The organism is Achromobacter sp. RT286_PF, assembly GCF_059760425.1.
In genome coordinates, this window is record NZ_JCBAMR010000035.1 from 1 (window position 1) to 57,395 (window position 57,395).

General features: G+C 65.6%; 50 protein-coding genes (1 of these 50 running past the window's edge). 18 read left to right on the top strand and 32 right to left on the bottom strand.

From position 1 onward, the window contains the following. The 4 genes from AC6LJY_RS22205 to AC6LJY_RS22220 form a co-directional block, all read right to left on the bottom strand. A partial coding sequence (locus tag AC6LJY_RS22205; RefSeq protein ID WP_498136782.1) for an efflux RND transporter periplasmic adaptor subunit occupies positions 1-1,181 on the bottom strand: 1,181 nt, incomplete at its 3' end. A 164-nt stretch (positions 1,182-1,345) separates the two neighbouring features. Continuing rightward, complete coding sequence (locus AC6LJY_RS22210) at positions 1,346-1,747, bottom strand: winged helix-turn-helix domain-containing protein (RefSeq protein WP_120156334.1); 402 nt, start codon at positions 1,745-1,747, stop codon at positions 1,346-1,348. 155 nt (positions 1,748-1,902) lie between these two features. Beyond that, on the bottom strand, positions 1,903-3,099 hold the full coding sequence (locus AC6LJY_RS22215) for a patatin-like phospholipase family protein (protein ID WP_314359751.1): 1,197 nt from the start codon (positions 3,097-3,099) through the stop codon (positions 1,903-1,905). A gap of 14 nt (positions 3,100-3,113) precedes the next feature. Beyond that, the gene (locus tag AC6LJY_RS22220; protein ID WP_498136804.1) at positions 3,114-3,710 is read right to left on the bottom strand and encodes a DUF4136 domain-containing protein; all 597 of its coding nucleotides are present in this window, start codon (positions 3,708-3,710) and stop codon (positions 3,114-3,116) included. A 220-nt stretch (positions 3,711-3,930) separates the two neighbouring features. Between AC6LJY_RS22220 and AC6LJY_RS22225 the strand changes: the two genes are divergently transcribed. Continuing rightward, on the top strand, positions 3,931-4,725 hold the full coding sequence (locus AC6LJY_RS22225) for a TOBE domain-containing protein (protein ID WP_104144308.1): 795 nt from the start codon (positions 3,931-3,933) through the stop codon (positions 4,723-4,725). A 98-nt stretch (positions 4,726-4,823) separates the two neighbouring features. On the opposite strand, the gene AC6LJY_RS22230 is transcribed toward AC6LJY_RS22225, so the two are convergent. From AC6LJY_RS22230 to AC6LJY_RS22265, 8 genes are all read right to left on the bottom strand, one after another. Beyond that, positions 4,824-5,510 (bottom strand): ATP-binding cassette domain-containing protein, encoded by a 687-nt coding sequence (locus tag AC6LJY_RS22230; RefSeq protein WP_314359753.1) that lies wholly within the window; start codon positions 5,508-5,510, stop codon positions 4,824-4,826. After that, complete coding sequence (gene modB / locus AC6LJY_RS22235) at positions 5,507-6,193, bottom strand: molybdate ABC transporter permease subunit (protein ID WP_104144306.1); 687 nt, start codon at positions 6,191-6,193, stop codon at positions 5,507-5,509. Before modB ends, AC6LJY_RS22230 begins: the two co-directional genes overlap by 4 nt. Before the next feature lie 22 nt (positions 6,194-6,215). After that, positions 6,216-6,974 carry a molybdate ABC transporter substrate-binding protein gene (gene modA / locus AC6LJY_RS22240; RefSeq protein ID WP_046805425.1) on the bottom strand — a complete coding sequence of 253 codons (759 nt, stop codon included), beginning with the start codon at positions 6,972-6,974 and terminating at the stop codon, positions 6,216-6,218. Positions 6,975-7,101: 127 nt separating this feature from the next. Next, positions 7,102-7,452, bottom strand: a complete 351-nt coding sequence (gene speD / locus AC6LJY_RS22245) for an adenosylmethionine decarboxylase (protein WP_046805426.1) — start codon at positions 7,450-7,452, stop codon at positions 7,102-7,104. Continuing rightward, entirely contained in the window at positions 7,449-7,616 is a 168-nt protein-coding gene (locus AC6LJY_RS22250; protein WP_498136783.1) for a hypothetical protein, read from the bottom strand. The genes speD and AC6LJY_RS22250 overlap by 4 nt, the downstream gene beginning before the upstream one ends. Before the next feature lie 4 nt (positions 7,617-7,620). Further along, entirely contained in the window at positions 7,621-9,090 is a 1,470-nt protein-coding gene (locus tag AC6LJY_RS22255) for a DUF4178 domain-containing protein (protein ID WP_498136784.1), read from the bottom strand. 6 nt (positions 9,091-9,096) lie between these two features. Further along, complete coding sequence (locus AC6LJY_RS22260) at positions 9,097-10,146, bottom strand: SPFH domain-containing protein (RefSeq protein WP_314359755.1); 1,050 nt, start codon at positions 10,144-10,146, stop codon at positions 9,097-9,099. A 39-nt stretch (positions 10,147-10,185) separates the two neighbouring features. After that, the gene (locus AC6LJY_RS22265; RefSeq protein WP_046805460.1) at positions 10,186-10,572 is read right to left on the bottom strand and encodes a DUF350 domain-containing protein; all 387 of its coding nucleotides are present in this window, start codon (positions 10,570-10,572) and stop codon (positions 10,186-10,188) included. A gap of 90 nt (positions 10,573-10,662) precedes the next feature. Here AC6LJY_RS22265 and AC6LJY_RS22270 point away from each other — a divergent pair, with 90 nt between their 5' ends. From AC6LJY_RS22270 to AC6LJY_RS22280, 3 genes are all read left to right on the top strand, one after another. Continuing rightward, positions 10,663-12,174, top strand: coding sequence for a polyamine aminopropyltransferase (locus AC6LJY_RS22270; protein WP_104144303.1), 1,512 nt, complete (start codon positions 10,663-10,665; stop codon positions 12,172-12,174). After that, a complete protein-coding gene (locus tag AC6LJY_RS22275; protein WP_498136785.1) occupies positions 12,174-13,850 on the top strand; it encodes an NAD(P)-binding protein in 1,677 nt (558 codons plus the stop codon). Before AC6LJY_RS22270 ends, AC6LJY_RS22275 begins: the two co-directional genes overlap by 1 nt. Before the next feature lie 115 nt (positions 13,851-13,965). Beyond that, entirely contained in the window at positions 13,966-15,213 is a 1,248-nt protein-coding gene (locus AC6LJY_RS22280) for an NAD(P)/FAD-dependent oxidoreductase (protein WP_498136786.1), read from the top strand. Between the two features lie 47 nt (positions 15,214-15,260). On the opposite strand, the gene AC6LJY_RS22285 is transcribed toward AC6LJY_RS22280, so the two are convergent. From AC6LJY_RS22285 to AC6LJY_RS22295, 3 genes are all read right to left on the bottom strand, one after another. Beyond that, a complete protein-coding gene (locus AC6LJY_RS22285; RefSeq protein WP_046805432.1) occupies positions 15,261-16,055 on the bottom strand; it encodes an ABC transporter ATP-binding protein in 795 nt (264 codons plus the stop codon). Between the two features lies 1 nt (position 16,056). Further along, on the bottom strand, positions 16,057-16,947 hold the full coding sequence (locus tag AC6LJY_RS22290) for an ABC transporter permease (protein WP_046805433.1): 891 nt from the start codon (positions 16,945-16,947) through the stop codon (positions 16,057-16,059). A gap of 295 nt (positions 16,948-17,242) precedes the next feature. Further along, positions 17,243-18,214: an ABC transporter substrate-binding protein gene (locus AC6LJY_RS22295; protein ID WP_046805434.1), complete on the bottom strand. Its 972-nt coding sequence runs from the start codon at positions 18,212-18,214 to the stop codon at positions 17,243-17,245. A 239-nt stretch (positions 18,215-18,453) separates the two neighbouring features. Here AC6LJY_RS22295 and AC6LJY_RS22300 point away from each other — a divergent pair, with 239 nt between their 5' ends. Beyond that, positions 18,454-19,410 (top strand): aldo/keto reductase, encoded by a 957-nt coding sequence (locus AC6LJY_RS22300; RefSeq protein ID WP_104144477.1) that lies wholly within the window; start codon positions 18,454-18,456, stop codon positions 19,408-19,410. A gap of 4 nt (positions 19,411-19,414) precedes the next feature. On the opposite strand, the gene AC6LJY_RS22305 is transcribed toward AC6LJY_RS22300, so the two are convergent. From AC6LJY_RS22305 to AC6LJY_RS22355, 11 genes are all read right to left on the bottom strand, one after another. Beyond that, positions 19,415-20,386, bottom strand: a complete 972-nt coding sequence (locus AC6LJY_RS22305) for a Bug family tripartite tricarboxylate transporter substrate binding protein (RefSeq protein ID WP_104144301.1) — start codon at positions 20,384-20,386, stop codon at positions 19,415-19,417. A 171-nt stretch (positions 20,387-20,557) separates the two neighbouring features. Continuing rightward, complete coding sequence (locus tag AC6LJY_RS22310) at positions 20,558-22,099, bottom strand: AMP-binding protein (protein ID WP_314359758.1); 1,542 nt, start codon at positions 22,097-22,099, stop codon at positions 20,558-20,560. A 5-nt stretch (positions 22,100-22,104) separates the two neighbouring features. Next, a complete protein-coding gene (locus tag AC6LJY_RS22315; protein WP_498136787.1) occupies positions 22,105-22,896 on the bottom strand; it encodes an enoyl-CoA hydratase/isomerase family protein in 792 nt (263 codons plus the stop codon). Positions 22,897-22,943: 47 nt separating this feature from the next. After that, on the bottom strand, positions 22,944-24,263 hold the full coding sequence (locus tag AC6LJY_RS22320) for a malonyl-CoA decarboxylase domain-containing protein (protein WP_046805438.1): 1,320 nt from the start codon (positions 24,261-24,263) through the stop codon (positions 22,944-22,946). Beyond that, on the bottom strand, positions 24,214-24,966 hold the full coding sequence (locus AC6LJY_RS22325) for a GntR family transcriptional regulator (protein ID WP_104144298.1): 753 nt from the start codon (positions 24,964-24,966) through the stop codon (positions 24,214-24,216). Before AC6LJY_RS22325 ends, AC6LJY_RS22320 begins: the two co-directional genes overlap by 50 nt. A gap of 110 nt (positions 24,967-25,076) precedes the next feature. Next, on the bottom strand, positions 25,077-25,847 hold the full coding sequence (locus tag AC6LJY_RS22330; RefSeq protein WP_046805440.1) for a class I SAM-dependent methyltransferase: 771 nt from the start codon (positions 25,845-25,847) through the stop codon (positions 25,077-25,079). Between the two features lie 38 nt (positions 25,848-25,885). After that, positions 25,886-26,932, bottom strand: a complete 1,047-nt coding sequence (locus AC6LJY_RS22335; protein ID WP_498136788.1) for an acyl-CoA dehydrogenase family protein — start codon at positions 26,930-26,932, stop codon at positions 25,886-25,888. A gap of 55 nt (positions 26,933-26,987) precedes the next feature. Beyond that, entirely contained in the window at positions 26,988-28,391 is a 1,404-nt protein-coding gene (locus tag AC6LJY_RS22340) for an acyl-CoA dehydrogenase family protein (protein WP_498136789.1), read from the bottom strand. 5 nt (positions 28,392-28,396) lie between these two features. Beyond that, positions 28,397-29,380 (bottom strand): Bug family tripartite tricarboxylate transporter substrate binding protein, encoded by a 984-nt coding sequence (locus AC6LJY_RS22345; RefSeq protein ID WP_498136790.1) that lies wholly within the window; start codon positions 29,378-29,380, stop codon positions 28,397-28,399. A 46-nt stretch (positions 29,381-29,426) separates the two neighbouring features. Further along, a complete protein-coding gene (locus AC6LJY_RS22350; RefSeq protein WP_498136791.1) occupies positions 29,427-31,532 on the bottom strand; it encodes an acetate--CoA ligase family protein in 2,106 nt (701 codons plus the stop codon). Then, the gene (locus tag AC6LJY_RS22355) at positions 31,529-32,332 is read right to left on the bottom strand and encodes an enoyl-CoA hydratase (RefSeq protein WP_498136792.1); all 804 of its coding nucleotides are present in this window, start codon (positions 32,330-32,332) and stop codon (positions 31,529-31,531) included. The genes AC6LJY_RS22350 and AC6LJY_RS22355 overlap by 4 nt, the downstream gene beginning before the upstream one ends. A gap of 121 nt (positions 32,333-32,453) precedes the next feature. On the opposite strand from AC6LJY_RS22355, the gene AC6LJY_RS22360 reads away from it, so the two are divergent. Continuing rightward, positions 32,454-33,227 (top strand): IclR family transcriptional regulator, encoded by a 774-nt coding sequence (locus tag AC6LJY_RS22360; protein WP_498136793.1) that lies wholly within the window; start codon positions 32,454-32,456, stop codon positions 33,225-33,227. Positions 33,228-33,325: 98 nt separating this feature from the next. Here AC6LJY_RS22360 and bktB read toward each other — a convergent pair whose 3' ends face one another. After that, positions 33,326-34,507, bottom strand: coding sequence for a beta-ketothiolase BktB (gene bktB / locus AC6LJY_RS22365; protein ID WP_046805446.1), 1,182 nt, complete (start codon positions 34,505-34,507; stop codon positions 33,326-33,328). 40 nt (positions 34,508-34,547) lie between these two features. Continuing rightward, positions 34,548-35,333 carry a crotonase/enoyl-CoA hydratase family protein gene (locus tag AC6LJY_RS22370; protein ID WP_498136794.1) on the bottom strand — a complete coding sequence of 262 codons (786 nt, stop codon included), beginning with the start codon at positions 35,331-35,333 and terminating at the stop codon, positions 34,548-34,550. 223 nt (positions 35,334-35,556) lie between these two features. Here AC6LJY_RS22370 and AC6LJY_RS22375 point away from each other — a divergent pair, with 223 nt between their 5' ends. From AC6LJY_RS22375 to AC6LJY_RS22390, 4 genes are all read left to right on the top strand, one after another. Further along, on the top strand, positions 35,557-36,705 hold the full coding sequence (locus tag AC6LJY_RS22375; protein WP_498136795.1) for an acyl-CoA dehydrogenase family protein: 1,149 nt from the start codon (positions 35,557-35,559) through the stop codon (positions 36,703-36,705). Between the two features lie 98 nt (positions 36,706-36,803). Beyond that, positions 36,804-38,159 (top strand): acyl-CoA dehydrogenase family protein, encoded by a 1,356-nt coding sequence (locus tag AC6LJY_RS22380; protein ID WP_498136796.1) that lies wholly within the window; start codon positions 36,804-36,806, stop codon positions 38,157-38,159. Positions 38,160-38,385: 226 nt separating this feature from the next. Beyond that, positions 38,386-39,291, top strand: coding sequence for a LysR family transcriptional regulator (locus tag AC6LJY_RS22385; RefSeq protein ID WP_498136797.1), 906 nt, complete (start codon positions 38,386-38,388; stop codon positions 39,289-39,291). A 129-nt stretch (positions 39,292-39,420) separates the two neighbouring features. Continuing rightward, the gene (locus tag AC6LJY_RS22390) at positions 39,421-39,861 is read left to right on the top strand and encodes a CBS domain-containing protein (RefSeq protein WP_046804064.1); all 441 of its coding nucleotides are present in this window, start codon (positions 39,421-39,423) and stop codon (positions 39,859-39,861) included. Positions 39,862-39,935: 74 nt separating this feature from the next. On the opposite strand, the gene AC6LJY_RS22395 is transcribed toward AC6LJY_RS22390, so the two are convergent. After that, positions 39,936-40,700 (bottom strand): TSUP family transporter, encoded by a 765-nt coding sequence (locus AC6LJY_RS22395; protein WP_314359768.1) that lies wholly within the window; start codon positions 40,698-40,700, stop codon positions 39,936-39,938. Between the two features lie 202 nt (positions 40,701-40,902). Here AC6LJY_RS22395 and AC6LJY_RS22400 point away from each other — a divergent pair, with 202 nt between their 5' ends. From AC6LJY_RS22400 to AC6LJY_RS22415, 4 genes are all read left to right on the top strand, one after another. Continuing rightward, on the top strand, positions 40,903-41,787 hold the full coding sequence (locus AC6LJY_RS22400; protein ID WP_498136798.1) for an FxLYD domain-containing protein: 885 nt from the start codon (positions 40,903-40,905) through the stop codon (positions 41,785-41,787). Continuing rightward, the gene (locus AC6LJY_RS22405; protein WP_314359770.1) at positions 41,777-42,703 is read left to right on the top strand and encodes an FxLYD domain-containing protein; all 927 of its coding nucleotides are present in this window, start codon (positions 41,777-41,779) and stop codon (positions 42,701-42,703) included. The genes AC6LJY_RS22400 and AC6LJY_RS22405 overlap by 11 nt, the downstream gene beginning before the upstream one ends. A gap of 243 nt (positions 42,704-42,946) precedes the next feature. Then, the gene (gene acnB, locus AC6LJY_RS22410; RefSeq protein WP_104144292.1) at positions 42,947-45,538 is read left to right on the top strand and encodes a bifunctional aconitate hydratase 2/2-methylisocitrate dehydratase; all 2,592 of its coding nucleotides are present in this window, start codon (positions 42,947-42,949) and stop codon (positions 45,536-45,538) included. Positions 45,539-45,860: 322 nt separating this feature from the next. Then, positions 45,861-46,460 (top strand): transglycosylase SLT domain-containing protein, encoded by a 600-nt coding sequence (locus tag AC6LJY_RS22415; protein WP_046804069.1) that lies wholly within the window; start codon positions 45,861-45,863, stop codon positions 46,458-46,460. A gap of 237 nt (positions 46,461-46,697) precedes the next feature. On the opposite strand, the gene AC6LJY_RS22420 is transcribed toward AC6LJY_RS22415, so the two are convergent. Next, complete coding sequence (locus AC6LJY_RS22420; RefSeq protein WP_498136799.1) at positions 46,698-48,935, bottom strand: TonB-dependent receptor; 2,238 nt, start codon at positions 48,933-48,935, stop codon at positions 46,698-46,700. Between the two features lie 259 nt (positions 48,936-49,194). Further along, a complete protein-coding gene (locus AC6LJY_RS22425; RefSeq protein WP_498136800.1) occupies positions 49,195-50,220 on the bottom strand; it encodes a pirin family protein in 1,026 nt (341 codons plus the stop codon). A 166-nt stretch (positions 50,221-50,386) separates the two neighbouring features. On the opposite strand from AC6LJY_RS22425, the gene AC6LJY_RS22430 reads away from it, so the two are divergent. Then, positions 50,387-51,295, top strand: coding sequence for a LysR substrate-binding domain-containing protein (locus AC6LJY_RS22430; protein WP_314359773.1), 909 nt, complete (start codon positions 50,387-50,389; stop codon positions 51,293-51,295). 333 nt (positions 51,296-51,628) lie between these two features. Then, positions 51,629-54,334 (top strand): aconitate hydratase AcnA, encoded by a 2,706-nt coding sequence (acnA, locus tag AC6LJY_RS22435; RefSeq protein ID WP_498136801.1) that lies wholly within the window; start codon positions 51,629-51,631, stop codon positions 54,332-54,334. 120 nt (positions 54,335-54,454) lie between these two features. Here the strand turns inward: acnA and AC6LJY_RS22440 are convergent, their stop codons facing one another. Beyond that, positions 54,455-55,237 (bottom strand): DODA-type extradiol aromatic ring-opening family dioxygenase, encoded by a 783-nt coding sequence (locus tag AC6LJY_RS22440; RefSeq protein WP_498136802.1) that lies wholly within the window; start codon positions 55,235-55,237, stop codon positions 54,455-54,457. Positions 55,238-55,466: 229 nt separating this feature from the next. Here AC6LJY_RS22440 and AC6LJY_RS22445 point away from each other — a divergent pair, with 229 nt between their 5' ends. Together AC6LJY_RS22445 and earP are read left to right on the top strand one after the other, a co-directional pair. Next, complete coding sequence (locus AC6LJY_RS22445) at positions 55,467-56,669, top strand: DUF2863 family protein (RefSeq protein ID WP_046804077.1); 1,203 nt, start codon at positions 55,467-55,469, stop codon at positions 56,667-56,669. Between the two features lie 15 nt (positions 56,670-56,684). Then, positions 56,685-57,395, top strand: partial view of an elongation factor P maturation arginine rhamnosyltransferase EarP gene (earP, locus tag AC6LJY_RS22450; protein ID WP_498136803.1) — the 5' portion only. 402 nt of this gene lie beyond the right edge of the window; only the first 711 of its 1,113 coding nucleotides appear in the window; its start codon is at positions 56,685-56,687; the stop codon falls past the right edge of the window.

A 57,395-nucleotide genomic window follows, 5' to 3' on the forward strand; every position in this document is an offset into this window, starting at 1 on the left:
GCGCCGGGCTGCGCCGGCGCCTGGCCGTCTTTGGCGGCGGCCCCGTTCTTGGTCCATTGGCTGACCTGCACGGGCGCCCCCGGACGGATCTTCTGGAAGCCTTCAACCACGACCACGTCGCCGGCCTTCAGGCCGCTGGTGATCAGCCAGTTGTTCTTGATGGCGCCGCCGGTCGTGACGGGCAACTGCTGAATCTTGTTGTCCTTGACCAGCATCAGGCTTTGCGACCCGTCGGCGGTGCGTTGCAGCGCCTGCTGCGGCACGACCAGCGCCTTGTCGTCAACGCCCTGCTCCAGCCGCACCCGCACGTACATGCCGGGCAACAGGATGCCGTCGGGGTTGGGCACTTCGGCGCGCAGGTTCACCTGGCCCGTGGACGGGTCCACGGTGATGCCGGTGAACAGCAGCTTGCCGGCGTGCTGGTATTCCGAACCGTCTTCCAGCACGACCGTGGCGCGCGCGGTGTCTTTACCCACCTGCTGCAACTGGCCGCTGGCAAACGCGCGGCGCAGCGTGGCCAGTTCGGCGGTGGACTGGGTGAAGTCCACGTAGACCGGGTCCAGCTGCTGCACGGTGGCCATCTGCGTGGCCGACGTGGATTCCACCAGCGCGCCCTCGGTCACCAGCGGCTTGCCGATGCGGCCCGTGATGGGCGAGGTGACGTCGGTGTAACCCAGGTTGATCTTGGCGTTGTCCTGCGCGGCCTTGGCGGCGGCGACCGCGGCGTCGGCCTGGCGGAACGAGGCCACCGCGTTGTCGTATTCCTGCTTGCTGACGGCGTTAGCCTTGACCAGCGGCGCGTAGCGGTCGGCCAGCAGCTTGGCGCTGAACAGATTCGCCTGTGCCTGCTTCAGCTGCGCCGTCGCCTGATCGTAGGCGGCCTTGTACGGCGCCGGATCGATCTTGAACAGCAGTTGGTTTTCCTTGACGTCGCCACCTTGCTCGAAGGTGATCTTCTGCACGATGCCGGTCACGCGCGAGCGGATCTGGGCGTCGCGCACGGCATCCACGCGGCCGGGCAGTTCCGAGACGATGGGCGCGCGCTCCGGCTGTACGGTGATGACGCTGACTTGAGGCATGCCAGGGTTCATCTGGGGCTTCTCGCCGCACCCGGCCAATATCAGCGCGAGGATGCCACCGGAAACTGCCAGACCTGAAACACGTTTAGGCGAAAACCGCATTGAAACCCCCGCGTAGCGTAGTGAACCGAACCAACAAAGCGATCAGATAATGCCTAACGTCAGTCATGGCACGTGAATAGCCCAATAATGTAACTCAGTTATTGGGGATTACACGTATTTTCAGCCGCTCAAACGATGCGCGGGAGAGACATTGCGCAACAGCCTCAGAGAGTGGAAAGCTCTCGGAGATTGCCCAGGAATACATAGCCCACGCCGTGCACAGTATGCAGCGGCAAGCGGATTCCCGCGCGCAGAACTTTGCTGCGCAGTCGGCAAATTGCCACATTCAACGTGCGCAGATTGGTGCTGGCGCGCGTGGCCATCAGCTCTTGGCGCAGCAGCTCGCGATTGGGGTTGCGCAGCAGGCACAAAAAGCACGCACGTTCGATTTCGGTCAGGTCGATACGCGCGCCGCTGGGTGCCAACAATGTCCACCCTCGGTAAAGCAGGCTCCACCAACCGTCGACCTGATCGCCGCTTGAGAACGTCGGCTCGTCGGCGTGGGGCAGTCGGGCGGCATCCGGCGGTTGCGGACCATGGGGGGCAAGAGCATCGAAAGCAGTCATCACATGTCTCCACCGGGGCGGCTTGGCCAACGGCGGCGCGGCCGGCTCCCGGAACTGGGTTGCTGGTGGTTCTGGGAGACTACCGGCGTTACGGCCTGATGACGCGCTCTTGATACGGGTTTGGCCTGAATATCAGACCAGTCCTATGCAAATGCTCATGAAGGGTGCTTGCCGTTGCGGTGGATATCGTGCGTCACGAAGCAACTGTCTTCGGTCGGGCGGGCCAGAATGCCGGGCTTCGCTAGCGTCTGGCGGATATCCGCCAAGCCGGATTCCCAGTGTTCGCGCATGGCCTCGGTGCCGAATTCATAGTCCTTGGAATAGCGTTCCCGATGCTTGGATTCGTAGATCAGGTTGATGATGTTGGTGGCCGGCGTATGCGACAGCTTGCGGATGTCGGCCAGATCCGGGGCATTGCGCTCGGACTCGGGCATGCGCTCAAGCAGCCGCTGCAATCCGTGGCGCAACTTCAGCACGCGCCGCAGCTGGTCGGTGACCAGGCGCGTGCGGCTGGAATACTGGATGTCTTTCTGCCGTTCGGCCACTTCTTCCAGCGACGTCGGCAGCGCCCCCCGCGCGGGCCACAGGTCTACCTGGAAGGCCAGTGTGTCGCGCATGTTGTCGGTGGTCAGCACCTGCGCCAGCGGCGTGTTGGACACGACACCGCCATCCCAATAGTGTTCGCCATCGATTTCCACCGACGGAAAGCCCGGTGGCAAGGCGCCGGACGCCATGATGTGCTCGGGCCGCAGCGTGTCTTTCAGGCTGTCGAAATAAGCGAAGTTGCCCGACTGCACATTGACCACGCCGAAGCTGGCGCGCACGGCCCCACTGTTAAGCACGTCAAAGTCCACAAACTGGCGCAACGTGGCGGCCAGCGGCGTGGTGTCGTAGAAACTGGTGGAGGCCGCGCCCCGGCCGCTGGCCCAGTAAGGCGGCGGAAAACGCGGTTTGAAAAAACCGGGCTGGCCCGAGAACAGCGCCTGGAAGGCAGACAGCTGGCCGTTCATGGCAGGCGACCCGAAGCCAAAGGGGATGCCTTCGAACATGCCCGCCAGCGTGTCGCCCCAGGGCACTGAGGCAAAGCCGGCAGGCCGGCAGATGGCTTCCCAGAAGCCGCGCAGGCGATCCACCCGCTCGTCTTCGCGAGAGCCCGCGATGATGGCCGCGTTGATCGACCCGATGGAAATGCCGGATATCCAGTTGGGCCGGATGCCCGCCTCGTGCAAGCCCTGGTAGACGCCTGCCTGATAGGACCCCAGCGCCCCGCCCCCTTGCAACACCAGCGCGACGGTTTCGTAGGGTGGCGTATCGCCGGTGTCTTGGGTTGGGGCGTTGCGACGAGCGGTCATGCGGCTACCTCGGGTCAGGGTTTGCTTTTGTCCGGCAACTGCGGCGCGGCCACGCCTGCGCGGAACGGATACTTGGCGAAGATCTGCGCCACGGCCTTGTCCACGCTCTGCGGCGTGTTGGCGCTGTCGGGATTCTGCACTTCGCCCACGGCCACGCCTTCCCACACCAGTTGCTTGCGGCGCGCGTCCACCAGGTCGATGTTCAGCGTGCCTTCGGTGTATTGGTACACGTCGTCGCCCCAGCCGTAGCCGGGCCAACCGCCGTAAAAGCCGGAGCGATAGCCATAGTACGGGCCCATGGGCGGCGCCGCGGGCGTGACTTGGGTTTTTTGCTGGAGCTTGGCGCTGAAGTTGACCAGAAGGTCGGGATTGGACGGGGTGTAGGTGTAGCCCCGCATTTCCATCTGGCCGCGTGTGGCGTCCTTCAGGCGCTCGGTCAGCAGGCTGCTGTAGCCGGCTTTGTCGGTGCCCAGGGGGCTCATGAAACCGAAGGTCTGATACTGCGCGAAATTGGCTTGATGATCGTAATCGCCTTTGATCGTTGGCCCCGAGGCGCAAGCCGCGAGCAAGCCAGTCACGGAACCCGCCGCCAACCATTTCACCGCTTGAATCGCTTTCATGTCGATGTCTCCAAGAGCACTGGGCCACGCCATAGTGCCGCGAAGCCCGTAAACTTTCAACAGAATCTCATTCGCATCACGTGCCGGCTTCTGCCCTGTCGCGGCTGATCGGCCGCCAGGTCGGGCCACGTAGTTTGGACATCGTCCATTACACTCTTGGCTCGCTTTTGACCTTGACCCCGACCCAACCCCTGAACCGTACCCCCTGCCCATGTTGGAACTTGACGGCTCGATCTGGTTTCGTTCCGGCGCCCAGACCTGGGGCGGAAAAAACCGCATAGACCTGCTGGCGCAAATCGACGCCACCGGCTCGATCACGGCCGCCGCGCGCGCCGTGGGCATGAGCTACAAGGGCGCCTGGGACGCCATCGACGCCATGAACAACCTGGCGGGCGAACCCCTGGTGCTGCGGGCGGCGGGCGGCAAAGGCGGTGGCGGCACGCAACTGACCGACCGCGCGCGCCGCCTCATCATGACGTTTCGCGCGCTCGAGGCCGAACACCAGAAGTTCATGGACAACCTGACGCGCGCCGGCCTGGACGCCAGCGGCGACATCGACCTGATGAGGCGCTTCATGTTGAAGACCAGCGCACGCAACAAGTTCCTGGGCACGGTGACCGATATCCGCACCGGCGCCGTGAACGACGAAGTGCAGCTGCGCATCGCGGGCGGCCACCTCATCACCGCCACCATCACCCGCGACAGCACCGCCGAACTTGGCCTGGCGCCGGGCAAGGAAGCGATTGCGCTGGTGAAGGCGTCGACCGTCATCGTGGGCGCGCCGGGCCCCGGCTTGCGGCTATCGGCGCGCAACCAGCTGCAAGGCCACATCACGGCTATCCGCCCCGGCGCGGTCAACAGCGAAATACTGATCGGCATGGAAGGCGGCGCCACGCTGGTGGCCATCGTGACCAACGACAGCGCGCAAGAGCTCGGGCTGGAAACGGGCGCGCCGGCCGTGGCCATCTTCAAGGCTTCCAGCGTGATCCTGGGCGTGCTGGACTGAAGCGGTCCACTCCGCCCTGTATTGTTCCCGCGCCATTCGCTGCGCCATTCGCTGCGCCATTCGCTGCGCCATTCCCTGCGCCATTCCCTGCACTCCGCCTACACGCCCACGTCATCCCGGCGGCGGCCCACCCTGCCGTCGCGCACTTCGAAGACCTCGTCGGCCAGCGCGTCGACATCGGCGGGGTCGTGCGTGATCAGCAGCATCGGCACATCCAGTTGACGCTGCAAGGCATTCAATTCCTGGCGCATGCGGCCGCGCAGTTGCGAATCCAGCGCTGAAAAGGGTTCGTCCAGCAGCAGGATGTCCGGTTGCAGCATCAGCGCCCGAGCCAGCGCCACGCGCTGCTTCTGCCCGCCGGAGATCTCGCCGGGATAGCTGCCGACGATGGCGCCCAGTTCGAACGCATCCACCCAGCGCCGCGCCTCGGGCAGCACTTGGCGCCGAGGCGGATTGCGCCAGCCGCGCCGCAGCCCGAACGCGATGTTCTGCGCCACCGTCAGATGCGGAAACAGCGCGTAGTCCTGGAACAGATACGCCACCCGCCGCGAACGGGCGGGCAGGCACACGCCCGCCTGCGCATCGAACAGCACGCGCCCATTGATCTCGATGCGCCCGGCATCCGGACGCAGCAGCCCCGCCACGGCGCGCAGCGTCAGGCTCTTGCCCGCGCCCGATGGCCCGAACAAGGCAATGCGCTTGGACGACGACGTGAAGGCGGCGTCCAGCTCAAAATGCCGGTCGCCCGACACCATGCGTTTTTTCACCTGGATGCTGACGCTCATCGGCTGCCTCCGTCGCGCGCCCGGGCACCCTTGGGCACCAGCTTGCCCGCCACCACCAGCACCACCACGCAGGTGATGGACGTGACCAGCACCAATAGGTTGGCGGTACGGTCATCGCCCGCCTGCACCGCTTCGTAGATGGCCACCGACAGCGTCTGGGTACGGCCCGGCAGATTGCCCGCGATCATCAGCGTGGCGCCGAATTCGCCCAGGGCACGGGCAAAAGCCAGCAGTACGCCGGCCAGGATGCTGCGCGCCGCCAAGGGAAGCGTCACGCGGAAAAACACGCCGATTTCGCCCACGCCCAACACCCGGGCGGCGTTTTCAAGCTGCGCGTCCACGTTGTCGAACGCCGCCCGCGCCGACTTGAACACCAGCGGAAACGCCACGATGGACGCGGCAATCACCGCGCCCTGCCAGGTGAAGACCAGTTCGATATTCCACTTGGCCAGCGTTTCGCCGATGATGCCGCGACGGCCCAGCAACACCAGCAGGTAATAGCCCAGCACGGTGGGCGGCAGCACCAGCGGCAAGGTCAGCAGCGCGTCCAGCACATCGCGCCCCGGCCAGCGCCAGCGCGACAGCCCATAGGCCGCGCCGGTGCCGGCCAGCGTCGCCAGCAGCGTGGCCCAGCCCGCAACCTTCAGCGACAGCAGCAGCGGGACCCAGACGGGATCAGTCATCGGCGGCCGCCATCACCCAGGCTCAGGGCTGTTGAAAGCCGTAGCGCGCCAGGATGGCCTGCCCGGCGGGCGACAGCACATAGGCCACGAAACGCTGGGCTTCCTGGGCAGCGGCCTCGCGCGCGGTCACCGCAATGGGATAGGTGACGGGCGTTTGCGACGGCACGCGCAGCGCTACCTTGACCTTGTCGGGCATGATGGCGGCGTCGGTGGCGAACACGAAGCCGGCATCGACCTCGCCGCGCGAGACATAGTCCAGGCTTTGGCGCACGTTCTGCGCCAGCACGCTCTTGGCCTGCACGGCGGTCCACAAGCCGGCCGCTTCCAGCGCGCCCTGCGTGTAGCGCCCCACCGGCACCGACGCCGGGTTGCCGTAGGCAATGCGCTTGACGTCCGCGCGCGTCAGGTCGTTCAGCGACGTGATGTTGGCCTTGCTGTCGGCCGGCACGATCAGCACGATCTGGTTGGCGGCGAAGTCCACGCGCGAATCGCGTCGCACGGCCTTTTCCTCCACCGCCTTGTCCATCGCCTTTTGGTCCGCTGACGCGAACACATCGGCGGGAGCGCCCTTCACAATCTGCTGCAACAGCACGTCGGACGCGCCGAAATTCAGCACGACATGGGTGCCGGGGTGTTCCTTTTCATAGCCTTGCGCCACGTCCTTGAACGCGTTGGTCAGGCTGGCCGCGGCGGACACGACCAGATCGGCGGCCTGGGCGCCTGCACCCCACAGCGCGGAAATCGCCAGCGTCAGCGCCAGCATCGGACGTTTGCAAGACATGGTCTTCCTTGGAAATGGGGCCGATAACAGGGCCCCGTCGGTAACGAAATATATAGAGGTATATAACGCCCGTCAATTTGCCATCCCGCGCGTTCTGCGCCAGATCAAACCCAGGGAAAAAGCGGGATCAGCCCCGCGCGACCGTCGTAACGTTGACCGAGGCGGGCGCCAGCGCGTCGCGCAGGCTGGCCAGCGCCAGCTCGGGCTGCGCCGCGCCGCACATGAAGATGTCCAGCGCCGCGAACCCGTGCTCGGGCCAGGAATGAATGCTGATGTGCGATTCGCTCAGCATGACCACGCCGGTCACGCCCGAGCCTTCGCCAAAAAGATGGAAGTGCGCGCTCAGCACGTGCGCGCCGGCGGCCCGCGCCGCCGCGATCAGCTGCGCTTCCAGCGCCACGGCGTCGGTCAGGCGATGGGCCGGCACCCCGCGAAAGTCGGCCAGCACATGACGGCCGGCGCAATCATGCACGGTCACTTGTGCGACCCGCCCGAAGACCAGCCCGAACTGCCGGATGAACTGCCGCCCCAACTGCTGCTGCTACCCCCGCCGCCGCCCACCATGCGCACGCCGGGGGAATTGAAGCCCGTGGCCGCCAGCACGACCACCAGGGCATACACGCCATAGATAAACTTGCCCATGGTCCTAGTCGTCCCCTTCGGAAAGCTTGTCCGCCATCTTGGCGGGTAACCACAAGAACGCCAGCCCGATCAGGATCGGGATAAAGCGGCCGCCCAGGATATTGCTCAAATTCAAGAACACCATGCCGATCGTCGCGATCCAGGCCCATTTGCCATAGCCGCCACTTTTGCCTGCCCTCGGCAGCGCTTTTTGCGCGGCCAGCTTGGGGTCGTCGAACCACTGCGCCAGCTGCGCCGGGGCCACGGGCGACGATGCCGACCAGCCCAATTCCGATTCGCTGCGTTCGCGCGTGAGCTTGAGCGTGCCGGCCTTGTAGTCGGTGATGTGCGTGGTGTCGCCCGCCTTGACGCGCCAGTTGAACGCGCCCAGCGGCATCTCGACCTGCGAGGTGTAGTCGTACAGCTTCTGGTACAGCTTCGAACGCCAGCGCACGCTGGTGGCGTTGTTCGGGCTGGGCCAGGTGTCGCACACCTGCACGCGTTCCCAGCCCTCGTCCGTTTCCACCAGCCAGATAAAGCCCTTGGCCGGATTGAACAGCAGGTATTCGATCCAGTCGGACGGCTCTTCGGGATCGCGGTCGGCGCATTTCATCAGGCCGATCAGGGTGTAGCTGGCGCCGTCGATCTTGGCCACCGCGCCCAGCGACAAGGTGGTCTTGATGGACTTGACCTTGCGCGCCTTCTCGATGACTTCGGCGGTGGGCCCGGAACAGTCGACGGTCGCCGCGCATGACGGGCACACCACGGTCGTCGCCATCGCCGCCACGAAGCTGATCGGCGCCCCGCAGTTGGGGCAGGCCAGCGCCTTGATCTGGCCGCGATAACGGCCGGCCGTCTCTTGCACTTGTTCGTTGCTGCGCAACGTGGCCGCCTGCATGGCGGACAGGTCAAAGGCCTTGCCGATGTACAACTCGGGCTCAGGGCCGTCTGAAAAATCCAGCGTGAGGAACGCGTCCAGGCTGCGGAAATCAGCCACCTTGGCGTCCCAGCCGTCGCCCGGCACGAAGGGCAATTCGCCCTGCGCGCCACTGGCCCGCGCCCGGCGCACGTCCGAGGCGATGAACCGCTGTCCGTCCAGTTTCAGCTCATCGCCCGGCGCGATGTCCGCAAACGCGGGCATGCCCTGTACCGACTTGACGCCACGCCGCCGGGTCAGCGCGTACTGGCCCGACGCGTCCGACAGCCAGCCATCGGCGCCATCGTCGAACCACACGTACCACTCGTTCCAGAAGCCGTCGTCATAGCGCAGCTGGATGCGGCCGATCACGTCGAACCGCTTGCCGTCGGCCTTGCCCGCCGCGCCCAGGCACAGGGGCGAATAATCTTCCAGCACGTCGGCCATTTCGCCGATGCGCTTGACCGAGTCGGCGTCTTTGAGCAAGGTGCTGCGGCATGCGCCGCAGACTGCCATGACGGAAGCGGTGGACGTGAACTTGACCGGGGCGCCGCACTGCGGACACAGAACCTGCTGCATGGGACCTTAGCTGGTAAGTTTCTTCAGCACTTCGGCCTTGGCCGTGTCGTAATCGGCGGCGGTGATCAGCCCTTTATCCAGCAGGTCTTTCAGCTGTTGCAAGCGCGCGACCGGGTCGGCGCCGGCCGCCGCAGGCGCAGGCTGAGCCGGCTGTGCGGGTTGCGCAGGCTGCCCGGCTTGCCCGGCTTGCCCGGCTTGCCCGACGCCCAAGCCCGCGGCCATCGTCTGCCCCAGCGCCGCGCCGGCCGCCAGGCCCGCGCCGATGCCGGCGATGCCGCCTTCGTTCTGCGCGGCCAGCGGAATCGACGTGGCCGTCTGGTACTGGGTGAATTTGCCCAGGTCCCCCGCCATGCCCATGGAAATACGCGTGTCCAGCGCCTTTTGCAGCTCTTCGGGCAGCGACACGTTTTCAACGGTGAAGTTGTCCAGCTTGACGCCATAGCGGTCGAACACCGGCGCCAGCGCCTCGCTGATGCTTTGCGACATCAAGCCCTGGTTGCCGGCGATATCCAGAAACGGCACCTTGGAGCCGCCCAGCGCCGTCGTCATGGCAGCCACCACCATGTTGCGCAGCTGCAATTCCAGGTCGTCGACCGTGTATTCGTCGCGCGTGCCGCTGATTTCGCGATAGAACTTGGCCGGGTCCGAGATCTGGTACGAATACACGCCAAACGCGCGCAGCCGCACCATGCCGAACTCGCTGTCGCGCAGCGTCACCGGCTGCGCCGTGCCCCAACGCCGCCCCAGTTGCAGGCGCGTGCTGAAAAAGATCACGTCCGACTTGAAGGGCGACTCGAACAGCTTGTCCCAGTTCTTCAGGTACGTCAGGATCGGCAGCGTCTGCGTCGTCAGCTTGTACATGCCGGGGCCGAACACATCGGCCACCTTGCCTTCATTGACGAACACCGCCATCTGCGATTCACGCACCGTCAGGCTGGCGCCGTACTGGATTTCGAAGTCCTGCATCGGATGGCGCCAGGCGAGCACGCCGTCGCGATCTTCGTTCCATTGCAGGATGTCGATGAACTGCTTGCGAATAAAGGAACCGAGACTCATAGGTCCTCCCGTGTCAGGTGGGATTGCGCGCGTTTGCCCTCAGGTCAGGCAGCCCGCGTTCACGATGCCGGCGGCCAGCGAGATCGAACCGATCAGGCCGCCCATGGCGATATTGTTTTGTTCGATGGCCTCGTTCATGCCGGCAATGGCCTTGTTGACCACGACATAAACGACGATCTGCACCAGCATGGCGGCCACGCCCCACACCAGGAACATCACGAAGCTGGCATGCACCGCGATGCTGGAACACAAGGTCAGGCTGAAGCCCACCAACGCACCGCCATAGGACAGCACGGCGGCGATATTGCCTTCGCGGATCAGGTCGAATTCCTTGTAGCGGGTCACGGCGGTATAGACCGCCGTGAAAACGCCCAGCATGACCAGCGCCGAGACGATATAGATCAGATAGGTCACCGCCGGATGCATCGCTTCTCCCATTGCCACCCTCCTAATTGCGCGCAGTATATACGCGGCGTTCGATATACTGCGAACGCATTTTTCGCCCCGGACACCCCAATGCGCGACCGCGTTCTCATCCTATCGGTATTGATCGTTGCTTCCTGCGGCTTGGGCTATGAGCTCATCAGCAGCGCGCTGGCCAGCTATTTACTGGGCGATTCGATCCTTCAGTTCTCCTCCGTTATCGGCTGCTATTTGTTCGCCATGGGCATCGGTTCGTGGTTGTCAAAATATGTAAGAGACGAAGACGTTTTGAATCGGTTCATCGACGTCGAACTGCTGGTGGCGTTGCTGGGCGGCGTCTCGGCCGCCGTGCTGTTCCTGGTGTTTGCCTGGCTGTCCGCCCCCTTTCGGGCGGCGCTGTATGTGGGCGTCTTTGTCATCGGCTTGATGGTGGGCATGGAGATCCCGCTGGTAATGCGCGTGTTCAATCAGCGCAAGACCGAATTCCGCGAGATCGTCAGCCGCGTGTTGACGTTCGACTATCTGGGCGCGCTGGCGGTGTCGCTGATCTTTCCGCTGCTGCTGGCGCCCAAGCTGGGCCTGCTGCGCACCAGTTTCCTGTTCGGCATCCTGAACGCCAGCGTGGCCTTGTGGACCACGTGGCTGTTTCGCGCCGAAGTGCGCCGCCCCGGCGAAAAAGCCATACGCGCCTGCGTCGTGATCGGCTTTCTGGCGCTGGGCTTCATCTATTCCACCGCGATGACGGCCTGGGCCGAAAAGGGCTTGTACGGCGATGACGTGGTGCACGCCGAAACCACGCCGTACCAGCGCCTGGTGGTGACGCGCTGGCATGACGACCTGCGCCTGTACATCAACAACAACCTGCAATTCTCGTCGCGCGACGAACACCGCTATCACGAATCGCTGGTGCATCCCGGGCTGCAAACGCTGCCCTGGGCGCGCAACGTCTTGGTGCTGGGCGGCGGCGATGGCTTGGCGGTGCGCGAAATCCTTAAGTACAAGCACATTGAACACATCACGCTGGTGGACCTGGACCCGGCCATGACCGGGCTGTTCTCGCGGTCCGATCCCCTGGTTGCGTTGAACCAGGGCGCGCTGAAAGACCCGCGCGTCACCGTCATCAACGACGACGCCGGCCGCTGGCTGGAAACCCATGCCGAGGTCTACGACTTCATCGTGGTGGACTTTCCCGACCCGTCCAACTTCGGCCTGGGCCGCCTGTATTCCGTGCCCGTCTATCACCTGATGGCGCGCCACCTGGCGGAAAACGGCTACATGGTGATCCAGTCCACCTCGCCCTACTTCGCGCCGCGTTCGTTCTGGAGCGTGAACGCCACGCTGAAGGAAGCGGGCTTGAACACCTGGCCGTATCACACCTACGTGCCCTCGTTTGGCGATTGGGGCTTCATCCTGGCCAGCAAGCGCCGCGACTACACGCCGCCGGACAAGATCACCGTGCCCACGCGCTACCTGGACCCGGCAACCACGCGTGAACTCTTTCACTTCCCGGCCGACATGCCCGCGCTGGAGATGCCGCCCAACCGCCTGAACGAGCAGTCGCTGGTGCGCTATTTCGACGAGGACTGGCGCAAGGTCATCCGCTGATGCGCCGCCGCAGCTTTCTTCTGGGCGCGGCCACGGCGGCGGTGGCCGGCACCGCGGGCTACTACCGCCAGCGCATCGTCGAGACCCCGGCAAACGTGGCTTACCCCGGCATGCAGGCGGGCCACGCGCTGCGCGACGGCGCTGCCGTGCCGGCCGCCACCGCGCACCTTCGGCACCAGGTCGTCATCCTGGGCGCGGGCGTGGCCGGCCTGTCGTGCGCGTGGAAGCTGGCGCGCGAAGGGTTTACCGATTTCGTCGTGGTGCAGGGGCCGGAATTCGCCGGCAACGCCGCCGCCGGGCGGCAGGACGAACTGCACTATCCGCTGGGCGCGCATTACCTGCCGCTGCCTTCGATGGCGTCCACCCATGTGCGCCAGATGCTGGCCGACTTCGGCATCATCGAACACGGCGCGGGCGATGTCCGCCCGGTGTATGACGAATCCGTCCTGGTGCATTCGCCGCAAGAGCGCCTGCTGCGCAACGGGCGCTGGGAAGACGGCCTGCTGCCCATGACCGGCCTGCCCGATGCCGACGTGGCGCAGCACCATCGCTTCCTGGCGCTGGTCGAACGCCTGCACACGCAGCGGGGCAATGACGGGCGGCGCGTGTTCAGCATCCCGCTGGTGCTGTCCTCGCAAGACCCTGCCTGGCGTGCGCTGGATCAGATCCCCTTCAAGCAGTGGCTGGATCGCGAAGGCTACACGTCGCCCGCCTTGCACTGGTACCTGAACTACTGCTGCCGCGATGACTACGGGGCGGGCTACGACGTGGTGTCGGCCTGGGCCGGTCTGCACTACTTTGCCAGCCGTGACGGCCACGCAGCCAACGCGGGGGAAGGCGCGGTGCTGACGTGGCCGGGCGGGCTGGGCGTGCTGGCCGACCGCATGCGCCAGGCCATCGACGACAAGCTGGGCCACACGCGCTGGCTCATGGCGGGTACGGCGGTGCGCATCGCCGACACGCCCGCCGGCCCGCTCACCACCTGCGTGGCCACGGGTTTGGCCACGGGTTTGGCCCCGGGTTTGACCCCAGACTTCACGCCGCGCGCCTACACCTTGCAAAGCCGGCGCACCGTCTGCGCCATGCCCTTGTTTGTGGCGCAACGCCTGTTGCCTGACATCCGCGCCTATGGCTACGACCCGGCCGTGCATGCGTCATCGCACGCGCCCTGGCTGGTGTCCAATTTTTTGCTGGAAGGCTATCCGCAGGAGGCGCCCGGCGAGCCGCTGTCCTGGGACAACGTCGTCTACCAAGGCCGTGCGCTGGGCTATGTGGTGTCCACGCACCAGCTGCTGCGCGTGGCGCGTTCGCCGCGATCCGTCTTCACCGCCTATCACGCCTTGAGCACGCAGACGCCCAACGCGGCGCGGCAATGGCTTAGCACGGCCAGCCCCGAAGCCCTGCGCGACGAAGCGGCCGCCGACCTGATCGCCGCCTACGGCCGGGAATTCTGGCGCCATGCGCGCCGGCTGGACATCACCGTGCGCGGCCATGCGATGGCCTCGCCGCTATGCGGCAGCCTGTCCAACGCCGGGCTGGCCGCGCTGCGCGAGGTGGACGGCCCCGTGCTGTTCGCGCATGCCGACTTGTCCGGGTATTCCGTCTTCGAGGAAGCGTCCTGGTGGGGCGTGGTAGCGGCCGGGCGGATATTGGGGCAAGCGCCGCCAAGCGCTTGATTCGGGTCCCCCGCAACAGGGCGACGCGCGCCCGAATCGCGACCCCGATTTTGCTACACGCGCCCGCATCCGCTGCCCTACAATCGCCCGTCATTCGGGCTACGAAGAAGAACTCATGGGAAAGCACGTCATCGTCCTGGGCGCCGGCATTGTGGGCGTGTGCTGCGCGCTGGAACTGGTGCGACGCGGCTTGCGCGTGACGCTGGTCGACCGGCAAGCGCCCGGCATGGAAACGTCGATGGGCAACGCCGGCGTGCTGGCGCGCAGTTCGCTGATGCCGTTCAACCACCCCGGCCTGTGGGGCCAGTTGCCCCGCCTGATGAAGAACGACACCGTGCAGTTCCGGTATCGCCCGTCCTATCTGGCGCAGAACCTGGGCTGGGCAGCGCGCTTCCTGCTGAACGCGCGGCCGTCGGTGTTCAAGGAAACCACGCGCGCGCTGGACGAACTGATCCGGCTGTCCGCCCCCGAACACCTGAGGCTGCTGGATGCCGCCGGCGCGCGCCATCGTTTGCGCGACACCGGCTGGGTGTTCCTGTACCGCAGCCCGGCCGCCTGGAACGCCAGCGCGTTGGCGCGCCAGACGTTCGCGCAATACCAGGTGCCCACGCAGACGCTGGACCCGGTCGAACTGGCCGCGTTGGAACCCGCGCTGTCACCCATCTTTCACCGTGCGCTGTGGATCCAGGGCTCGTATTCCGTTGACGACCCGCAGGCCGTGGTCACCGCGTACGCCGACCTGTTCCGGCAAACGGGCGGCACGGTCAAGGCGATGACGGCCACCGGCATCCGGCGCGACGGCCAGGGCTGGACGGTGCAAGGAGCCCAAGGTTCGGAAACCCTGTCGGCCGATCAGGTGGTGGTGGCGTTGGGGCCGTGGTCCAAGGCGTTGCTCAAGACCACCGGCATCGATCTACCCATGGCGTTTGAACGCGGCTATCACATGCACTATCGCGGCCAGGACGGCGCGCGTGTGACGCGACCGGTGTACGACACCGGTGGCGGCTACGTGCTGTCGCCCATGGCGCGCGGGCTGCGCCTGACCACGGGCGTGGAACTGGACGCCTGCGAAGCCGCGCCGCGCATGACGCAATTGGAGCTGGCCGAAGCGCGAGCGCGCGAGGCCTTCCCGCTGGGGGAACGCGTGGACCCCGCCGCCTGGCTGGGCCGGCGCCCCACCCTGCCCGACAGCCGCCCGATGATCGGGCAGGCGCCCAAGCACCCGGGGCTATGGCTGGCGCTGGGGCATCAGCACATTGGCTTCAGCACGGCGCCGGGCACGGCGAAGCTATTGGGCGAACTGATGTTCGACAATCCCGCCCCGTCGCGCCACCATGCGTTCCGGCCGGGGCGCTTCATCTAGGGCGCTTCATCTAGGGCGCTTCGTCCAGAGCAGCTTCGTTCAGGGCTTCACCCCAGCAACAGCGCGTCGTCCGACAGCTTTTCGCCGCGCACGCGCTCGAACATCGCCAGCAGATCCGGCACGTCCATGCCGCGGCGTTCATCGCCCGACACGTCCAGCACCACCTGCCCTTGATGCAGCATCACCGTGCGGTCGCCCACGTCCAGCGCCTGCCGCATGCTGTGCGTGACCATCATCGTGGTCAGCTGGCTTTCGGCAACGATGCGCGCCGTCAGTTGCAGCACGAAGTCGGCGGTACGCGGGTCCAGCGCGGCGGTGTGCTCGTCCAGCAGCAGGATGCGCGACGGCTGCAAGGCCGCCATCAGCAGGCTGACGGCCTGGCGCTGGCCGCCGGACAGCAGGCCGATGCGGTCGGTCAAGCGGTTTTCCAGGCCCAGGCCCAAGGTGGCCAGACGTTCACGAAAGCCGTCCTTCATCGACGCCTTGACCGCGCGGCTATAGCCACGGCGCACGCCGCGCATCTGCGCCAGCGCCATGTTTTCTTCGATGGTCAAGTCTTCGCAGGTGCCCGCCATGGGGTCCTGGAACACGCGGGCCACACGGCCGGCGCGCGCCCACACGGGCTGGCGCGTCACGTCCACGCCGTTGATATCGATGCGGCCCGAATCAATCGGCAGGTCGCCCGACACCGCGTTCAGGAACGTGGACTTGCCGGCGCCGTTCGAACCGATGACGGTCACGAACTGGCCTGACGGAATCTCCAGCGACAGGCCACGCAGCGCGCGCGTCTCGATGGGCGTTCCCGCGTTGAAGGTAATTTTCAGATCTTTTGCGGACAACATATCAGCGCCCCTTCTTGCCGACGATACGGCGCTTGAGCATCGGGATGACCAGGGCAATCGTGACCAGCACCGCGGTGACAAGGTTCAGGTCTTGTGCCTTCAGGCCGATGAAATCGCTATTGAGCGCCAACGCGATGAAAAAGCGGTAGACGATGGCGCCAATGATGACGGCCAGCGTCGCCAGCACCAGCTTGCGCGACGGCAGGATGCTTTCGCCGACGATCACCGCAGCCAGGCCGATCACGATGGTGCCGATGCCCATCGAGATATCCGAGCCGCCCTGCGTCTGCGCGAACAGCGCGCCGGCCAGCGCCACCAGCGCGTTGGACAGCGCCATGCCGCCCATGATCATGCGGCCGGTGTTGACACCCTGCGCGCGCGCCATGCGGCCGTTGGACCCGGTGGCGCGCACGGCCAGCCCGGTCTGCGTGGCAAAGAACCAGTCCAGCGCCAGCTTGGCCAGGATGACGATCACGATAAGGATCAGCGGGCGCGCGACATAGTCGGAGATCCAGCCCGGCTGCAAGATCGTGAACACGGTGGGTTCGGTGATCAGCGGAACGTTCGGCTTGCCCATGATGCGCAGGTTGATCGAGTACAGCGCGATCATCATCAGGATGCTGGCCAGCAAGTCCATGATCTTGAGCTTCACGTTCAGCATGCCCGTGATCAGGCCGGCGACCGCGCCCGCGAACGTGGCGATGATCGTGGCGGAAAACGGATCGGTGCCCGACGCAATCAGCGTGGCACAGACGGCGCCGCCCAGCGGAAAGCTGCCGTCAACGGTCAGGTCGGGGAAGCGCAGCAGGCGAAAGGAGATAAACACGCCCAAGGCCACCAGGCTGAAGATCAGCCCGATCTCCAACGCGCCTAACAACGAGAACAATGACATGGGTTAAATCCAATCAGGGTAAGGAAGGTGCATATTAAAGAGTTGAAACGTCGGATTTCTTGCGTTCAGGCATCAGTTTTACCCGAGCTTTCGCAACAAACGTTTCCCGGTTCGTCATTTTCTCGCGTTTCGTTCCAAAGCATCCGCGCGCTTGCCGGGCAGACCGGAAAGCGGCGACGTTCAAAGCCAGGAAAGGGAGCAAAACGGCAGGACCCGGTCGCGGTGCGACCCGAAAAAAGCTTAACAAAAACCCCGCGCACGCCGGGCGGCGTGGCGGGGTTTGGCGGGTGCCGCTTTACTTCACGACCACCGCGGCCGACTTGATCACGGCGTCCGACAGGGTCACGCCCTGCTTGGCGGCGGCGCCCGGGTTCACGTAGAGCTCAAGCTTCGAGATGACTTCCGACGGAATGGCGCCGGGCTTTTCGCCCTTGAGGATGCGCACGACCACCTTGCCCGTCTGCACGCCCAGGTCGTGGTAGTTGATCCCCAGCGCCGCGATACCGCCGCGCTTGACGCTGTCGGTATCCGAGGCGATCAGCGGGATCTTCGCGTCGTTACCCACCTTGACCAGCGATTCATACGCCGACACGACGTTGTTGTCGGTGTTGGTGTAGATGACGTCGACCTTGCCGATCAGGCTGCGCGCGGCCGAGGCCACGTCAACCGAACGCGGGGCGGCGGCTTCAACCAGGCTCATGCCCGACTTGGGCAGGATTTCCTGCAACTTCTTCACCACCACGACCGAGTTGGCCTCGCCCGGGTTGTAGACGATGCCCACGCGCTTGGCGTTGGGGACGATTTTCTTGATGAGTTCAACCTGCTTTTCCAGCGCCAGCATGTCCGACACGCCGGTCACGTTGGTGCCCGTGGCGTCCATGCTCTTGACCAGCTGCGCTGCCACCGGGTCGGTCACGGCCGAATACACCACCGGCACGTCCTTCGTGGCTGCCACGACGGCCTGGGCCGAGGGCGTGGCGATCGCGACGATGGCGTCGGGACGGTCACCCACGAACTTGCGGGCGATCTGCGCGGCGGTGCCGTTATTGCCCTGCGCGCTTTGGTACTGCCACTTCAGGTTCTTGCCGGATTCGTAGCCGGCTTGCTTCAGGGCGTCTTGCACCCCATCACGCACGGCGTCCAGCGCCGGGTGCTCGACGATGGCGGTAATCGCCACCGACTTTTGCTGCGCCGACACTGGTGAGGCGATAGCCATCGCCAGCGCCATGGCGCCAACCGTCAGAAAATGTTTTTTTCCGATCAGCATACGTAAGCTCCTTGAACCCTTGGTTTTTGTTCGTTATTACAACTACGCCGGCGGCTTCCCGTCGGTCGGTCAGCCGTAAAGCCATATAGTCTAACTTGCCGTCAGACAAAAGAATTTGCGGGGAATCCCTGAAATGGTGCATGCCGGCAAGCATGCTCCACGCCGGGGCGCGCCGCGCCAATATACTAAATATCGCCAAGGCCGACGGCGGATCGTCGGCCACATCCCAAGGCCTCATCATGATCAAACGCGCTCTGGGCCGTTCCGGCCTGCAAGTTCCCCCCCTGACTTTCGGCGGCAACGTCTTCGGCTGGACGGTCGACGAAGCCGGCGCCTATTCCCTGCTTGACGCCATGGTCGACGCGGGCCTGAATTTCATCGACACGGCCGACGTGTATTCGCGCTGGGTGCCCGGCAACCAGGGCGGCGAATCCGAAACGCTGATTGGCAAATGGCTCAAGCGATCCGGCAAGCGCGACCGCGTGATGATTGCCACCAAGGTCGGCATGGAAATGGGCCCCGACGCGCGCGGCCTGGCGCCCGCCTACATCCGGCGTTCACTGGATGCCTCGCTGGCGCGGCTGCAAACGGATTATGTGGACCTGTACCAGTCGCACAAAGACGACCCCGATACGCCGCTGACCGACACGCTGGCCGAATACGCCAAGCACATCGAGTCCGGTAAGGTGCGCGCCATCGGCGCGTCAAACTACACGGCCGTGCGCCTGTCCGAAGCGCTGATCGCGGCCGAACGCCACGACCTGCCGCGCTACGAAAGCATCCAGCCCGAATACAACCTGTACAACCGCGCCGCGTTCGAGACCGGGCTGCAAGGCCTGGTGAAAACGCAGCAGATGGGCACCATCAATTACTACGCGCTGGCCAGCGGTTTTCTTAGCGGCAAATATCGCAGCGCGGCCGACGCCGGCAAAAGCGCGCGCGGCCAGAAGATTGTGGAGACCTATCTGAACGAACGCGGCCTGCGCATCCTGAAGGCGCTGGACGAGGTCTCGGAAGACGCCGGCTGCACGCCCGCGCAAGCCGCGCTGGCCTGGCAGATTGCGCAGCCGGGCATCACCTCGCCCATCGTCAGCGCCACGTCGTTGACGCAGCTTGACGAACTGGTCAAGGCCGCCAGCCTGACGCTGACGCATGACCAGTTGGCCAAGCTGAGCCAGGCCAGCGAATGGCGCTAAGGCATTAATCCAGCTTCACGCCGGAATCTTTCACCACCTTGGCCCAGCGGTCGACTTCGCTATCGACGAACTTGCCGAAGTCGGCGCCCGTCAGCGTGGGCACCGCCGAGCCGTTGCCGGCCCAGGTTTCCTTGAGCTTCGGGGTGTTCAGCGCCTTCGTGATTTCCACCGCCATCTTGTCGACCGCCTCTTTCGGCGTGCCGGTCGGCGCCCAGATGGCGTACCAGGTCGACACGACGTAATTCGGCACGCCGGCTTCGGCGGCGGTCGGCACGTTGGGCAGCGAGGCCGACCGTTCGTTGGCCGCCACGGCCAGGGGCTTGATGGCGCCCGCGCGTATATGTCCGGACGACGAACCCAGCCCATCGAACGCCAGGTCTACCTGACCACCGATCAACGCGGACAGCATCGGGCCGGCGCCCTGGTACGGCACGTCCACCAGCTTGATGCCGGTCTGCATGGCGAACAACTCACCGGCCAGGTGGTGCGTGCTGCCCTTGCCGGCGGTACCGTAGTTGATTTCGCCCGGATGCTTCTTGGCGTAGTCGACGAATTCCTGCAAGGTCTTGACCGGCAACTTGCCGGCGTTGATCACCACCACCTGCGGCGGCTGCGCCACCAGCGCGACCGGCACGAAGTCCTTCTGGATGTTGTAGTTCAGGCTTTTGTACAGCGACGGGGCCAACGCGTGGTGCGCGCCGCCCATGAAGAAGGTGTAGCCGTCGGGCCGGGCCTTGGCGGCGACGCCCGCGCCGACCGTGCCGCCCGCGCCGCCCTTGTTGTCGATCACCACCGTCTGGCCCAATTGCATGGTCAGTTGTTGGGCCAGCGGGCGGGCGAAGGTGTCCGTGCCGCCGCCTGCGGGGAACGGAACGATCAGCGTGATGGGGCGCTCTGGCCATTGCGCGGCGGCCGTGCCGCCGAAACCCAGGGCTGCCACGGCGACTAGGGCCACGGCGGACTTGCGAACTTTCATAATGTCTCCTCTTGCTGCATCACGGGGACGGCGCGGTTGTGTGCGTCTCGTCTCTTGAAATTCTTATTGAATGAATGCTGCCAGGACTGCAATGCGTAGTCGGATCGAGTCGGAAGGCCTCCTGTGTAGAAAAAAAATGCCGGCCCATGCAGGCCGGCATCTGGCATGGCGTCAAAGCGCCTTATAGGTTTCGCGCAGCACGTTCTTTTGGACCTTGCCCATCGTGTTGCGCGGCAATTGGTCAACGATGTGCACGCGCTTGGGCACCTTGAAGTTGGCGATGCGTGACTTCAGTTCCCGTTGCATCGCGCCCGCGTCCAGCGACGCGCCGTCCTTGGGCACGACCACCGCGACGACGGCTTCGCCGAAGTCCGCGTGCGGCACGCCGATGACGGCCGATTCCGCCACGCCGGGCATGTCGTCGATCAGCGTTTCGATTTCCTTGGGATAGACGTTAAAGCCGCCCGAGATGATCAGGTCCTTGCTGCGCCCGACGATGGACAGGGTGTCGGCGGGCACTTCGCGCCCGGCGGATTCGCCGCCCCAGCGGCCGACGTCGCCCGTCTTGAACCAGCCGTCTTCGGTGAATTCCTCGCGCGTTTTTTCCGGCATGCGCCAGTAGCCCGAGAACACGTTCGGGCCACGCACCTGCACGTTGCCGATCTCGCCCGGCGCCAGCGGCACGCCCGCATCGTCCACGACGCGCACCTGCACGCCCGGCAACGCGCGCCCGACCGTGCCGGCCAGGCGCTCGCCCTGGGCGGGGTCATAGGGGTTGGACGTCAGCATGACGGTTTCGCTCATGCCGTAGCGTTCCAGGATGGCGTGCCCGCTGCGCGCCTTGAAGTCCGAGAACGTTTCGGCCAACAACGGCGCCGACCCCGAGATGAACAGGCGCATGTTGGCGCACACGTCGCGGTTAAAGCGCGGGTCGGCCAGCAGACGCACGTAGTACGTGGGCACGCCCATCATCACCGTGCATTGCGGCAGGTAATGCAGCGCCTGGTCGGCATCCAGCTTGGGCAGCCAGATCATCTTGGCGCCGGCCAGCAAGGCGCCGTGCGAGGCCACGAACAAGCCATGCACGTGGAAGATGGGCAACATGTGCAGCAGCACGTCGTCTTCGCGCCAGCCCCAGTATTCGTGCAACACCTGCGCGTTGGCGGCCAGGTTGCCGTGCGACAGCATCGCGCCCTTGCTGCGGCCGGTGGTGCCGGACGTATACAGAATGGCGGCCAGGTCGTCGGGCTTGCGCTGCACGGTCGTGAAGGTTTGCGGCAGGCCGGCGGCGGCGTCCAGCAGCGTGCCCGTGCGGTCTTCGTCCAGCGTGTAGACGTGCGCGCAGCCGGCCTTGTCGGCGGCGCGCTGCACCCAGTCCAGGTTCTTGCTGGCGCAGACCACCACGGCGGGCTCGGCGTTGCCCAGGAAGTATTCGATCTCGGCTTCGCGGTAGGCCGTGTTCAGCGGCAGGTACACCAGCCCGGCGCGCAAGGTGGCCAGGTACAACAGCAGCGCTTCCGGCGATTTTTCCACTTGTACGGCCACGCGCGAACCGTCGGGCAGGTCCAGCGACGTCAGCAGGTTGGCCAGGCACGCGGTGGCGCGGTCGATGTCATCCCAGGTGTATTGCAGGTCGGGCGTTTCCAGCGCGACTTTGCTGCGGTCTTTGGGAAAGCCGCCTTGCAGGACAGCATAGAGGTTGGCGTTGCTCACCTTGGTCAGTCTCCGGAAAAGGAAGGATCTACGCCGGCCAGGAAAGCGCGCACGCCTTCCTTGTGGTCCCGGCTTTCGGCATAGGAGAAATAGTCTTGATATTCGTCTTCGGTCAAGGCGCCCCCTTGGGCAAGCCGTGCCGACAGGCGTTTATTGATGCGGGCGGCCAATGGCGCGCCCTGGGCGATGCGATCGGCGCTGCGGCGGGCGGCATCGGCCACCTGATCGTCGGGCACGATGCGCGTCAGCAGCCCCAGGCCGTGAGCCTCGTCGGCGCCGAAGACCCGGCCTTCCAGCAAAATTGCCAGCGTGGCCGCGCGCCCGACCAGGGCCAGCAGGCCACGCATTTCATCGGGCGCCATGGGAAAGCCCAGGCGGTTAATGGGCACGCCGAAACGCGCCGACGCACCAGCGATGCGCAAGTCGCACTGGCTGGCAATTTCCAGCCCGCCGCCCACGCACACGCCTTCGATCTGGGCGATGACGGGGTGCGGGCAGTCGGCCACGGCCCGCAAGGCGGGCGCCAGGATGTGGCGATGGTAATACTGCACGCCGGCGGCGTCGGCACGCTGCACGGGAAATTCGCGGATGTCGGCGCCCGCGGCAAAGTTGCCGCCTTCGCCCCGCACGATCACGCAGCGCACGGTGTTGTCGGCGGCCAGGCGCGTGAACACGTCGCCAAGCTCGCCCCACATGCCCACCGTTATCGCGTTCAACCGCCCTGGGTGCGATAGCGTCACCCAGGCCAACGGCCCCTCGCGTTCCAGCCGCACGCGGCCGGTCACGTCTTGCGTCATGTCCCCTTGCCCCTTTTTTTATTGATATGGACCGCTTTGTAAAGCGATCAGGCCACGCGTCCGACTCCCCGGCTTACCTGCGGCTTACCTTCGCCCAAGCGGGCAAGGTTGGTGTCCAGCTCATCCAGGTCATACAGGTAGTTGACCATCAGCGCGCAAGACTGCTTCATGCCCTTGACCGAGGTGTCGGCCGCCCAGTTCAAGCGTTCGATGCGCGCGCCGTTGCCCAGGTGAAAACGCGCCACGGGGTCCAGCGGCAGCCCGTTCTTCATGGATTGCAAATACGTGGCGGCCAGCCGGAAGCCGGCGCGTTTGATCACGTCGGACGCCTTGCCCTGCGCGGCGGCCTTGGCCAGCCGCGACACCCAGCGCTGGCCGTCCGGCACCCCTTCGCGCTTGCGGTCCTTGGCGCGCGACTTGTCTTCGCGCACGATGGCTTCCACGGCGTCGGCGTCCAGCTTGCCCAGCCAATCCGAAAACCCGGGAATGGGCGACAGCGTGGCAAAGTTCTTCAGCTTGGGTAGCTCTTCCAGCAGCTGCTCGACCACGCGCTTGAGCAGGAAGTTGCCGAAGCTGATGCCCTTCAGGCCGGGCTGCGTATTGGAAATGGAATAGAAGATCGCCCAGCGCGCCTTGTCCAGATCCTGCGGCGGCAAGGTGCTGTCCAGCAGCACCTGCACGTTGTCGGCCATGCTGCTGGCAAACGCCACTTCCACGAAAATCAGCGGCACGCCCGGCATCTGCGGATGGAAATAGGCGTAGCAGCGGCGGTCGGGCGACACGCGGCGGCGCAGGTCGTCCCACGAGGTGATCTCGTGCACGGCTTCGTACAGGATCAGCTTTTCCAGCAGCGACGCGGGCGAATCCCAGGTCAGCGGGCGCAACTCCAGCAAGCCCACGTCAAACCAGGCGGACAGCAACCCTTCCAGTTCCTTGTCCAGACCCTGGATACCCGATACCTGCTTGCGCCAACGCAGCATGTCGGCGCGCAGATCCACCAGGAAGCGCAAGCCGTGCGGCAGCGCGTTAAAGCGCTTGAACAGGCGCGTGCCTTCGCCGCCGTCGCCCGCGTACGTGGCGCGCACCTGAGCCAACGCCGCCAGCATCAGCCGGCGGTCCTTGCTGTCGGCCGTGCTGTATTGCTCGCACCAGCGGCGCGCCAGCTTGTTGGCCGCCACATCGGTCAGGCGCGCCTCGAACAGGCGGCGCACCTCGGATTCGCTGGGCAGGCGCCCGCGTTCCCACAGCTTGCCCAGGCGCGTCATCAGGCTGGCGCCCTCGGCAGCCGCCGCGGGGTCGATCAGCTCGGGCTCGGGCTCAGGCGTGCGTGCGCCCCGCGCGGGCGCGAGATTGGCGGGTACGGACATGGGCGGGCTCCTCGATAACGATGGGATCGGATAACGCCGGATCGGCGGCGTCTTCATTGGCCAAAATGCGCAGCGCTTCCAGCTGCCGCATCAGATGGGTGTGCGCCAGGGCCTGGGCGGCCTCGCTGTCATGCGCTTTCAGGGCGTCGAAAATGGCCAGGTGTTCGGCGCAGGACTGCTGGATGCGCCCGGGGCGCGCCAGACTGCGGTGCCGCGACAGGCTCAGGACCTTGCGCAGGTTGCCCACCATGTCCGACAGCCACTGGTTGCCGGCCAGCGCCTGGACGGCTTCGTGGATCAGGTAATTGGTTTGGTAGTAGGCGTCGATGCGGCCGGCGCGGGCATGGCCGGCCAGCTCGGCGTGCAGCGGCTCAAGCGCCGCCAGTTCGTCGTCGGTGGCCTTGCGGGCGGCTTCAAAGGCGCAGCGCCCTTCCAGCATGGCCATCAGCGGGAAGATGTCTTCCAGGTCTTGCGTGGACAGTTCATTGACAAAGCAGCCGCGGCGCGGCTCCAGCCGCACCAGCCCTTCGGTGGCCAGCACCTTCAGCGCCTCGCGCAAGGGGGTGCGGGATATGCCCATTTCGCCGGCCAGCCGAAGTTCGTCGATCCATTCGCCGTTGGACAGGGCGCGCGCATGGATCATGCCGCGCAGGCGATCCGCGACTTCCAGGTAAAGGGCTTGACGGACGATGGGTTGGCTCATGGGGGCCGGCGCGGGCAGCGCCGTAATTCATAATTATGAACAAGCCCATGTTAAATCCCGACGCGGAAAAAGGTAAACCCCTGGAAAACCCCTTCCGCCCGTCGGCTGCTTCAGAAGTGCAGAACCCCGTCCACGGCGTGGCGCGTCAGCGATCGGGCCCAACGGCGGGCCGGCAGGCCGTATTTGGATTCCACGACTTCGGCCCGCGCCAGCAGATCGGCGGGCGTCACCGCCAGGCGCGGGCCGGAGAAGGCCAGCACGATCTGGTTGCCGGCGTCCACCTCGGGCAGCAACACCACGCGGTCGTCGAAGGCCTTGGACAGGTTGTCGATGTTCTTGCCGAAGCTTTCGTGGCGGCCGAACAGGTTGACGGCCACCACGCCGACCTCGCCCAGCACGCGGCGGCAGTCGCGGTAGAACTTCACGCTGTCGCGCACGGGGCCTTCGGCCGAGGCGTCGTACAGGTCGACCATCAACACCGGGCAACGCCCGGCATTGGCGGGGTCGGCCACCCACTGGCCGGCGTCCGCGTGTTCGACCAGCAGCCGGTTCGAGCCCGGCAGGCGGAAGAACATATGGCAGGCGGCGGTTACGCGCGGGTTCCATTCCACGGCCAGCAGCGGGCTACGCGTGTGCTTGACGCAAAAGCGCGCCAGCGACCCCGCGCCCAGGCCCAACATGCCGATGGACTCTTCCTTGGGCGGTTCCAGGAACAGCAGCCAGGCCATCATCTGCGCGGTGTATTCCAGCACCAGTTCAGCCGGACGCTTGACGTGCATCGCACCCTGGACCCACGGGGTGTTGAAGTGCAGATAACGCACGCCATCCAGCTCGGACAGGGTCGGCTGGTCCAGTTCAGAGGGGAAGTTCGATTTATTCATGGCGGCGATTGTAGGTCGGACGCCGCGCCAACGGTGGCTCAAGGCAGATCAGCGTTTTCCTCGGCGGCGCCTTCCCAGATGCGCTCCAGCCACTGGGTGCAAGATGCGTCCGCATGCAGGCTTGCCGCCAAGCGCAACACCCGCTTCAGATACAAGTGCGCGTCGCATTCCCAGGTGATTCCCATGGCGCCATGCACCTGGATGGCGTTCTGGGCCGCGCGCCGGCCCGCTTCCACCGCCAGCAGCGGCACGTAGAGGCTGTCGCGTTCGGCCGAGGGCGCGTCGGCATCGTGCGTGGCGGCGGCGGCCCGACCGGCCAGACGCGCATCGTCCAGCGCCATCCAATCGTCCGCCAAGCGGTGCTTGATGGCCTGGTTGGCGCCGATGGCGCGGTCAAACTGGCGCCGTTCGCGGGCATACGCCGCCGCCATGTCCAGCGCGGCACTTGCCGCGCCCAGCAGCTCGGCTGACCGCAGCAATCTCAGCCGCGTCTTCAGGCGCCGCCACTGGCCGGCGTCCAACCGCACGTCCACGGCTTCCGCTATGTCAGGACTCGCCACGCTTGCGACGGGCATCGTCGGGTCCAGCCCTGCCCTGCCCGCCACGGGCGCGTGGCGTTCCAGCCGCAACACGCCCGGCGCGGGGCAATGCACCGCCAAGCCGGACACGCCCTGGCCTGCGCCTTCCACAAACGCAGACCCGTCCGGGCGCAGCGTCACATCCGCGAAATATCGCTGGCCCTGCATCATCTGGCGCGCCCAGGTTGCCGCGGGCTCGGGCAAGCCCGCCTTGCACAGGGTTGGCAGCAGCACCAGGTTTGCCACCAGCGGCAGGCTAAGCAGATGACGCCCTGCCGCTTCGGCCACCACCCAGGCGTCGGCCAGCCCCAGGCCCAGGCCGTCTTGTTCAGCGGGCGCCAGCAGTGCGGGCCAGCCTTGTTCGCACAGGTCTTGCCACAGCGCCAGCCGATCGGCGGCCGGCTGCGTCGCGGCGGCGCGCGCCACGCGGGGCGGATGGCGATCCGCCAGAAAGCGCGCGGCCGATTCTTGCAGCATGCGCTGGTCTTCGTTCAAGGAAAAAGTCATGGTGTCGGCGTTGGTTCGAATCAGGCTTTGGGCTTTGGGCTTTGGGCTTCGGGCTTCAGGCTTTAGGCAATCCCAGCATCTGCTCGGCGATGATGTTGCGCTGGATCTCGGAGGTGCCGGCCAGGATGGTTTCGGCGCGTGACCACAAGTAGGCGTGCGTCAGCGTTGCCGCGTCCGCGTCGATATCGGCGTTGAAATCGGCTTCGATACAAGCGTTGCAATCGGGCCTGATGCCAGCTTCCCTATCGGCCTCAACACCGGCAGCACCACGCACATTGATACCCGCATCGATATCCGCATCGATACCCGCATCCATACCCGCATCGATACCCGCCTTGCAGACCGCGCCGGCCCTGCCGGCTCCCTTGCCGTCGCCCGCGCCATGCCCCGCCCCTTCCAGGCACGCGCCTTCTCCCAGCATCTGCAAGGACAGCTCCAGCAAGCGCTGGTGCGCCTCGCTCCAGTGAATCTTGGTGGACGACCCTTCCGGCCCCGGCGGATCACCACGCATGGCGCCTTCCAGCGCGCGCCGCGACTTCAACGCCAGCACGTGGCTGTCGGCCGCCAGCCGCGCCCAACGGTGGCGCACGTCGGCCGACGAAGCCGGCGTGTGCCCGTACGCGTCGGGCCGCAGCGCCAGCCGCCGCACCGCTTGCAGCTCTTGCGCAAACCGCACCAGACGCGGAATGAAGTAAGTGCCGCGTTCGAAACTGGCGGCGGCCATCGCCACCTTCCAACCCTGGTTCTCGGCGCCCAGCAGCAGGTCTTGCGGCACGAATACATCTTCGAAAAACACTTCGCAGAATTCCGCGTCGCCCGTGATCTGGCGGATCGGTTCGACCCGTACGCCCGCGCTGCGCATGTCCACCAACAGAAAGCTCAGGCCCTTGTGCTTGGGCACGTTGGCATCGGTGCGCGCCAGCACGAAGCACCACTGGGCGCGGTCGGCGAACGACGTCCAGATCTTGTGCCCATTGAGTCGATACCCGCCCGCCACCGGCTCGGCGCGCGTGCGGACCGAGGCCAGGTCCGACCCGGCGCCGGGTTCCGAATAGCCCTGGCACCAGACGTCGCGGTTGGACAATATGCCCGGCAAAAAACGGCGCTTTTGTGCGTCCGTGCCAAAGTGCAGCAACGTAGGCGCCAGGATGCCGTGGCCGATCAGGTTCACGCCCAACGGCGCGCCGCAACGCGCGTGCTCCTCATGGAATACGGCCTGGCGCGATAGCGGCAAGCCGTGCCCGCCATATTCGCTGGGCCAACCCAGGCCGGACCAGCCGTGGCCACACAAGGTGTCTTCCCACGCCCGGCGAAAGTCCAGGTCACGGGGGCACGCGCCGCCGGGCCAGCCGCGCACGAAACCGGCATAGGTCTCGGCCAGCCATGCGCGCAATTGCGGGCGAAAGGCGGCGTCGTCCAGAGCCAGGATGCGAGCGGCCGCGTTGTCCTGTCGATCCATACCGCTTACTCCAATCGGATATTCGAATCGCGCGCGACCTTGGCCCAGGTCGACACGTCTTGCCGAATGAACGCCGCGAATGCTTTGGGGTCGCTGCCGATGATGTCCAGCCCCAGCCCCACGAACTGCGCTTTCACGTCGGGCTGTTGCAGGATCTGCGCCAGGTTCGTATAGAGCTTGTCGACCACCGCCTGCGGCGTGTTCGCCGGCGCCACCAGTCCCAGCCACGGCATGGCCGAATAACCCGGCAGGCCGGAAGCCGCCACCGTCGGCAGGTCGGGCACCGAGGCCGAGGGCTTCGTGGTCGTCACCGCCAGCGCGCGCAGCTTGCCGTCCTTGCCGAACGGGCCGGACGAGGCCCAGGCGTCGAACATCACCTGGATACGCCCGGCCACCAGATCGTTCAGCGCCGGCGCGCTGCCCTTGTAAGGAATATGCGCCATCTGCACGCCCGCCATGCTGTTGAACAGTTCGGCCTCAAGGTGCGTGGAACTGCCCGCGCCCACCGAGCCGTAGCTGACCTTGCCGGGGTTGGCCTTCAGATACGCAATCAGTTCGCCCACGTTCTTGGCCGGAATCGACGGGTGCACCTCAAGCACGTGCACCACCGAGGCCACCTGACTGACGGGCGTGAAGTCCTTGATGGGGTCGTAGTTGACCTTGGCGTACGTGCTGGGCGCGATGCCCAGCGATGACGCGGCCATCAGCAGCGTGTAGCCGTCGGGCGCCGCGCGCGCCACGTAGTCGGACGCAATCATCGTGCCGCCGCCCGGCTTGTTCTCTACGATCACGGTCTGGCCCAGCTTGGCGGTCAGCCGTTCGGCCAGCAAGCGGCTCATGATGTCGGCCGCGCCACCCGGCGAGAACGGCACCACGATGCGCACGGGCCGGCTGGGATACGCGTCCTGCGCCAGCGCGGGGGTGGCCGCGCCGGCAAACGCCACGGCCATGCCGGCCAACAGCCCTTTGATTGCCTGTCTCTTCTTCATGCTTGTCTCCTCCTGGGGAATGCGTTGCGCGCATGGCGCGGTGGCACTACGGGGTTGCGGGCAGGATCAACGCGTCCAGTACGGCAACGCCTTGTCCCGCCTCTTTGATCAGCAAGGGATTGACTTCGATTTCGGCCACCTGCGCGGGCGCGGCCAACAGCGCGTTGCCCACGGCGACAATCGCCCGGCAGGCCGCCGCCACGTCCGCGCGCGGCTTGCCCCGGTAGCCGTCCAGCAAGGGGTACGCCTTCAGTTCTTGCAGCATCCGCATGGCGATGGCCTCGTCCACGGGCAGCAGACGGTGGCTGGTGTCTTGATAGATCTCGGTCAGCACGCCGCCCAGGCCCACCGTCAGCACGGGCCCAAAGACGGGGTCGCGCGTGGCGCCCACGATCAGTTCCGCCACCCCGCGTTCCATCTTCTGCACCATCACGCCATCGACGCGCGCATCGGGTTGCGCGGCCGACGCTGCGTGCAGCACGCGGTCGAACGCAGCGCTGACGGCGGCGTCGTTGGCCAGCCCCAGCGCTACGCCGCCGGCCTCGGTCTTGTGCGCGATGTCGGCGCTAAGTATTTTCAGCGCCACGGGATAGCCTGCCTGGCGCGCGTGCGCCACCGCGTCATCCGCCGTGCGCGCCACGCCGGCAAGCGCTTGCGGCAGCCCGAAGGCGGCGACGTAGGCGCGCGCGTCCACTTCGTTGCAGGGCAGCGCCGGCACGGGCGGGGCGTTGACGTTGATGGGTTGGTCGGTGGGGTTGTCGATGGCCGCCATCCGCCGCGTGCCGCGTGCCTCGCACCACAACAGATACGGCGCCAGCGCGGACACGGCTAGTCCCAGGTCTTCAAACACCGCGACCTCGGCCTCGCGCAAGGCGGCGCGGCTTTGCGCCAGGCCGGTGTCGATGGCGACGAACAAGCGCTGATGCTGGCGCGATGCCTCGGCCAGCGCGTCGGCCATGCGATCCAGCATGTAGCCGGGCGCGTAGACCACCACGGCGTCGATGGCGTCGGTGGTGGCCAGGGCTTGCAACACCGTGCGCACAAACGCCGGATCGTTGACCACGTTGCCGGTCACGTCCACCGGATTGCCAACCATGCCGTAGTCCGGAATGCCGCCGCGCAGCACGGTTTGCAGGTCGTCGGGCAGATCCGGCAGTTCCAGCCCCGCACCGATGAACTTGTCGGCCAGGATGGCGCCCAGCGCCCCCGACATCGTCAGCACCGCCACGCGCTTGCCGGCGCTGCGATGGCGCAGCGTGGCCAGGCTGGCCAGGTGCGCCATCTGTGCAAAGTCGGTGGCTTCGATCACGTTCAATTGGCGAAACGCCGCCGCGTAAACGCGCTTGTCGCCCGCCAGCGCCGACGTGTGCGAACGCACCGCCGCCGCGCCTTTATCGGTGTTGCCGGCCTTCAACGCAATCAACAACTTGCCCTGGCGTTCCAGCGCCTGGCAGGCCCGCACGAAGCGTTCGCCATCGCGCAGTTGTTCGATGTAGCCCAGCACAATCTCGGTGTGGGCGTCTGCCGCCAGATATTCCAGGTATTGCGAGAAATCCAGGCAGGCCTCGTTGCCGGTATTGATGAAGTGCGAAAACGGCAGGTCAAGCCGACGCGCGATGGCGTACACCGCCGCGCACACATTGCCGCTTTGCGTCAGCAGGCTGACCACGCCCGGCTGCGTTTGCGCGGGCGCCGTCTTGAATACCGAGGCAAAGGCGGTGTGCGCCTGCGTGTTCAAGTTGGCAAACCCCATGCAGTTCGGGCCCGCCACGGCCATGCCGCTTTGCGCCACGAACGCTTCCAGCTCGGCTTGCAGGCGCGCGCCCTCGCCGCCCGCCTCCGCAAAACCCGCCGCATACACGATGGCCGCGCGCACGCCCCGGGCGTGGCAACGGCGCAGCATGGGCGTGACCTCGGCGGCGGCAATCGCCAGCACGGCCAGGTCCACGGGTTCGGGCACGGCTTCAATGTCGGGCCAGCAACGTAAGCCGAACACTTCCTGGTACTTCGGGTTGACGGGGTAGATGCCGCCCGCGTAGCCAAAGCGCGTCAGCAGTTCCAGCGGCATGCCGCCAATGCGGCCGGCGTTGGCGCTGGCGCCGATCATGGCAATCGAGCGCGGGTCCAGCAGGCAGTCCAGCGCGGGCCTCATGCCGTTTCGCCCTTCTTGTTGCGCTGAATGGCCTGGGCCAGGCCCCGTTCGCGCACGGCCTGGAATTCTTCACTAAGGTGCGACAGCTGGTGCGTGTCGAAATGCGCCGACAAGGCCGTGCGAAAGCCCTGCGCATCGGCCGTGCGGTTCAACGAGCGCTTGATCAGGCGCAGCCCGAACGGCGGCGCCTGGGCAATGCGCCGGGCCAGCGTCAGCGTGGCCTCGTCCAGCTCGGACTCGGGCACCACGCGGTTCACCATGCCGATACGCAGCGCCTCGGCCGCGTCGACTTTTTCGCCGGTGTAGAGCATTTCCTTGGCTTTGCGCAGGCCCATCACCCAGGGGTGGATCAGCACTTCAGTGGCGGCGGCGGCCAGCGTGTGGCCGACGGGGTCCGAAAAGTACGCGGTGTCGGCGCATACGACCAGGTCGCACATGTTGGCGATCATGAAGCCGCCTGCCACGCAGGCGCCCTGCACCTGCGCGATGGTGGGTTTCGGGAAATCCCAGATGCGCAGGCAATAGCCGTAGTAGCGGCGCGACTCGTATTCCCAGCGTTCTTCCACGGTGAAGTCGGCGCGCTTGGCTTGCGCTTCTTTCAGGTCGTGCCCCGCCGAAAAATGCGCGCCGCGTCCGGCCAGCACCACGACGCGCACGGCGTCGTCTTGTTCGGCCCGGGTCAGGGCGTCGTCCAGTTCATCCAGCATTTGCTGGCTTTGGGCGTTGCGCGCCGATTCGCGCGCCAGGCTGATGCGGCAGATCGGGTCGTGGTGCTCGACGGCCAGGGTGGCGTATTCCATAGTCTCCTCGTCTTTTGCAACGCCCGCGCTTGTGGATGGCACGGGTCGATGGGTCGATTCGATTGAATTAACGCACCTGGAATCCTAGAATACAAAATATTCGACCACTTTTTCCCACAATATGAACAAGACGATGGCTACCGGCGGCACCCAGAGCATGCGGCGCGCGCTGGGCCTGCTGCGCGTGCTGGCGCAGCATCAGGAAGACGGCATCGACCTGCAAGGCGTGATGAGCGCGACCGGGCTGGAACGGTCCACCGCCCACCGCCTGTTGAGCTGCCTGCTGGAAGAGCAATTCGCCGAACGCGACGCACGCACGCGGCGTTATCGGCTGGGCGTGGATTCCATGCAGCTGGGTTTCGCGGCGTTGCGACGCACGCCCTTGCTGGATGCGCTGCGCCCCTTCGCGCAGAAGCTGGCCCGATTGTCGGGCGACACCGTGTTCCTGGTGATCCGCCAGGGGGATTACGCCTTGTGCCTGCTGCGCGAGGCGGGCTCGTTTCCGGTCAAGGTGTTCACCATCGACCAGGGCGAACGGCGGCTGCTGGGCGTGGGCGCGGGCGGGCTGGCGTTGATGGCGAGTTTGCCGGACGAAGAAATCGCGGCGCTGTATGCGCGGCACGCGGCCAGCTACGCGCAGATTGGCGTCTCAAGCGCGGCGTTGATGAAGGCCGTCAAGCAGACGCGCGCGACGGGCCATTCTGAAATCGTGGATACGATCACGCCGGGCGTGTCGGGCGTGGGCGTCGCGTTTCCGGTATCGGAGTTGACGTGGGTGGCGTTCAGCTTCGGCGCCATCAGCAGCCGGCTGGATTCGCCGCGCCGCGCCAAGATGGGCGAGCTGCTGCGGGCCGAGTGCCAGGCCTGGGCGGCGGGCTATCTGGGCCAGGCATGAAGTAAAAGCGCCCCGCCGGGAGGCGGGGCGCTGGGCTGCGTCATTCGGCTGCGTCATTCGGCTGCATCCAAAGCCGCAGCCAAACCGGCATCAAACCCTTAAATGCGTTCGAAGATCGCGGCAATGCCTTGGCCGCCACCGATGCACATCGTCACCAGCGCATAGCGGCCGCCCACGCGTTGCAGTTCGTGCAGGGCCTTGACGGTGATGATCGCGCCCGTCGCCCCGATGGGGTGGCCCAGCCCGATGCCGCTGCCGTTGGGGTTGACCTTGGCGGGGTCCAGCTTCAATTCACGCGCCACGGCGCACGCCTGGGCAGCAAACGCTTCGTTGGCTTCGATGACGTCCAACTGGTCCACCGTCAAACCCGCGCGCTTCAAGGCGGCCTGCGTGGCGGGCACCGGGCCGATGCCCATGATGTTGGGGTCGACGCCCGCGTGCGCGTAGGCGACCAGGCGCGCAAGCGGCTTGATGCCGCGCTTGGCGGCTACCGAGGCGTTCATCAGCACCACGGCGCCCGCGCCGTCATTCAGGCCCGACGCATTGCCCGCCGTGACCGTGCCGTTCTCTTTCTGAAACACCGGCTTCAGCCCTGCCATGGTGTCGGCGGTGACGTCGCGGCGCACGTGTTCGTCGGTGTCGAACACGACTTCGCCCTTACGGGTCTTTTGCACCACCGGCACGATCTGGTCGCGGAAGTAGCCGGCGTCAATGGCGGCGGCGGCGCGGCGATGCGATTCGGCCGCCAGCGCGTCCTGGTCCTGGCGGCTGATGTTGAATTTGGCCGCCACGTTTTCGGCCGTGACGCCCATGTGCATGCGGCCGAAGGGGTCGGACAAGGCGCCGGTCATCATGTCCAGCATGACGCTGTCGCCCATGCGCGCGCCCCAGCGTTGCGAGGGCACGATGTATGGGGCGCGGCTCATGCTTTCGGCGCCCGCGCCGATGGCGATATCGGCATCGCCCAGCATGATGGTCTGCGCGGCCGACACGATGGCCTGCAAGCCCGAACCGCACAGGCGGTTGACGTTGAAGGCAGGGGTTTCCTTGGCGATGCCGGCGTTCATGGCCGCCACGCGCGACAGGTACATGTCGCGGGGTTCGGTGTTGATGACGTGGCCCACCGCAACGTGGCCGACTTCGTCGCCCTTGACGGCGGCGCGTTCCAGCGCGGCCCGAATAACCGTGGCGCCCAGGTCGCAGGGCGGCACGTCTTTCAGCGCGCCGCCAAAATCGCCGATGGCGGTGCGCACGGCGGATGCGACGATAACTTCATTCATGGTGTTTCCTCCTTGTGGTGTTTTCCATCATAACGCCGGCCTAGCGCCGCCGCGCCGCCAGGAATTGGGCGACGGCGTCCGCGTGCGCGTCGGTCTTGTGGGCCAGCGCCTGGTACGCCGCCGACAGTTCCAGCAAGGCGTCCAGGCGCGCATGCTGGCTTTCGCGCAAGAGGCGCTTGGTCAGCCGCACGGCCTGCGGGGAATTGGCCGCCATGCGTCGGGCCAGCGCGCGCGCTGCCGGCAGCAGTTCCTGGCCCGGCACCACGCGCGACACCAGGCCCCATTCCAGCGCCGTGCCCGCGCCGATGGCGTCGCCGGTAAACGACATTTCGGCGGCACGCGCCATGCCGATCAAGCGCGGCAAAAACCACGCGCCACCGTCGCCGGGAATGATGCCCAGCTTGACGAAGCTCTCGGCAAAAGTGGCCGACTCCGCCGCGATGCGCACGTCGCACATGCAGGCCAGGTCGCAACCCGCGCCGATGGCCGGGCCGTTGACGGCGGCAATGGTGGGCACTTCAAGCGCGTGCAAGGCCAAGGGCAATCGTTGGATGCCGTGCCGATATTCCTGGCGCAGCGCGGCCGGGCTCACGTCCGGCCCGATCTGGCGCTGCATTTCGTGAATGTTGCCGCCTGATGAAAATACCTTGCCTGTCGCGGTCAGGATCAGCACGCGCACGTCGGGGTCGTGCTCGATACGCGCGAAGATGGCCAGCATCTGGTCCACGATATCGCTGCCGGTCAGCGCGTTGCGCGTAGCGGGGTCATCCAGCGTCAGCGTCGCCACGCCGTCCGCGTCCAATTCAAAATGCACGAGTTCCGTCATGTTTGCCCTTTCCCGATTACAGGTTTTGGATCGCCGCCGCGCGCGCCGGCAAGAATGTCCAGCGTAGGCGCGTGGCCGGGCAGCGTCCAATATTAGTTTTTGCACCGGCGATACGAATCCGGTATCGAAAAGGCCAAAAATAATATTGGACGGCGGTGGCGACGCTGCCGGATAGTGGCCTGACGTGCCCCCATCCCAGGCGGCGTCGCAACGGAACCGGACCATGATCGAACCGCTGGACCTGACCCCCATCCCCGCCCCCGACGAAGCGCTGCGCGCGGATATCCGCGCCTTTCTGGCGGACACGCTGGACGGGTTGGAGCCGGATGAACGCGCGCGGTCCTGGATGGGGTTTGACGCGGGCTTCAGCCGCCAGCTTGCCGAACGCGGCTGGCTGGGCCTGACGTTGCCGCGCGAATTCGGGGGGGCCGACCGAGGCCATTTCGCGCGTTTCGTGCTGTCCGAGGAATTGCTGGGCGCGGGCGCGCCGGTATCGGCGCACTGGATCGCCGACCGCCAAAGCGCCCCCTTGATCCTGAAGGTCGGTACCCCCGCGCAAAAGGCGTTTTACCTGCCGCGCATCTGCCGCGCCGAGGCGTTCTTTTGCATCGGTATGAGCGAACCGGGATCAGGCTCGGACCTGGCCAGCATCCGCACGCGGGCAGAGCCGATGCCTGGCGGTTGGCGCTTGAACGGCAGCAAGATCTGGACCACCAACGCGCACCGCTCGCACTACATGATTGCGCTGGTGCGCACGTCGGGCTCGGCCCAGGACCGGCACCAGGGTCTGTCGCAGCTGATCGTGGACCTGTCGCTACCCGGCGTGTCGGTGCGGCAGATTCAAGACTTGACCGGCGATGCGCATTTCTCGGAAGTGTTCTTCGACAACGTGGAATTGCCGGACGATGCGTTGATCGGTGAAGAAGGCGCGGGCTGGGCGCAGGTCAATGCCGAATTGGCGTTCGAGCGCAGCGGCCCGGAACGGTTGTATTCCAGCGTTGCGCTGCTTGAATGCTGGTTAACGCACTGCCGCGCCTTGTCGGGCGACGCCGTGGACCGCGCGACCTTGGGCGCCATCTTGTCGCAGATGGCGGTGTTGCGGGCGATGTCGCTGGCGGTGGCGGGCAAATTGGCCGCGGGTGGCAGCCCGGCCACCGAAGCGGCGCTGGTGAAGGACTTGGGCACGGAACTGGAGCAGCAAATTCCCCGCCTGATCGGCGACGCGCTGGGCCGTCACCCCAACCTGCCGCCCCCATTGCCCCTGCTGCGCACGCTGACGTACCTGGAACAGGTTGCGCCCACGTTCTCGCTGCGCGGCGGCACCCGTGAAATTCTGCGCGGCATCATCGCGCGCGGGCTGGGGCTGCGGTAAGGCGCGGGCTGATGTCATGGGGCTGATGTCATGGGGCTGATGTCATACAGGCTGATCTGCGGCGCGTTAACTAAATACGGACGGACAAGGGCTACATCATGAACAACGCTGGCGACACGCTTTCCGATAACCTGCTGGGCGACGCGGCCGAACGCCTGTTCGCCCAAACCTGCACGCCCGCGCTGCTGCGCGCCGCCGAGCAGGGGCAGCCCATTGATGCCGCGTGGCGGGCGTGCGAGGACGCGGGATTCGCCGATGCGCTGGTGCCCGAGTCGCTGGGCGGCGCCGGGCTGCCGTTGGCGGCGGCACTGCCGGTGGTGCTGGCGGCAGGCCGTCACCTGTGCCCCTACCCCATCGCACATACGATGCTGGCGCGCGGCTGGCTGGCAGCCCACGGACATGCGTGCCCGGCGGGGCCGATCGCGCTGGCCCCGCACGGGCTGTCCGTGGCCGACCACCGCATCGCCGGCACGAACGTGCCCTGGATACGCGTGGCCAGCCACGTGCTGGCGCAGATCGATGGACAAGCGTGGCTGTTGCCCGTGCAAGCGGCCGATGTGCAGAGCAACGGCATACATGGCTCGCTGGACGGCGAGGCGTCATGGGCGTTGGCCGACGCCCAATGCCTGGGCCCTATCCGCGCAAGCGATGAACAAAACGGGCGGGACGGGCGGCAGGGCCGGCAGGGGCGGAACGGACGGGACGGGCGGGACGGACAGGACGGGCGGCATGGGCAGCACGGGCAGGACGGGCGAGACGGGCACAACGGGCAGCGCGCGGCCGATACGCCGGATGCCCTGGCCCTGCTGGCCGCCACGGCCTACGCGGGCCTGATGGCCGGCGCAATGGAGCGCGTGTTGGCGATGACCCTGGACTACGCCAACACACGGGCTCAATTCGGCAAGTCCATCGGCCGCTTCCAGGCGGTGCAGCAGCAGATCAGCGTGATGGCCGAAGAGGTGTGGGCAGCGAACATGGCCGCGCAGCTGGCGTTTCAAAGCCAGGTCACGCAGCCCGGCGATATGCCCCGAGTGATGGCCGGTGCGCTGCCCAATGCGATGCCGGGCGCGACGCCCGGTTCGATCCCCAGCGCGATGCCGGCAGCGACGCCCGGTGCGACGCTTGGTGCGACGCCCGGTGCAATGCCCGGTGCAATGCCCGGCGTGATGCCGGGCGCGATGCCCAGCGTGATGCCCGGTGCGATGCAAGCTGCCGTCGGCAAAGCGCGAGCCAGCCAGGCGGCGCCGCGGGTGGCCGACATCGCCCACGCGGTGCATGGCGCCATCGGCGTCACCGCCGAATTCGACTTGCAGCTTTACACGCGCCGCCTGCGCGACTGGCGGTTGGCGGCAGGGTCGGAATCCTTCTGGCATGCACACATCGGCGCCCATGCGTTGCAAGGCGAAGACAGTGCACTGGACCTCATCCGCCGCGTGGCGCAGGGTCAAGCCTGACGCGGCGATACCGCAAGGGATAGCCCGGATGCCGGCGGCGATCCACCGCACGGCACACCGCGCGATACCAAGCCCCACACACCACATCACCACATCACACACATCACACACATCGCCACACGCAGCGCCACACACATTCGCGACACACAGCACCACACACCACATCACACACATCGCGACACACAGCACGTATCATCGAAAGCCCATGCCGCCCTGGACCCCTTCCATGGACTTTCGCCACTTGCAGCAATTTCTGGTGCTTGCCGACACGCTGAACTTTCACCGCGCGGCCGAAAAGCTGCATATGTCGCAACCGCCGCTGTCGGTGTCGATCCGCAAGCTGGAAGAGATGGTGGGTGTGCCGCTGTTCGTGCGTGGTCGGCAAGGCGTGCAGCTGACCGAGGCCGGGCTGGCGGCGCTGGACGAAGCGCGCCGCGCGCTGTTTCATGCCGAGCAATTCCGGCTGGCGGCACGCGCCGGGGCGGCTGGTGAAGGCGGCACCGTCCGTATCGGTTTCGTCGGATCCGCCACGCACGCCATCTTGCCGCGCATGCTGCCCTTATTTCGCCAACGCTATCCGGGCGTGACGGTGGTGCTGCGCGAAGCCACCTCGATACGCATCATGCAGGACCTGGCCGAGGACGCGCTGGAAGTAGGCATCGTGCGTGTGCCGGTGGCCATGGGCTCGCGCGTGCGGCTGGCGCCGCTGACCACCGAAAATTTCGTGCTGGCCGTGCACAACAGCCATCCACTGGCCCGCCGCGGCCGCATCCGGCTGGCCGACCTGGCCGACGAACCCTTCATCATGTACACCGCCACCGAGGCGGCCGGCCTGCGCATGGCCGCCATCAACGCCTGCCAGCTGCGCGGCTTCACGCCCCGCATCGCGCAGGAAGCCGTGCAGGTGCAAACCCTGTTGAGCCTGGTGGAAAGCGGCTTGGGCGTGGCGCTGGTGCCGGCCGGCGCCCGCCGCCACCCCAGCCCCAACGTGGTCACCAAAACGCTTGCCGATTTTCCGGCGGATGCGTCGATCGGGATCTCGCTGGCATGGAACCCGGGGGCCGAACGCAGCGCCGCGCGCAACCTGCGCGAAGTGGCCGCCCACGCCTTCCGGCCCAAGGCGGCCAAATAGGCCCCGCTTGCGGCAAGGTGGCCAGCAGGCTTAGGATGGAGCATGACCGCGCCGCGGCGCCCTGGCCGTTATCCAAGGGCGCGACGCGCGGTTGGCGTTTGAACCTTGTCAGCGATCCGGGAGCACATCGTGAAAACAGTGGCTGAGATTCTCAGGGAAAAGTCGAACAATGCCGTCGTGACGGTTTCACCGGATTCCTCGGTGTTCGACGCCATCAAGACCATGGCCGAACGCAGCATCGGCGCAGTGGTGGTCGTGCAAGGGGATACGGTGCTGGGCATGCTGTCCGAGCGCGACTACGCCCGCAAAGTCGTCCTGCAAGACCGCTCGTCTCGCAGCACCAAGGTGCGCGACATCATGACCGACTCGGTGTATTACGTGGGCCCGGGCGACACGCGTGAACACTGTATGGCCATGATGACCGAACGGCATTTCCGCCATCTTCCGGTCATCGACAACGAAAAGCTCATCGGCCTGCTGTCCATCGGCGATCTGGTCAAGGACATCATGAGCGAACAGAAATTCATCATCCACGAACTGGAACGCTACATCAGCGGCGGCCACGCGTAATCAGCGGTGGCCAAGCCCGGTCAGCGGCAGCACGCGCAAGTGCCGCGCGCCGTTGCCCCATGCGCCCCTGGCGGCTACCCGGCCGCCAGTATCCGCGCCGCCGGCACGATCAGGCCCATGCCGGCCGCCAGCAGCAGCACGAACACCATCCGCTTGACGGTCTTCATGGAGCCCGCCGTGCTGTAGCGCCGCGCCACCCACGTCACCCCGATCACCACGGGCAGCGCCTGCACGCTAAGCCAGAATGACGACGCCATGAAGTGGCCCTGCCCCGTCACCAGCGCCAGCCGCACCACGGCATTGAGCGAGAACAGCACCAGCAGGCTGTTGCGGATGGACGCCAGCGGCAAGGGCTGGCGATACAGGTGATACACCATCGGCGGGCCGGCGCTGGAAAACAGGCCGCCCAACACGCCCGATATGCCCCCGAAGAACAAAAAGGACGCCTTGGACGACAAGCGTTCCAATGGCTTGGCGCGTGCCACCAGCAGCACCGCGCAGGCCAGGATGGTGATGCCCAGCAACAGTTGCAGCAGGACCGTCATGGATCCGCTGATCCACGTCAGCGCGGCCACGCCCAGGGCAACGCCCACCAGGCTTGCGATCATGGCCGGGCGCATCAGCGACCAGTTCACTTGCGGCTTGGCGCGCGCCAGCGTGACGGCGGCGTTCACCAGCGACAGCACGCTGACCACGTTGGCCACTTCGGCCACCGAGGCCAGCTGAAATACGCCGGACAGACCCAGTAGCACCAGCCCGAACGCGAAGCCGGTCATGGTCTGGGCATAGGTGGCCAGCGCCACGCAGGCCAGAAACAGCAGGTGATGGGAAATGCTCATGCGTGGGGCCGGGTTTTTGTCGCGGCGATGATATCACCCGGACGAACAGCGTTCGTTTGTCGCGATAAGGCGGCGGGGCGTCGCTTTTGGCACATATCGTCACAACTAGAAGCGCACCTGCACCCCGCCCCCGGCGCGCTGCCGCTATCCTTGCCGCCCTGTCCGTCCCCCATGCACGCTCCGCCAGCATGACGCCAAACGCATGACACCAAAACACACGACGATCAACACGGTCACGCTGACCTGCTCCACTTGCGGCAGCGCGCAATTCACCAAACTGGCCCCCAACGAATACCGCTGCAACCATTGCCACGCCTTGACGCTGGTGGAGGACGACGTTGCCCAGCGGCTTGAAAAGATATTGCGCGGCATGCAGCAGCCGGCCAGGCAAGCGCAGATCAAGCCCAGTGCGCTGGCGGCCATCGTGCTGGTAGTGGTTGCCGTGATTTTCGTGCCGCTGGTGGCGTCGATGCTGACGTCCAGCCCGTCGACCCCTTACCGCCCAACGCCCGTCGCCCCGCCCATTGACGCGTCGCTGGTCAAACTGACGGACGTGCGCGAAGTCCAGATCCGCGGCCGCAAGCAGCTGGTGATGATCATGCGCAACGAAACGGGCAAGAAGATCGACGTGCCGCGTGTCACGGCAACGTTCTTCCAGGGCGACCTGACGCTGACGTCGACCCTGTCCACGCCATCGCCACGGTCACTGGAACCGGGCGAATACGCGCCGGTGCTGATCTCGGCCCCTGACAAGGCCTACTCGCGCTACGAATTACAGGTCGCCACGCCGACGCCGGCGCGCGGCAAGAACAACGACGTGTCCGCCAGCAAGGTGCAGCTGGTGAAGAACGATGGCGCGTATCGCCTGGTGGGCCTGCTCAAGAACGACGGCGCCAAAGAGGCCGGCGCCGCGCAGATCACCGTGCTGCTCTACGGCCAGGACGGCGCGTTGATCGGCACCGGCAACGGCTATGGCAGCGCCGGCGCGTTGGCGCCGGGCGCCATGACCGCGTTCGACGTGCGCTGCGAAATGCTTGGCGACGACAAGGTCGCGTCCTACGACTACATGGTGCAAAGTGAAAGCTGACCGTTCCCAATCCAAGCCGCTTGCCTGGCCGGCCAAAACCGCGCTGGTGCTGCTGATGCTGGCGGCGGCCGGCGTGGCGCTGACCCGGTACACCGCCGTGGGCCCCTGGGTGGCGAACAAGCTGGGGCATGAAACGCCGGCCGGGTCCGCCAACACGGCCGTGGCCAAGCCGGCAGAGGATGCGCCCAAGGAAACCGCTTCCACCAGCCGCATGCACCGCGTCAGCCCCGCGAATGTGCGGGTCATTGACCACGTGCGTCTGTCCACCGAAGAACTGCTGGACCCGAACTTCGCGTTGTTCGACCCGAAGGCGTTCAGCTTGTCGGCGCCACGCCGCCTGCTGGATGAAATCGAGCGGCCGGTGATGTTCGCGGAGCTGTCCAACACCAGCACCACCGACATTGCCCTGTCGCCCCGCGTTGAAATTTCGGCGTTTGACGGCTCTCGACCGTTGAACCTGCGCCAGGAATGGACCTTGCCCACGCACCTTTACCCCGGCGAGCGGGTGCCGGTGATGCTGTCGGGCGGCAGCTTCGAACGGGTGACCGAGGTCAAGACCAACTGGTTGCCGGCCAAACGCGCCGCCCTGCCCGGCCCGCGTCCCAAGCTGGCCGTCACGGTTGAGAACACCGAGGCCGGGATCGGCACCGGCACGCTGAATTTCAGCTATCGCTATCGCTACAAATACGTCACGGTTCACGGCCGCGTTAGCAACGAGGATCAGGTCGACGTGGAAAACGTGCGGGTCTGGGTCAGCTTGTACGACGCGCAGGACAAGCTATCGGGCGCCCTGTTCAAGGAATTGCGCCTGCCCAAGCTCAAGCCGGGCGACAGCGCCCCGTTCGAAATGGACGTGAAGCAATTTGGTGGCAATTTTGCCCGGGTTGCCGTCGTTTATGACGTAGCCACGCGCTAGGATTGCGCCTGCCCGTCCAGCATTGAATTCGTAATGGCGGCCATCGAGCCGCCATTTTGCTGGCTGGCGCCCTTCGCTGCGGGCGGCAACGGCGTGCCGTCTGCTTCCCAACGTCGCCACCCAACAACAAGGGACGGACCATAGTCTTATATAAGATATAAGACATTTGCTTGCCGCCCCCTCTTCCCTCTACAATTCCGGCCGACAACCCTTCTTCCAACCCGACTTTTGAGCAGGCCTCACATGCTGGATAACTACCGCCAACACGTTGCCGAACGCGCGGCTCTGGGGATTCCCCCGCTGCCCCTGACGGCTAAACAAACCGCCGAACTGATCGAACTGCTGAAGAACCCGCCCGCTGGCGAAGAGCAGAATCTGGTCGAACTGTTGACCCACCGTGTGCCGGCCGGCGTGGACGATGCCGCCAAGGTGAAGGCGTCCTACCTGGCCGCCGTGGCGCTGGGCAAGGAAGCTTGTGCGCTGATCAGCCGTGCCAAGGCGACCGAACTGCTGGGCACGATGCTCGGCGGCTACAACATTGGCCCGCTGGTCGACCTGCTGGATGACGCGGAAATCGGCACCATCGCCGCCGATGCGCTGAAAAAGACCCTGTTGATGTTCGACGCCTTCCATGACGTGAAGGAAAAGGCCGACAAGGGCAACGCCAACGCCAAGTCCGTGATGCAAAGCTGGGCTGACGCCGAATGGTTCACCAGCCGTCCGGAACTGCCGGAAAGCCTGACCATCACCGTCTTCAAGGTGCCTGGCGAAACCAACACCGACGACCTGTCGCCCGCGCCCGACGCCACGACCCGCCCCGACATCCCGATGCACGCCCTGGCGATGCTGAAGAACAAGCGCGACGGCGCGGCGTTCGAACCGGAAGAAGACGGCAAGCGCGGCCCGGTCAAGTTCATTGAATCGCTGAAAGAAAAGGGCCACCTGGTCGCCTACGTGGGCGACGTGGTCGGCACGGGTTCGTCGCGCAAATCGGCCACCAACTCGGTGCTGTGGTTCACGGGCGAAGACATCCCCTTCGTGCCGAACAAGCGCTTTGGCGGCGTGTGCCTGGGCAACAAGATTGCCCCGATCTTCTACAACACGATGGAAGACGCCGGCGCGCTGCCGATCGAACTGGACGTGTCCAAGATGGAAATGGGCGACGTCGTTGAACTGCGCCCCTACGATGGCAAGGCGTTGAAGAACGGCGAAGTCATCGCTGAATTCGAAGTGAAGTCCGACGTGCTGTTCGACGAAGTGCGCGCCGGTGGCCGCATTCCGCTGATCATCGGCCGTGGCCTGACCAGCAAGGCGCGCGAAGCACTGGGCCTGGCCCCGTCGACGCTGTTCCGCCTGCCGAAAGACCCGGTCGACACCGGCAAGGGTTACACGCTGGCCCAGAAGATGGTTGGCCGTGCCTGCGGCCTGCCGGACGGCAAGGGCATCCGCCCGGGCACCTACTGCGAACCGAAGATGACCTCGGTCGGCAGCCAGGACACCACCGGCCCGATGACCCGCGACGAACTGAAGGACCTGGCTTGCCTGGGCTTCTCGGCCGACCTGGTAATGCAGTCGTTCTGCCACACCGCCGCCTACCCCAAGCCCGTGGACGTCAAGACGCACCACACGCTGCCGGAATTCATCAGCACCCGTGGCGGCGTGTCGCTGCGCCCGGGTGATGGCGTGATCCACTCGTGGCTGAACCGCATGCTGTTGCCCGACACCGTCGGCACCGGCGGCGACTCGCACACGCGCTTCCCCATCGGCATTTCGTTCCCGGCCGGTTCGGGCCTGGTCGCCTTTGCCGCCGCCACCGGCGTGATGCCGCTGGACATGCCGGAATCGGTGCTGGTCCGCTTCAAGGGCAAGCTGCAACCCGGCGTCACGCTGCGTGACCTGGTCAACGCCATCCCGCTGTACGCCATCAAGCAAGGCCTGCTGACGGTGGCCAAGCAAGGCAAGAAGAACATTTTCTCGGGCCGCATCCTGGAAATCGAAGGCCTGCCGGACCTGAAGGTCGAGCAAGCTTTTGAACTGTCGGATGCGTCCGCTGAACGTTCGGCTGCCGGTTGCTCGGTGTTCCTGAACAAGGAACCGATCATCGAATACATCAACAGCAACATCGTGATGTTGAAGTGGATGATCGCCAACGGCTACGAAGACGAACGCACGCTGGGCCGCCGTATCAAGGCCATGGAAGCCTGGCTGGCAGACCCCAAGCTGCTGGAGCCGGACGCCGACGCCGAATACGCCGCCGTCATCGAAATCGACCTGGCCGACGTGCACGAGCCCATCGTGGCCTGCCCGAACGACCCGGACGACGTCAAGACGCTGTCGGAAGTTGCCGGCGCCAAGATCGACGAAGTGTTCATCGGCAGCTGCATGACGAACATCGGCCACTTCCGCGCGGCGTCCAAGCTGCTGGAAGGCAAGCGCGACATCCCGGTCAAGCTGTGGGTTGCCCCGCCGACCAAGATGGACGCCACGCAGTTGACCGAAGAAGGCCACTACGGCGTCTTCGGCACCGCCGGCGCCCGCACGGAAATGCCGGGCTGCTCGCTGTGCATGGGTAACCAGGCACAAGTGCGCGAAGGCGCAACGGTGATGTCGACCAGCACCCGCAACTTCCCGAACCGCCTGGGCAAGAACACGAACGTGTACCTCGGTTCGGCCGAACTTGCCGCCATCTGCTCGAAGCTGGGCCGCATCCCCACCAAGGACGAGTACATGGCAGACATGGGCGTCATCAACAAGAGCAGCGACCAGATCTACCAGTACCTGAACTTCGACAAGATCGCCGACTACAAGGACGTGGCCGACGTGATCGAGGTGTAAGCCTTTCAGGCCTAAGCCTGATGCGTGTACGCGTCATGCGTGTACGCCATATGCGATAGCTGGTCTCTGTGCCGGCTTTCCACGCAGACAACGGCCCCGGAGCAATCCGGGGCCGTTTGCAATCTGGCGCCGTTCGCTTCGGGCGGCGGCTTATCCGGCGTCCTTCCCCGCGACCAACCAGGCTTACCCACCCATTTCAGGGACGGAACTTTTCCGGCGATACGTTTTCATACAATCGCGGTATCTTGTGACACCGTCAACAGTTGTCACACCCCGGGCGCTGCCTTCAACCGCGCCCCCACCCCAAGGAGGAAGCCCGCCAATGACCCGGCTTTTGCTGCCGCCGCTGCTACTGCTGGCGCTTGCCGGCTGCGCCACGGCGCCGCCATCGAACCCCGAGAACATTTGCGCGATCTTCCGAGAAAAGCCCGACTGGCACGACGCCGCCCTGAAGGTGCAGAAGAAATGGGGCGCGCCCGTGCCGGTGCCCATGGCGATGATGTACCAGGAATCCTCCTTCAAGCAGGACGCCGTGCCGCCCCGCTACTACTTCCTGGGCATCATCCCCTGGGGCCGCGTCAGCTCCGCCTACGGCTACGCCCAGGCCAAGGACGAAACCTGGGCCGACTACAAGCGCGAAGCCGGCGGCTGGGGCTCAAGCCGCGACGACTTTGCCGACGCGCTCGACTTCATGGGCTGGTACATGAGCAAGTCGCAACGCCTCAACGGCATCTCGAAGTGGGACGCCTACGGGCAGTACCTGAACTACCACGAAGGCTGGACCGGCTACCGCAACCGCAGCTACGACCGCAAGGCATGGTTGAAAACGGTGTCGCAAAAGGTGCAGGCACGCGCGGAAAAATTCACGTCGCAATACAAAAGCTGCGAAAGCGACCTGACGCGTGGGGGGTGGTTGTGGTGAGCCGATAGCAACTGCCGCGCTTGCCTTGATCTCTATACAAAAATTTGTATAACCGCCACATGAAAGGCCCAGAACTCGTCACCTTTTTGGGTACGGCACTTGACGATCCGCGGGCCTGCAAGTGCATATGACGATTCAGGAAGCAGTGTGATCGGCGGTTGAGACGCCCTTTCCAAAACAAAAAAATCCCGGCCTGGGCCGGGATTTTTTTCGCTTGCGTGACTTGGCGTGCAGCGATCAGAAGTCCATGCTGGCCGACAGCAGGAACGTGCGCGGGCCGCCAAGGACCAGGTAGCCGTTGCCGGGGTAGCCGCCAACCGACGACCAGTAGTTGCGATTGGCGATGTTCTCAACGCGGGCGCGCAGGGTCACGACGTGGCCGTCGACGTCCGTCATGTAGCGCAGACCGGCGTCAAAGCGCGTCCAGCCGGGGACTTTCAGGGTGTTGGCGTCGTCAGCGTACGACGAACCGGTGTAGACCACACGGCCATCGACCGCGAGGCCTTGCACGCCGGGGATATCCCATTCCACGCCCATGTTGGCCTGGAAGCGAGGCACGCCGATCACACGGTTGCCGTCGATTGATGGCTTGCCGGTAGAACGCTGCTCGGCGTCCAACCATGTGAGTCCGCCGAGAACGCGAACAGACTGGATCGGCTCGCCATAGACCGTCAGTTCTACGCCTTGGTGCCGGTCTTTACCGGAGGCCGTCAGCTCGTTGTTGGCGTTGTATGCGGACCGCGGCTTGTCGGTAGAAAACAGTGCAAGGCCTGCCCCCAGCCCGTCGCCTTCGTACTTTGCGCCAATCTCCTTTTGTTTGGAGACATAGGGCGACAGCACTGTACCAACGTTTGGTACGGGTTTACCGTTAGCGTTCGCGGGAGCCGTATCGCCCTGCACTAGCGCTTCGATGTAGTTGGCATACAGAGAGACACTTGGCGCCACCTTAAAAACAACGCCAGCGGCCGGCGAATTTCGGCTCTTGTCGTATGCACCCGTTTCGTTGCCCCCGTTACCGGTCCCGTTGTCGTAGGAATAGCTGCGAGTCGACATACGTTGATGGCGGATGCCCAAGGTCAGCAGCACCTTGTCGTCCAGGAACGACATCGTGTCGCCCAAGGCGTAGCTGCTCATGCGCGTGCGTCCTTGCAAGGCTGGGTTGTCGATATCGTTGCCCCGCAAAGCACCGGCACTGAACGCCGGCTTGTCGTACGAAATCGGATCGTAGATGTTCGTCGGATACGTGTTGCCGAAATCCATGATGTACGCGTTCTTCTTCTTCAGATCGAAGAAGGAAGCCGACACCACCACTTCATGGCCGACGGGGCCGGTGCGCAGCTTGGCACGCAGGCCCACTTCACCCGTGTTGACGCTGTCTTCGCGCGTATTGTCGAAGCGATAGAAGTTGCCCGCGCCCGTGCTGCCATTGGTCAACGTCACGTTGCCCAGCGAATTCGCCTCATCGCTGCGGCGAAAGCCGTATGCCGCCCAACCCGTCAGCTTGTCGCTGAAATCATGCTCCGCGCGCAGGGTGCCGAACACGTCGCGTTCATTGGAATACGACCACGGCTGCGCATAATTCGAGCTGGCGTCCGGTGCGTCGGGAACGGTGGTTACCGTCGAGCCCATCGTCACGTTCGGACGCGGCCGCTTCAGCTTGTTTTCCTGCCAACCGATATCGCCCGACAAGCGCGTATCCGCCGACCGCCAGTCGATACCCAGCGACACCAGGCTGGTACGCGAATGTTCGTCGTCGATCCCCGTGTCGCCGCTGCGTTGCGCGGCGTTCAGGCGGATGCCCGTGCTGTCGTCGGGACCAAAACGGCGCGCGATGTCGGTCGACAGCTGGAATTGGCCGCCGCTGCCCACGCCGGTGGTGACACGCGTCAGCGGTTCGTTGGGCGCGCGCTTGGGCACCAGGTTGATCACGCCGCCGATGCCGCCGCCGCCCGGCGTTGCACCCGTCAGGAAAGCCGTTGCACCGCGCAGGACTTCCACGCGCTCGAACAATTCGGTGGCAATGTACTGGCGCGGCAGCAGGCTGTACAAGCCGTTGTACGCCACGTCGTCCGAACTCAGGATGAAGCCGCGAATGAAGTAGGACTCTTGGAAATTGCCGAAGCCACGCGCCACGCGCACGCCGGAATCGTTCTGCAAGACATCGCCCACGCTGCGCGCCTGCTTGTCCTGGATCAGCTCGTTCGTGTAGCTGGTAATGCTGAACGGCGTGCTCATGTTGTCTTGCGTGCCCAGGATGCCTACTCGGCCTCCCGTGGCCACCTGCCCGCCCGCAAAGGGCACCGCCAAGCCGCCCGCCGAGGCGTCGGCGCTGGCTTCGACCTTGATCGCTTCCATCGACACAACGGAGCCGCCGGCGGTGCCGGTTTGCGCAGGGACGGGGGTGGCGGTTTGAGCGTGGACGACGCTGATGCACGGCAGCGTTGCGGCCACGCAGGCAAGTGTTCGAATTTTCATATCGGGGTCAGGGGACGGTAAGTGCGCGTTGCCGCGCGGAGAAACACACAATCCCGATGGAATGACGCACGGAAAACGGCGTATCAGCTGGCACTACCGCGAAAGCCTGGCACCAGGCCCTGACCGAGCCCGTTCACCCAGGGGTCTTGAGGTCTTAAGGCGCAAATATTATCAAATCGATAATCATTCTCACTCGTCCCCGTTTTCGCTTTTACGCGACGTTGCCGTCACGCAACAAACAGCCCTGATGGAATCAGGGTCATGTAGGGACGGACTCGGAGCCGGCGCGGCGACGTGGGGTGGTCGGCATGGTGCGGGCGGTGGTCGTGGGAGCGGCTGGGCCAGCGACAGCAGCCGTGGTCGTGGTCGTGGTCGTGGCTGTGGCCTTGGCTGTGACAGCGGCCGCAGTTGTGCCAGCGGGCACACCCCGCGCGGACACCGGCCCGCCTGCTGGCCCGCCCACCAGCACGAAGTGCACCGGCGCCCTGCCCGCCATCAACACCAACACGCCTTCCTCATTGCCCGCCGACGCAGATGCGCACGTGGACGCGGACGCCGTCAGCGCGCAGCCCGTGTCCAAGACGGCGAAGTCGGGATCCCCGCCCATCTGCTTGGGCAACGCCGGCGCGCCGGTGCGGCGGTGCCGCGCGCGCACGCCCAGCTCACCAGACACGACGTAAAGCCAGGCGTTCCAGCCGGGCAGCAACGGCACCAGCTGCGTCGCCCCCGGGCGCAGCCACCCATCCAGGACCAGCATCGATGCCGCCGTCGCCAGCGGCGATTGCCAGCCTCCATGGCTGCCCGCCACCACGCGAATACGGCCGGCGTCAGTCTGAATCACCGGCATCTCCCAGCCCCGGATCAACGCGGGCGCGGGGCTGCCCGCATCCGCCGCGTCCAGCGGCCCCACGACAATACGCAAGCCGTTCAGCCGCCAACCACTGGGCCGCGCGCCGTTGGCCGGCTGGCGCACCCGGGTAGCGCCGGCGTCCGCCCGCGCCCAATGCAGGTCGCCCGCCTGCACGTCCCGGTCATCGCCGTCGGCACCGGGGCTTAGCAGGCTGCCCCGCGTATCTTCCAGCAGCAAGGTGGCAACGAAGCAGCCGGGACGCGGCTCGGGCGGCCACGGGGCCGGCGCGGCCGAGGCCGTCATGTCGAAATGGTCGACCCTGATGACGGGGGATGAGCCACGGGAAAAGTCGGTGTGGCGAAACGTGCGCGTGATGCAACAATCGCCGGCCGATTCGGGCTGGCTCGCCGCGACGTTACTAAGATGAATGGTCAAAAAGGCGCTGCCTGGAGTGGGTCGCGCCAATGTGAAAGGGGGTGGCGCCGACTGACGCAGAGCTTATGCGTTCCACCTGGCGGACAGTAGAGGCCAATTTCAGGAATATTTGTCATGCCGTACAGGACAATCCGCGCCCGCCTCCTCTTTTGCGCCTTGCCCCTCTATGTACCCCCACATTCATCACCTGGACGACCTGCTGCTCTTTAGCGAAGTCGTCGCCAAAGGCGGATTTTCGGCAGCGGCGCGTGTGTTGAATATGCAACGTTCCAAGCTGAGCCGGCGCGTGGCCGAACTGGAAGCGCGGCTGGGCGTGCGCCTGCTTCAGCGCAATACCCGGCGGGTGTCGTTGACCCCGATGGGCGAGCAGATCTACGTCCACGCCCAAGCCGTGGCGCGCGAGGCCCGCACCGCGTTTGAGCTGGCGGCCTCCATGGGCGACACACCCAGTGGCTTGTTGCGTATCACCGCGCCGTCGCCGCTGGCGGTAACGTTGCTGGGCGAAATGGTGGCCCGTTTTTGCATCGCGCATCCCGGCGTGCGCGTGTTGCTGGACACGCGCGACGAAATCATCGACCTGGTGGGCGAAGGCTACGACCTGGCGTTTCGCGCGATGGGCGCCCCGCTGACGGATTCCCGGCTGATCGGTCGCGAGCTGGCGCTGGTGCCGCTGACCCTGGTGGGCGCCCCGGCACTGGCGCAGGCGCGCCCGCGTCATCCACGCGACCTGGCCGCGCTGCCGCTGCTGGCGCATGCCACGCAGGACAGTCGCCAGACCTGGCGCTTTACCGGCCCGGCGGGCGAAACAGAATCACTGGAATTCCAGCCGAAATGCCTGAGCAGCAACATGGCCACGCTGCGGTCCATGGTGCGCGCGGGCCTGGGCGTGGGGCTGCTGCCGCACTATCTGTGCGCCAACATGCTGGCCAGGGGCGAACTGATCGCCATCCTGCCCGGCTGGCAGGCCGCGCCCTCGCGCATCTACGCAATCATGCCTGCCCGCCGTGGCGAGCCCCTGGCCTTGCGCCGCTTTCTGGAAATCGCAGCGGCTGAACTGCCGGCCTTGCTGGCGTGAGCCGCGCGGCCCAACCCGGCACAAGCCGGCACAAGCCGGCACAAGCCGGCCCAAGCCGGCACACGCCGGACCGCCACACCGCTGTAGGACTTGCCTGCTACAACGCGGGGTCTTGCGGGCTTGGGCCATGTCCGCCAAAGTAGGGGTTTTGCAAAGCCATATGTCTTGTGCGGACGGGTCGGAACTTTGACGTGCCGCCCAAGTCTTATATAAGATATAAGACATACGGTCGGGCGCGGGCTTGTGTCCCCTACAATGACAAACGCGCAAAAACGCCAGAAAATGCCGCCTGCGCTTGGGTAAAAAAAGCCGGGCAAAACCACGGAGTCCATCATGCCGCACAACACTCTAGACACCCTCAAGAACTTCAAGATCGGCAATAAATCCTGTCAGTACTATTCGCTGCCGGCGCTGGGCAAGTCGCTTGGCATCGATGTGCAGCGGCTCCCGGTATCGATCCGCATCGTTTTGGAATCCGTGCTGCGCAACTGTGACGGCAAGAAGGTCACCGAAGAACACGTCAAACAGCTTGCCAACTGGCAGGCCAACGCCCGCCGTGAAGATGAAATCCCGTTCGTGGTTGCCCGCGTGGTGCTGCAGGACTTCACCGGCGTGCCGCTGCTGGCCGATATCGCCGCCATGCGCTCCGTGGCCGACAAGATGGGCAAGAGCCCCAAGAGCATCGAACCGCTGGTACCGGTCGACCTGGTCGTCGACCACTCGGTGATGATCGACTACTTCGGCACCAAGGACGCGCTGGACCTGAACATGAAGCTGGAATTCAAGCGCAACCAAGAGCGCTACCAGTTCATGAAGTGGGGCATGCAGGCATTTGACACGTTCGGCGTCGTGCCCCCGGGCTTTGGCATCGTTCACCAGGTCAACCTGGAATACCTGGCGCGCGGCGTGCACCAGGACAAGAAAAACAATGTCTATTACCCCGATTCGCTGGTGGGCACGGATAGCCACACCACGATGATCAACGGCATTGGCGTGGTGGGCTGGGGCGTGGGCGGCATCGAAGCCGAAGCCGGCATGCTGGGCCAGCCCGTGTACTTCCTGACGCCCGACGTGGTCGGCGTTGAACTCAAAGGCCAATTGCGCGGCGGCGTGACCGCCACCGACCTGGTGCTGACCATTACCGAAATGCTGCGCCGTGAAAAAGTGGTGGGCAAGTTCGTTGAATTCTGCGGCGAAGGCACCGCCAGCCTGACCGTGGCCGAACGCGCCACCATCGGCAACATGGCGCCGGAATACGGCGCGACCATGGGCTTTTTCCCGGTCGACGAACGCACCATCGATTATTTCCGTGGCACGGGCCGCACCGAAGACGAAATCGCCGCCTTCGAGGCCTACTTCAAGGCGCAGAAGATGTTCGGCATCCCCGCCGCCCAGGACATCAACTTCACCAAGCTCTTGACGCTGGACCTGTCCACCGTCGCGCCGTCGCTGGCCGGCCCGAAGCGCCCGCAAGACCGCATCGAAATCGGCAACGTCAAGAACACCTTCATTGATCTGTTCTCCAAGCCGGTTGCCGAAAACGGCTTCAACCAGCCGGCCGAAAAGCTGAACCAGACGTTCACCACCAGCGCCGGCACCAAGATCAAGAACGGCGACATCCTGATTGCCGCCATCACGTCGTGCACCAACACGTCGAACCCGAACGTGCTGCTGGCCGCCGGCCTGCTGGCCAAGAAGGCCGTGGAAGCCGGCCTGAAGGTGCCCAAGCACATCAAGACGTCGCTGGCCCCCGGATCCCGCGTGGTCACCGACTACCTGACCAAAACGGGCCTGTTGCCCTACCTGGAAAAGCTGGGCTTTGACGTGGCCGCCTACGGCTGCACCACCTGCATCGGCAACGCGGGCGACCTGACGCCCGACCTGAACGAAGCCATCATCGGCAACGACCTGGTGTGCTCGGCGGTGCTGTCGGGCAACCGCAACTTTGAAGCGCGTATCCACCCGAACATCAAGGCCAACTTCCTGGCCTCGCCCCCGCTGGTCGTGGCATACGCGCTGGCGGGCACCGTCACGCGCGACCTGATGACCGAACCGGTGGGCCGTGGCAAGAACGGCGACGTCTGGCTGGGCGACATCTGGCCCACGTCCGAGGAAGTCGAGGCGCTGCTGAAGCACGCGCTGGACCCGAAGGTGTTCGAGGCCAACTACGGCCAGGTCAAGAGCAACCCGGGCAAGCTGTGGGAGAACATCAAGGGCGTCGCCGGCGATACCTACAACTGGCCCGACTCCACCTACATCGCCGAACCGCCCTTCTTCGAAGGCTTCGACATGACGCCGGCCCCGATGCCCACCGTCAAGGGCGCGCGCGCGTTGGGCGTGTTCGGTGATTCCGTGACCACCGACCACATCTCGCCCGCCGGCTCCATCAAGGAAACGTCGCCAGCCGGCAAGTGGCTGAAGGCAAACGGCGTGATGAAGGCCGATTTCAACAGCTATGGTTCGCGTCGCGGCAACCACGAGATCATGATGCGCGGCACCTTTGCCAACGTGCGCATCAAGAACCTGATGATTCCGTCGTTGCCCGATGGCAGCCGCTTCGAAGGCGGCGAGACCCTGTTCCAACCCACGGGCGAACAGATGTCCATCTACGACGCGGCCATGAAGTACGTGGCCCAGGGCACCCCCACCGTTGTGTTTGGCGGCGAGGAATACGGCACCGGCTCGTCACGCGACTGGGCGGCCAAGGGCACGCAGCTGCTGGGCGTCAAGGCCGTGATCACGCGCAGCTTTGAACGTATCCACCGCAGCAACCTGGTGGGCATGGGCGTGCTGCCGCTGCAATTCAAGGGCACGGACAGCGTGCAGTCGCTGGGCATCACCGGCGAAGAAACGTACGACATCTCGGGCCTGGAAAACGGCATCAAGCCGATGCAGGACGTGACGCTGACGATCACCCGCAAGGACGGTTCGAAGCAGGACGTGACGGTGCTGCTGCGCATCGACACGCCGATTGAAGTCGACTACTACCAGCACGGCGGCATCCTGCCTTTCGTGCTGCGCCAGCTGCTGGCTGCCTGACGCGCGACGCGCCCCCAGTCGGGGCGCGATGCAAAAGCCCCGGAACCTTGACGGTTCCGGGGCTTTTTTATGGTCTTGGCCGGGGCGATAGATCCGCGCCTCTGCCCTGCCCGTGCTGCATCAATCGTCGAACTGATACGCGTCCATCGCCAACGCCCCATACGAAATTTCGTCGTTCAGCCGGGTGGCGCGGGCATCGTCGCCGCCCGCTCCCAGCGCTACGTACAACGGCATCAAATGATCGTCGTGCGGATGGGCCTGCAATGCGCCGGGCGCCTGCGCCTGCCAGTCCAGCAGCGCCGGCACGTTGTGTTCGGCCAGATTACGCGCGTACCACGCCTGAAATCCGGGCACGTACGACACGGGCGGCGCGCTTTGCGGCATACGGACGTCGCGCAGATTGTGCGTCAGCGAACCCGACCCGATGATCAGAATGCCTTCATCACGCAGCGGCGCCAGCGCGCGGCCCAAAGCCAGTTGACCGGCCGCGTCGCGCCCCATGTCCAGCGACAGCTGCACCACCGGCACATCAACGTCGGGGTACAGGTAGCGCAGCGGCACCCACGCGCCATGGTCCAGCGGGCGGCGCGGGTCGCGATCGGCGGCGATACCCGATTCGGCCAGCACCGCCTGGACACGGTCGGCCAGTTCGGGCGAGCCGGGGGCCGCGTATTGCAGCGCATACAGCTCGGGCGGAAAACCGCCAAAGTCGTGCCACGCCACTTGCCGGTCGCGCGTGGACAGCGCCAGCCCTTCGCCCATCCAGTGCGGCGACACGACCAGGATGCCGCGCGGCTTGCGGCCTTGCGCCTGGCTCCATGCCGTCAGCTCGGGGCCGGTGCGCCCGGGTTCAACGGCCAGCATTGGCGAGCCGTGGGAAATAAAAAGCGTAGGCCAACGCATGGCGCAGCCTCCTGTAGACAAATTCGATGAGGAATTGTCGAATATTCCCAATCAGCAATAAACCCCCATCGGGGGGATGCTCTGTTGCCGATATGGCATCAATGCCGGCAATGCGGCCGCGGGCGGCGCTGCGCGGGGCTCTGAAGTCGGAAACCAATGCGACAACGCCGCGATGGGCGGCGAGCGGTAAACTACGTCGTTACACACTTACTGGACGTCCCTCGAAGTTATGGCCCGAACCCGCAGCCAATCCGCTCCCCGCATGACCCGCGACGCCACCCGTTTGGTGGCGCTGGCCCAATCGCTTAACCGCTCGGGCAGCCGCGTTGAAGACGTGTTTTGGGAGAACCAGCTTGGCGAAGCGATTCCCAAGCTGCTCAAGGCTGGGCAGGACGCCCCGCTGGAAGCGGCCCTGGACCACCTGGCGCAAAGCGACATCGGCGCCTACGAAGTCTTGATCGAACAGGCCGAAACGCTGTCCGAGTCGATGAAGATCGAGAAAAACGGCGTGGTGTACGACGTATTGCTGATCGTTGCACCAATCGTCGCCTGGACGCGCTACGCCATCCCCACCGGCCCCGTTTCCGCCAGCGCCCAGCAGGCGCTGCTGGCGCAGTTGCACGGCCACGTGCTGTCCAGCCAGGCGCGCACCGCGCTGATGCCGGTGCTGGTCAGCGTGGACCAGATGCCGCGCACGTTCGGCGAAACCTGGCAGTGGCTGCAACGCCTGGGCTCGCAAGCCCTGGGCGCGGAAACCACCAAGCCCGCGCTGAACACCGAGATCGAAACCGCCAACATGCTGGCCGACACGCGCTACATCATCGGCGCGGTGGCGGTGCCTGAAAACGCACCGATCTTCCGTTGGCAGGAAAGCCTGGGCGACGCCGATGCCACGCGCGATGCGTGCCAGCAACAGTGGGCCGCCCAGGCGCAACCCACGCTGGCCGCTCTGATGCCCGGCTGCGGCTTCGAAGCCCTGCTGCCCGACGCCTACTACGTCAGCAACCGCGAGGCCGACCGCCGCGTGCGCCCCTTGTCCTTGCGCGCGGCCGTCAGTTGGCTGGAAGGCGCGGTCAACCTGGAAGCCTCGCAATTGCGCGCGGTCGTGGCCGGCTGTGGCGAAAACCGCATCGACGAATACCGCATCAGCTTCACGGCGCGCAGCAGCAACGACGTCTACTACGGCTGCGTGTGGCCTTTGTATGGCCGAGAGGAAGAGCTGCCGTCCGACGAAGGCCAACCCGACGTGGTCGACGAAATCGCCGCCCTGCTCAAGGAATACGGCGTGACGGAACTGCGCCGCATCCCCGGCGTGCTGCCGGCGGAATACTGCGAAGACTGCGGCGCGCCCTACTTCCCCAACCCCTTGGGCGAACTGGTGCACGCCGAACTGCCCGAGGACGCCGAAGCCGCACCGGCAAAGTTCCACTAGTTTCACCAGGCCGCCATGCAAGCAGACATCTTTTGCCGAGTCGTCGATAACTATGGCGACATCGGCGTCTGCTGGCGGCTGGCGCGCCGGCTGGCTGGCGGCCCCGGCTGGGACGTGCGCCTGTGGGTAGACGACCTGGCCAGCTTTGCCCGCATTCAGCCGGGCATCGCCCCCGACGCCCCGCGCCAAGCGCTGGCCGGCGTGGACATCGTCCACTGGTCTGACACGCCCGATCCCACCCTGACCGCTCGGGATGTGGTCATCGAAGCCTTTGCCTGCGACCCGCCCGAGGCGTTTCTGCAAAGCATGCAACGGGTGCATCCGGCCTGGATCAACCTGGAATATCTAAGCGCCGAAGCCTGGGTGGAAAGCTGCCACGGCCTGCCCTCGCAGCGGCCGGACGGGCTGGTCAAACATTTTTTCTTCCCCGGGTTCACCGCGGCCACGGGCGGCCTGTTGCGCGAACCGGGTTTAAGCGCCGAACGTGACGCCCTGCAAGCGTCAATGGACCAGCAAAACGGGTTTTTACGGTCGCTGGGCGTGTCGGACGCCGTGCTCGCGCACCGCCAGGACGGCGCGCGTACGGTATCGCTGTTCTGTTATCCCACGGCGCCCGCGGGCGATCTGGTCCGCGCCCTGGCGGCCGATTCCCGGCCATGCGTGCTGCTGGCGCCCGAGGGCGTTGCCCCCGGCCTTGAGGCCGCCTGCCAAGCGCCCGGCGCCCCT

Bases quoted from the DNA above. Each gene is read 5' to 3' on its own strand.
- AC6LJY_RS22335 (WP_498136788.1), bottom strand. From the start codon at position 26,932: ATGACTTTTTCCTTGAACGAAGACCAGCGCATGCTGCAAGAATCGGCC.
- AC6LJY_RS22315 (WP_498136787.1), bottom strand. From the start codon at position 22,896: ATGACGCAAGACGTGACCGGCCGCGTGCGGCTGGAACGCGAGGGGCCG.
- AC6LJY_RS22430 (WP_314359773.1), top strand. From the start codon at position 50,387: ATGTACCCCCACATTCATCACCTGGACGACCTGCTGCTCTTTAGCGAA.
- AC6LJY_RS22260 (WP_314359755.1), bottom strand. From the start codon at position 10,146: ATGAGTCTCGGTTCCTTTATTCGCAAGCAGTTCATCGACATCCTGCAA.
- modA (WP_046805425.1), bottom strand. From the start codon at position 6,974: ATGTCTTGCAAACGTCCGATGCTGGCGCTGACGCTGGCGATTTCCGCG.
- AC6LJY_RS22440 (WP_498136802.1), bottom strand. From the start codon at position 55,237: ATGCGTTGGCCTACGCTTTTTATTTCCCACGGCTCGCCAATGCTGGCC.
- AC6LJY_RS22300 (WP_104144477.1), top strand. From the start codon at position 18,454: ATGATCAAACGCGCTCTGGGCCGTTCCGGCCTGCAAGTTCCCCCCCTG.
- AC6LJY_RS22280 (WP_498136786.1), top strand. From the start codon at position 13,966: ATGGGAAAGCACGTCATCGTCCTGGGCGCCGGCATTGTGGGCGTGTGC.
- modB (WP_104144306.1), bottom strand. From the start codon at position 6,193: ATGACTGATCCCGTCTGGGTCCCGCTGCTGCTGTCGCTGAAGGTTGCG.
- bktB (WP_046805446.1), bottom strand. From the start codon at position 34,507: ATGAATGAAGTTATCGTCGCATCCGCCGTGCGCACCGCCATCGGCGAT.
- AC6LJY_RS22355 (WP_498136792.1), bottom strand. From the start codon at position 32,332: ATGGAATACGCCACCCTGGCCGTCGAGCACCACGACCCGATCTGCCGC.
- AC6LJY_RS22385 (WP_498136797.1), top strand. From the start codon at position 38,386: ATGGACTTTCGCCACTTGCAGCAATTTCTGGTGCTTGCCGACACGCTG.
- AC6LJY_RS22230 (WP_314359753.1), bottom strand. From the start codon at position 5,510: ATGAGCGTCAGCATCCAGGTGAAAAAACGCATGGTGTCGGGCGACCGG.
- AC6LJY_RS22215 (WP_314359751.1), bottom strand. From the start codon at position 3,099: ATGACCGCTCGTCGCAACGCCCCAACCCAAGACACCGGCGATACGCCA.
- AC6LJY_RS22340 (WP_498136789.1), bottom strand. From the start codon at position 28,391: ATGGATCGACAGGACAACGCGGCCGCTCGCATCCTGGCTCTGGACGAC.
- acnB (WP_104144292.1), top strand. From the start codon at position 42,947: ATGCTGGATAACTACCGCCAACACGTTGCCGAACGCGCGGCTCTGGGG.
- AC6LJY_RS22360 (WP_498136793.1), top strand. From the start codon at position 32,454: ATGAACAAGACGATGGCTACCGGCGGCACCCAGAGCATGCGGCGCGCG.
- acnA (WP_498136801.1), top strand. From the start codon at position 51,629: ATGCCGCACAACACTCTAGACACCCTCAAGAACTTCAAGATCGGCAAT.
- AC6LJY_RS22345 (WP_498136790.1), bottom strand. From the start codon at position 29,380: ATGAAGAAGAGACAGGCAATCAAAGGGCTGTTGGCCGGCATGGCCGTG.
- AC6LJY_RS22415 (WP_046804069.1), top strand. From the start codon at position 45,861: ATGACCCGGCTTTTGCTGCCGCCGCTGCTACTGCTGGCGCTTGCCGGC.
- AC6LJY_RS22395 (WP_314359768.1), bottom strand. From the start codon at position 40,700: ATGAGCATTTCCCATCACCTGCTGTTTCTGGCCTGCGTGGCGCTGGCC.
- AC6LJY_RS22350 (WP_498136791.1), bottom strand. From the start codon at position 31,532: ATGAGGCCCGCGCTGGACTGCCTGCTGGACCCGCGCTCGATTGCCATG.
- AC6LJY_RS22275 (WP_498136785.1), top strand. From the start codon at position 12,174: ATGCGCCGCCGCAGCTTTCTTCTGGGCGCGGCCACGGCGGCGGTGGCC.
- AC6LJY_RS22290 (WP_046805433.1), bottom strand. From the start codon at position 16,947: ATGTCATTGTTCTCGTTGTTAGGCGCGTTGGAGATCGGGCTGATCTTC.
- AC6LJY_RS22270 (WP_104144303.1), top strand. From the start codon at position 10,663: ATGCGCGACCGCGTTCTCATCCTATCGGTATTGATCGTTGCTTCCTGC.
- AC6LJY_RS22370 (WP_498136794.1), bottom strand. From the start codon at position 35,333: ATGACGGAACTCGTGCATTTTGAATTGGACGCGGACGGCGTGGCGACG.
- AC6LJY_RS22285 (WP_046805432.1), bottom strand. From the start codon at position 16,055: ATGTTGTCCGCAAAAGATCTGAAAATTACCTTCAACGCGGGAACGCCC.
- AC6LJY_RS22265 (WP_046805460.1), bottom strand. From the start codon at position 10,572: ATGCATCCGGCGGTGACCTATCTGATCTATATCGTCTCGGCGCTGGTC.
- AC6LJY_RS22255 (WP_498136784.1), bottom strand. From the start codon at position 9,090: ATGCAGCAGGTTCTGTGTCCGCAGTGCGGCGCCCCGGTCAAGTTCACG.
- AC6LJY_RS22250 (WP_498136783.1), bottom strand. From the start codon at position 7,616: ATGGGCAAGTTTATCTATGGCGTGTATGCCCTGGTGGTCGTGCTGGCG.
- AC6LJY_RS22400 (WP_498136798.1), top strand. From the start codon at position 40,903: ATGACACCAAAACACACGACGATCAACACGGTCACGCTGACCTGCTCC.
- AC6LJY_RS22305 (WP_104144301.1), bottom strand. From the start codon at position 20,386: ATGAAAGTTCGCAAGTCCGCCGTGGCCCTAGTCGCCGTGGCAGCCCTG.
- AC6LJY_RS22225 (WP_104144308.1), top strand. From the start codon at position 3,931: ATGTTGGAACTTGACGGCTCGATCTGGTTTCGTTCCGGCGCCCAGACC.
- AC6LJY_RS22375 (WP_498136795.1), top strand. From the start codon at position 35,557: ATGATCGAACCGCTGGACCTGACCCCCATCCCCGCCCCCGACGAAGCG.
- AC6LJY_RS22445 (WP_046804077.1), top strand. From the start codon at position 55,467: ATGGCCCGAACCCGCAGCCAATCCGCTCCCCGCATGACCCGCGACGCC.
- AC6LJY_RS22330 (WP_046805440.1), bottom strand. From the start codon at position 25,847: ATGAATAAATCGAACTTCCCCTCTGAACTGGACCAGCCGACCCTGTCC.
- AC6LJY_RS22210 (WP_120156334.1), bottom strand. From the start codon at position 1,747: ATGACTGCTTTCGATGCTCTTGCCCCCCATGGTCCGCAACCGCCGGAT.
- AC6LJY_RS22295 (WP_046805434.1), bottom strand. From the start codon at position 18,214: ATGCTGATCGGAAAAAAACATTTTCTGACGGTTGGCGCCATGGCGCTG.
- AC6LJY_RS22325 (WP_104144298.1), bottom strand. From the start codon at position 24,966: ATGAGCCAACCCATCGTCCGTCAAGCCCTTTACCTGGAAGTCGCGGAT.
- AC6LJY_RS22420 (WP_498136799.1), bottom strand. From the start codon at position 48,935: ATGAAAATTCGAACACTTGCCTGCGTGGCCGCAACGCTGCCGTGCATC.
- AC6LJY_RS22320 (WP_046805438.1), bottom strand. From the start codon at position 24,263: ATGTCCGTACCCGCCAATCTCGCGCCCGCGCGGGGCGCACGCACGCCT.
- AC6LJY_RS22380 (WP_498136796.1), top strand. From the start codon at position 36,804: ATGAACAACGCTGGCGACACGCTTTCCGATAACCTGCTGGGCGACGCG.